Origin of the sequence: Pseudomonas sp. TWR3-1-1, assembly GCF_049896545.1 — a bacterium.
GTDB classification, from domain to species: Bacteria; Pseudomonadota; Gammaproteobacteria; order Pseudomonadales; family Pseudomonadaceae; genus Aquipseudomonas; species Aquipseudomonas weihenstephanensis.
The window spans coordinates 115,344-171,061 of record NZ_JAFCUO010000010.1; the positions used below are offsets into that span (position 1 = coordinate 115,344).

59 protein-coding genes, 1 tRNA gene and 1 pseudogene (2 of these 61 cut by a window edge) are annotated in these 55,718 nt (G+C 56.6%); 18 read left to right on the plus strand and 43 right to left on the minus strand.

The features are described from left to right. The 10 genes from ACP7A4_RS19590 to ACP7A4_RS19635 all read right to left on the minus strand — a co-directional run. Positions 1–687: the 5' portion of a potassium channel family protein gene (locus ACP7A4_RS19590; RefSeq protein WP_203303948.1), read on the minus strand. Its footprint begins 90 nt before the window's first position; the window shows 687 of its 777 coding nt (coding positions 1–687); the start codon lies at positions 685–687; the stop codon falls past the left edge of the window. A gap of 71 nt (positions 688–758) precedes the next feature. After that, positions 759–1,265: a GNAT family N-acetyltransferase gene (locus ACP7A4_RS19595; protein WP_059762333.1), complete on the minus strand. Its 507-nt coding sequence runs from the start codon at positions 1,263–1,265 to the stop codon at positions 759–761. A 19-nt stretch (positions 1,266–1,284) separates the two neighbouring features. After that, positions 1,285–1,770, minus strand: a complete 486-nt coding sequence (locus ACP7A4_RS19600) for a copper chaperone PCu(A)C (RefSeq protein ID WP_203303950.1) — start codon at positions 1,768–1,770, stop codon at positions 1,285–1,287. A 29-nt stretch (positions 1,771–1,799) separates the two neighbouring features. Further along, positions 1,800–2,405, minus strand: a complete 606-nt coding sequence (locus ACP7A4_RS19605) for an SCO family protein (RefSeq protein ID WP_059762335.1) — start codon at positions 2,403–2,405, stop codon at positions 1,800–1,802. A gap of 248 nt (positions 2,406–2,653) precedes the next feature. Next, entirely contained in the window at positions 2,654–3,310 is a 657-nt protein-coding gene (locus ACP7A4_RS19610) for a class I SAM-dependent methyltransferase (RefSeq protein ID WP_059762336.1), read from the minus strand. Positions 3,311–3,331: 21 nt separating this feature from the next. Beyond that, positions 3,332–5,023, minus strand: a complete 1,692-nt coding sequence (locus tag ACP7A4_RS19615; protein WP_426248001.1) for a WD40 repeat domain-containing protein — start codon at positions 5,021–5,023, stop codon at positions 3,332–3,334. Between the two features lie 26 nt (positions 5,024–5,049). Continuing rightward, positions 5,050–5,646, minus strand: a complete 597-nt coding sequence (locus ACP7A4_RS19620; protein WP_059762338.1) for a GTP cyclohydrolase II — start codon at positions 5,644–5,646, stop codon at positions 5,050–5,052. Positions 5,647–5,681: 35 nt separating this feature from the next. Then, complete coding sequence (locus ACP7A4_RS19625; protein ID WP_203303953.1) at positions 5,682–6,692, minus strand: formylglycine-generating enzyme family protein; 1,011 nt, start codon at positions 6,690–6,692, stop codon at positions 5,682–5,684. A 74-nt stretch (positions 6,693–6,766) separates the two neighbouring features. Further along, the gene (locus tag ACP7A4_RS19630; protein ID WP_426248002.1) at positions 6,767–7,633 is read right to left on the minus strand and encodes a VOC family protein; all 867 of its coding nucleotides are present in this window, start codon (positions 7,631–7,633) and stop codon (positions 6,767–6,769) included. Further along, positions 7,626–8,687, minus strand: a complete 1,062-nt coding sequence (locus ACP7A4_RS19635) for a methyltransferase (RefSeq protein ID WP_203303955.1) — start codon at positions 8,685–8,687, stop codon at positions 7,626–7,628. Before ACP7A4_RS19635 ends, ACP7A4_RS19630 begins: the two co-directional genes overlap by 8 nt. Positions 8,688–9,012: 325 nt before the next feature. On the opposite strand from ACP7A4_RS19635, the gene ACP7A4_RS19640 reads away from it, so the two are divergent. Continuing rightward, positions 9,013–9,750 carry a nitroreductase family protein gene (locus ACP7A4_RS19640; RefSeq protein WP_059762341.1) on the plus strand — a complete coding sequence of 246 codons (738 nt, stop codon included), beginning with the start codon at positions 9,013–9,015 and terminating at the stop codon, positions 9,748–9,750. Between the two features lie 49 nt (positions 9,751–9,799). Here the strand turns inward: ACP7A4_RS19640 and ACP7A4_RS19645 are convergent, their stop codons facing one another. Continuing rightward, positions 9,800–11,134, minus strand: a complete 1,335-nt coding sequence (locus tag ACP7A4_RS19645) for a DUF6687 family protein (RefSeq protein ID WP_426248003.1) — start codon at positions 11,132–11,134, stop codon at positions 9,800–9,802. Then, positions 11,131–12,585 (minus strand): MFS transporter, encoded by a 1,455-nt coding sequence (locus ACP7A4_RS19650; protein ID WP_203303957.1) that lies wholly within the window; start codon positions 12,583–12,585, stop codon positions 11,131–11,133. The genes ACP7A4_RS19645 and ACP7A4_RS19650 overlap by 4 nt, the downstream gene beginning before the upstream one ends. A gap of 131 nt (positions 12,586–12,716) precedes the next feature. Here ACP7A4_RS19650 and ACP7A4_RS19655 point away from each other — a divergent pair, with 131 nt between their 5' ends. Continuing rightward, positions 12,717–13,388 carry a helix-turn-helix transcriptional regulator gene (locus ACP7A4_RS19655; RefSeq protein WP_426248004.1) on the plus strand — a complete coding sequence of 224 codons (672 nt, stop codon included), beginning with the start codon at positions 12,717–12,719 and terminating at the stop codon, positions 13,386–13,388. A 66-nt stretch (positions 13,389–13,454) separates the two neighbouring features. On the opposite strand, the gene ACP7A4_RS19660 is transcribed toward ACP7A4_RS19655, so the two are convergent. Continuing rightward, positions 13,455–15,935 (minus strand): UvrD-helicase domain-containing protein, encoded by a 2,481-nt coding sequence (locus tag ACP7A4_RS19660; RefSeq protein WP_426248005.1) that lies wholly within the window; start codon positions 15,933–15,935, stop codon positions 13,455–13,457. A gap of 265 nt (positions 15,936–16,200) precedes the next feature. On the opposite strand from ACP7A4_RS19660, the gene ACP7A4_RS19665 reads away from it, so the two are divergent. Continuing rightward, positions 16,201–16,896, plus strand: a complete 696-nt coding sequence (locus ACP7A4_RS19665; RefSeq protein ID WP_426248006.1) for a pirin family protein — start codon at positions 16,201–16,203, stop codon at positions 16,894–16,896. A gap of 60 nt (positions 16,897–16,956) precedes the next feature. On the opposite strand, the gene ACP7A4_RS19670 is transcribed toward ACP7A4_RS19665, so the two are convergent. Then, the gene (locus ACP7A4_RS19670) at positions 16,957–17,493 is read right to left on the minus strand and encodes a hypothetical protein (protein ID WP_059762347.1); all 537 of its coding nucleotides are present in this window, start codon (positions 17,491–17,493) and stop codon (positions 16,957–16,959) included. Positions 17,494–17,550: 57 nt separating this feature from the next. After that, positions 17,551–18,732 carry a purine nucleoside transporter PunC gene (punC, locus tag ACP7A4_RS19675; protein WP_426248007.1) on the minus strand — a complete coding sequence of 394 codons (1,182 nt, stop codon included), beginning with the start codon at positions 18,730–18,732 and terminating at the stop codon, positions 17,551–17,553. A 119-nt stretch (positions 18,733–18,851) separates the two neighbouring features. On the opposite strand from punC, the gene punR reads away from it, so the two are divergent. After that, positions 18,852–19,775: a DNA-binding transcriptional activator PunR gene (gene punR, locus ACP7A4_RS19680; RefSeq protein ID WP_059762349.1), complete on the plus strand. Its 924-nt coding sequence runs from the start codon at positions 18,852–18,854 to the stop codon at positions 19,773–19,775. On the opposite strand, the gene ACP7A4_RS19685 is transcribed toward punR, so the two are convergent. The 4 genes from ACP7A4_RS19685 to ACP7A4_RS19700 all read right to left on the minus strand — a co-directional run bounded on the left by ACP7A4_RS19685 (position 19,769) and on the right by ACP7A4_RS19700 (position 23,005). Next, positions 19,769–20,377, minus strand: a complete 609-nt coding sequence (locus tag ACP7A4_RS19685; RefSeq protein WP_426248008.1) for a LysE family translocator — start codon at positions 20,375–20,377, stop codon at positions 19,769–19,771. The two genes, punR and ACP7A4_RS19685, sit on opposite strands and share 7 nt — an antisense overlap. A gap of 237 nt (positions 20,378–20,614) precedes the next feature. Continuing rightward, positions 20,615–21,157: a DUF4174 domain-containing protein gene (locus ACP7A4_RS19690; RefSeq protein ID WP_426248009.1), complete on the minus strand. Its 543-nt coding sequence runs from the start codon at positions 21,155–21,157 to the stop codon at positions 20,615–20,617. A 167-nt stretch (positions 21,158–21,324) separates the two neighbouring features. Beyond that, positions 21,325–21,909: a DedA family protein gene (locus ACP7A4_RS19695; protein ID WP_426248010.1), complete on the minus strand. Its 585-nt coding sequence runs from the start codon at positions 21,907–21,909 to the stop codon at positions 21,325–21,327. Between the two features lie 49 nt (positions 21,910–21,958). Beyond that, a complete protein-coding gene (locus ACP7A4_RS19700) occupies positions 21,959–23,005 on the minus strand; it encodes a DMT family transporter (RefSeq protein WP_426248011.1) in 1,047 nt (348 codons plus the stop codon). Positions 23,006–23,312: 307 nt separating this feature from the next. Here ACP7A4_RS19700 and ACP7A4_RS19705 point away from each other — a divergent pair. From ACP7A4_RS19705 to ACP7A4_RS19740, 8 genes are all read left to right on the plus strand, one after another. Next, positions 23,313–23,399: transfer RNA gene (locus ACP7A4_RS19705), tRNA-Leu, on the plus strand. A 96-nt stretch (positions 23,400–23,495) separates the two neighbouring features. Next, entirely contained in the window at positions 23,496–24,869 is a 1,374-nt protein-coding gene (locus ACP7A4_RS19710) for a tyrosine-type recombinase/integrase (protein WP_426248012.1), read from the plus strand. Positions 24,870–24,935: 66 nt separating this feature from the next. Next, entirely contained in the window at positions 24,936–25,313 is a 378-nt protein-coding gene (locus tag ACP7A4_RS19715; protein WP_426248013.1) for a DUF3775 domain-containing protein, read from the plus strand. A 644-nt stretch (positions 25,314–25,957) separates the two neighbouring features. Beyond that, entirely contained in the window at positions 25,958–26,173 is a 216-nt protein-coding gene (locus tag ACP7A4_RS19720; protein WP_263273042.1) for a helix-turn-helix transcriptional regulator, read from the plus strand. Then, entirely contained in the window at positions 26,170–26,628 is a 459-nt protein-coding gene (locus ACP7A4_RS19725) for a hypothetical protein (RefSeq protein ID WP_426248035.1), read from the plus strand. Before ACP7A4_RS19720 ends, ACP7A4_RS19725 begins: the two co-directional genes overlap by 4 nt. Further along, a complete protein-coding gene (locus ACP7A4_RS19730) occupies positions 26,625–27,653 on the plus strand; it encodes a toprim domain-containing protein (RefSeq protein ID WP_426248014.1) in 1,029 nt (342 codons plus the stop codon). The genes ACP7A4_RS19725 and ACP7A4_RS19730 overlap by 4 nt, the downstream gene beginning before the upstream one ends. Next, positions 27,643–29,676 carry a DUF927 domain-containing protein gene (locus ACP7A4_RS19735; protein ID WP_426248015.1) on the plus strand — a complete coding sequence of 678 codons (2,034 nt, stop codon included), beginning with the start codon at positions 27,643–27,645 and terminating at the stop codon, positions 29,674–29,676. Before ACP7A4_RS19730 ends, ACP7A4_RS19735 begins: the two co-directional genes overlap by 11 nt. Before the next feature lie 352 nt (positions 29,677–30,028). Further along, positions 30,029–30,733 carry a hypothetical protein gene (locus ACP7A4_RS19740; protein ID WP_426248016.1) on the plus strand — a complete coding sequence of 235 codons (705 nt, stop codon included), beginning with the start codon at positions 30,029–30,031 and terminating at the stop codon, positions 30,731–30,733. A gap of 250 nt (positions 30,734–30,983) precedes the next feature. Here the strand turns inward: ACP7A4_RS19740 and ACP7A4_RS19745 are convergent, their stop codons facing one another. Next, positions 30,984–31,451, minus strand: coding sequence for an ogr/Delta-like zinc finger family protein (locus tag ACP7A4_RS19745; RefSeq protein WP_426248017.1), 468 nt, complete (start codon positions 31,449–31,451; stop codon positions 30,984–30,986). A gap of 147 nt (positions 31,452–31,598) precedes the next feature. Here ACP7A4_RS19745 and ACP7A4_RS19750 point away from each other — a divergent pair. The 3 genes and pseudogenes from ACP7A4_RS19750 to ACP7A4_RS19760 all read left to right on the plus strand — a co-directional run. Further along, a pseudogene (locus tag ACP7A4_RS19750) lies at positions 31,599–32,051 on the plus strand (GPO family capsid scaffolding protein); the annotation flags it as partial. A gap of 241 nt (positions 32,052–32,292) precedes the next feature. Next, complete coding sequence (locus tag ACP7A4_RS19755; RefSeq protein WP_426248018.1) at positions 32,293–33,312, plus strand: phage major capsid protein, P2 family; 1,020 nt, start codon at positions 32,293–32,295, stop codon at positions 33,310–33,312. 49 nt (positions 33,313–33,361) lie between these two features. Further along, positions 33,362–34,084 carry a hypothetical protein gene (locus ACP7A4_RS19760; protein ID WP_426248019.1) on the plus strand — a complete coding sequence of 241 codons (723 nt, stop codon included), beginning with the start codon at positions 33,362–33,364 and terminating at the stop codon, positions 34,082–34,084. Here ACP7A4_RS19760 and ACP7A4_RS19765 read toward each other — a convergent pair. The 7 genes from ACP7A4_RS19765 to ACP7A4_RS19795 form a co-directional block, all read right to left on the minus strand. Continuing rightward, complete coding sequence (locus tag ACP7A4_RS19765) at positions 34,062–34,556, minus strand: hypothetical protein (protein WP_426248020.1); 495 nt, start codon at positions 34,554–34,556, stop codon at positions 34,062–34,064. The two genes, ACP7A4_RS19760 and ACP7A4_RS19765, sit on opposite strands and share 23 nt — an antisense overlap. A gap of 477 nt (positions 34,557–35,033) precedes the next feature. Beyond that, the gene (locus tag ACP7A4_RS19770) at positions 35,034–35,456 is read right to left on the minus strand and encodes a hypothetical protein (RefSeq protein ID WP_426248021.1); all 423 of its coding nucleotides are present in this window, start codon (positions 35,454–35,456) and stop codon (positions 35,034–35,036) included. Positions 35,457–35,888: 432 nt separating this feature from the next. Continuing rightward, a complete protein-coding gene (locus ACP7A4_RS19775) occupies positions 35,889–36,056 on the minus strand; it encodes a DUF2986 domain-containing protein (protein ID WP_426248022.1) in 168 nt (55 codons plus the stop codon). A 102-nt stretch (positions 36,057–36,158) separates the two neighbouring features. Next, positions 36,159–36,806: a DUF799 domain-containing protein gene (locus ACP7A4_RS19780; RefSeq protein WP_048365871.1), complete on the minus strand. Its 648-nt coding sequence runs from the start codon at positions 36,804–36,806 to the stop codon at positions 36,159–36,161. Next, complete coding sequence (locus ACP7A4_RS19785; protein WP_048365872.1) at positions 36,803–37,162, minus strand: DUF4810 domain-containing protein; 360 nt, start codon at positions 37,160–37,162, stop codon at positions 36,803–36,805. The genes ACP7A4_RS19780 and ACP7A4_RS19785 overlap by 4 nt, the downstream gene beginning before the upstream one ends. A gap of 29 nt (positions 37,163–37,191) precedes the next feature. Continuing rightward, positions 37,192–37,875 (minus strand): CsgG/HfaB family protein, encoded by a 684-nt coding sequence (locus ACP7A4_RS19790; protein ID WP_426248023.1) that lies wholly within the window; start codon positions 37,873–37,875, stop codon positions 37,192–37,194. A 273-nt stretch (positions 37,876–38,148) separates the two neighbouring features. Next, positions 38,149–38,466: a hypothetical protein gene (locus tag ACP7A4_RS19795; RefSeq protein WP_059762354.1), complete on the minus strand. Its 318-nt coding sequence runs from the start codon at positions 38,464–38,466 to the stop codon at positions 38,149–38,151. Positions 38,467–38,584: 118 nt separating this feature from the next. Here ACP7A4_RS19795 and ACP7A4_RS19800 point away from each other — a divergent pair, with 118 nt between their 5' ends. Continuing rightward, entirely contained in the window at positions 38,585–39,391 is an 807-nt protein-coding gene (locus ACP7A4_RS19800; RefSeq protein ID WP_426248024.1) for a helix-turn-helix domain-containing protein, read from the plus strand. Positions 39,392–39,404: 13 nt separating this feature from the next. Here ACP7A4_RS19800 and ACP7A4_RS19805 read toward each other — a convergent pair whose 3' ends face one another. The 8 genes from ACP7A4_RS19805 to ACP7A4_RS19840 are packed head-to-tail and all read right to left on the minus strand — an operon-like array spanning position 39,405 to position 45,490. Continuing rightward, positions 39,405–40,025 carry a LysE family translocator gene (locus ACP7A4_RS19805; RefSeq protein ID WP_048365875.1) on the minus strand — a complete coding sequence of 207 codons (621 nt, stop codon included), beginning with the start codon at positions 40,023–40,025 and terminating at the stop codon, positions 39,405–39,407. Positions 40,026–40,085: 60 nt separating this feature from the next. After that, positions 40,086–41,039, minus strand: coding sequence for an ornithine cyclodeaminase family protein (locus ACP7A4_RS19810; RefSeq protein ID WP_426248025.1), 954 nt, complete (start codon positions 41,037–41,039; stop codon positions 40,086–40,088). 3 nt (positions 41,040–41,042) lie between these two features. Next, on the minus strand, positions 41,043–41,612 hold the full coding sequence (locus ACP7A4_RS19815; protein WP_426248026.1) for a carboxymuconolactone decarboxylase family protein: 570 nt from the start codon (positions 41,610–41,612) through the stop codon (positions 41,043–41,045). 39 nt (positions 41,613–41,651) lie between these two features. After that, positions 41,652–42,272 (minus strand): bacilysin biosynthesis protein BacA, encoded by a 621-nt coding sequence (locus tag ACP7A4_RS19820; RefSeq protein ID WP_203303975.1) that lies wholly within the window; start codon positions 42,270–42,272, stop codon positions 41,652–41,654. Between the two features lie 20 nt (positions 42,273–42,292). Next, positions 42,293–43,258: a branched-chain amino acid transaminase gene (locus tag ACP7A4_RS19825; protein ID WP_426248027.1), complete on the minus strand. Its 966-nt coding sequence runs from the start codon at positions 43,256–43,258 to the stop codon at positions 42,293–42,295. 2 nt (positions 43,259–43,260) lie between these two features. Then, positions 43,261–44,661, minus strand: coding sequence for a phenylacetate--CoA ligase family protein (locus ACP7A4_RS19830; RefSeq protein WP_426248028.1), 1,401 nt, complete (start codon positions 44,659–44,661; stop codon positions 43,261–43,263). A 12-nt stretch (positions 44,662–44,673) separates the two neighbouring features. Continuing rightward, positions 44,674–45,096: a DUF2000 domain-containing protein gene (locus ACP7A4_RS19835; protein ID WP_048365879.1), complete on the minus strand. Its 423-nt coding sequence runs from the start codon at positions 45,094–45,096 to the stop codon at positions 44,674–44,676. Next, positions 45,086–45,490 carry a Dabb family protein gene (locus ACP7A4_RS19840; RefSeq protein ID WP_203303978.1) on the minus strand — a complete coding sequence of 135 codons (405 nt, stop codon included), beginning with the start codon at positions 45,488–45,490 and terminating at the stop codon, positions 45,086–45,088. The genes ACP7A4_RS19835 and ACP7A4_RS19840 overlap by 11 nt, the downstream gene beginning before the upstream one ends. A gap of 220 nt (positions 45,491–45,710) precedes the next feature. Here ACP7A4_RS19840 and ACP7A4_RS19845 point away from each other — a divergent pair, with 220 nt between their 5' ends. After that, positions 45,711–46,196 carry an Lrp/AsnC family transcriptional regulator gene (locus tag ACP7A4_RS19845; RefSeq protein WP_048365881.1) on the plus strand — a complete coding sequence of 162 codons (486 nt, stop codon included), beginning with the start codon at positions 45,711–45,713 and terminating at the stop codon, positions 46,194–46,196. 38 nt (positions 46,197–46,234) lie between these two features. Continuing rightward, positions 46,235–46,393 (plus strand): hypothetical protein, encoded by a 159-nt coding sequence (locus ACP7A4_RS19850; protein WP_156425775.1) that lies wholly within the window; start codon positions 46,235–46,237, stop codon positions 46,391–46,393. On the opposite strand, the gene ACP7A4_RS19855 is transcribed toward ACP7A4_RS19850, so the two are convergent. The 8 genes in view from ACP7A4_RS19855 to ACP7A4_RS19890 are tightly spaced (at most 17 nt apart) and all read right to left on the minus strand, a layout consistent with a single transcriptional unit that may run on beyond the window. Further along, on the minus strand, positions 46,383–47,408 hold the full coding sequence (locus ACP7A4_RS19855; protein ID WP_426248029.1) for a serine/threonine-protein kinase: 1,026 nt from the start codon (positions 47,406–47,408) through the stop codon (positions 46,383–46,385). The genes ACP7A4_RS19850 and ACP7A4_RS19855 overlap by 11 nt on opposite strands. Beyond that, positions 47,405–48,133: a PP2C family protein-serine/threonine phosphatase gene (locus ACP7A4_RS19860; RefSeq protein ID WP_059762363.1), complete on the minus strand. Its 729-nt coding sequence runs from the start codon at positions 48,131–48,133 to the stop codon at positions 47,405–47,407. The genes ACP7A4_RS19855 and ACP7A4_RS19860 overlap by 4 nt, the downstream gene beginning before the upstream one ends. Further along, a complete protein-coding gene (gene tssM, locus ACP7A4_RS19865) occupies positions 48,133–51,657 on the minus strand; it encodes a type VI secretion system membrane subunit TssM (protein ID WP_059762364.1) in 3,525 nt (1,174 codons plus the stop codon). The genes ACP7A4_RS19860 and tssM overlap by 1 nt, the downstream gene beginning before the upstream one ends. Further along, on the minus strand, positions 51,657–52,547 hold the full coding sequence (gene icmH, locus ACP7A4_RS19870) for a type IVB secretion system protein IcmH/DotU (RefSeq protein ID WP_059762365.1): 891 nt from the start codon (positions 52,545–52,547) through the stop codon (positions 51,657–51,659). The genes tssM and icmH overlap by 1 nt, the downstream gene beginning before the upstream one ends. Positions 52,548–52,552: 5 nt before the next feature. Beyond that, complete coding sequence (gene tssK / locus ACP7A4_RS19875; RefSeq protein ID WP_059762366.1) at positions 52,553–53,884, minus strand: type VI secretion system baseplate subunit TssK; 1,332 nt, start codon at positions 53,882–53,884, stop codon at positions 52,553–52,555. A 2-nt stretch (positions 53,885–53,886) separates the two neighbouring features. Next, positions 53,887–54,387 carry a type VI secretion system lipoprotein TssJ gene (gene tssJ / locus ACP7A4_RS19880; RefSeq protein WP_203303982.1) on the minus strand — a complete coding sequence of 167 codons (501 nt, stop codon included), beginning with the start codon at positions 54,385–54,387 and terminating at the stop codon, positions 53,887–53,889. 5 nt (positions 54,388–54,392) lie between these two features. Further along, positions 54,393–55,586 carry a type VI secretion system-associated FHA domain protein TagH gene (gene tagH, locus ACP7A4_RS19885; protein ID WP_048365889.1) on the minus strand — a complete coding sequence of 398 codons (1,194 nt, stop codon included), beginning with the start codon at positions 55,584–55,586 and terminating at the stop codon, positions 54,393–54,395. A gap of 17 nt (positions 55,587–55,603) precedes the next feature. After that, on the minus strand, positions 55,604–55,718 hold the 3' portion of the coding sequence (locus ACP7A4_RS19890) for a hypothetical protein (protein ID WP_048365890.1). 26 nt of this gene lie beyond the right edge of the window; 115 of the gene's 141 nt are visible here — the last part of the coding sequence; its start codon lies beyond the right edge, outside the window; its stop codon occupies positions 55,604–55,606.

Sequence of the window (55,718 nt, forward strand, 5' to 3'; positions counted from 1 at the left end):
CAATTGATTGTTAACGGTGTCCACTTTAGTACTCAGAGCACTCAGCAACGTCGACATGTCTTCCAGCGCTTTCGACGTGTGGGCAAACCTGTCCGTCTGAACCTGCGCATGTTCGCGGTCAATAAGGATTGGCTGTGCCGCTGACTCGCCCCTGGCTGAATACCAGCCCGCGCGTCCCAAAATGATCAATATCGCGGTCGCGCTGTACGTCATCCCGACCAGGGCCTGGGTCGCCACAACAATACGTCCCGCCCCGGCCTTGGGCACAATGTCGCCAAAACCCAGGGTTGTGAACACGACAGTGGACGCGTAGAGATAGTCCTCTTTCAAGGGACTTTGCAGCACTGAGTAGGCTCCGCACGTAGTCTGGATGTCTAACAGGCAGTGTCTCTGATAAAGAACCGCAAACAGAAAGATGTAAATCAGCGCCACGGCCAGAAAAAAAGCAAAGACAATACTGCCTTCCCAGGGCGCAGGTTTTATCCCCGAAAAGAGCGCGATATTAAAGCTTGCATAAAAGATCATCAGCGCCAGATAGCTCTGCCACCAATCTGTGAACACCAAACAGGCATAAACAGCGAAGCCCCCCGTTAGCGCAATGACCAACAGCCCTAAAACGTCTGCTGTACGGCTCTCTTTTTTGGCTAACCACGTATGAAAATTTTCATAAAACAACGGTTTTGACATCTATAAACCCGCCTTCCCGGCAAAAAGTTAAATCCATGAACAGCCGCTTTTTTACCTTCAACGGCCATCTTTCAGGTGGCGCGTAAAAGCCGTCGTTCCATATGGGTCGTATGCCACACCGGGTCGTGTTCGATGTCCGTCAGCGTAAACCCTTGCCGACGCCAAAAATCGACGGCGCCGGGCAAAAATGGATGCGTATGCAAGTACATCAACGCTACCTGAGCCGCTCGCGCCCTTCCCTCCAGCGCACCATATAGCCTGCTGGCCAGCCCGCCGCGTCGATAGTCGGGCATGACGAACAGGCGCGCGACTTCCACCGCTTTAAGCCCGCGGTAGTCGAGTTGAGGAAAGCGATGGTCGTAGGGCGTATAGCCAATCGATGCAACCAGGCGCCCGTTGTCCCGCGCCACTAAAAAACAGCCATCGCCTTGCAAATAAACCGCTTCAAACGCCGCCAGATCGGCCGGCATGCCGCCTGCCGCGCGGGTAGAAAACATCTGCGCCCGCGCCTCGGTCACGAAGCTCACAACTTCAGCGATATCGCCCGTTAAAACGCGTTCGATACATGGCGCAGACATCACTCGCCCCGCAAAACGATCAGTGCATGTTGCCGTGATCTGACCTATGCATGGCCCCATGATCAGGCTTGGACACGGCGTTGAGCGCACGGGCCGGGGCGTTAACCTCAATCGATTGCTGAACGCCTTTGGCATCCTCAATGACCAGCGTCAGTGGCACGCTGTCGCCCTCTTTGATTTGCCCGACCAGGTCCATCAGCATGACGTGATAGCCCTCTGGCTCAATGTCGACGGTTTTACCCGCCGGCAAAGCAACGAAAGGCACAGGTCCCATGCTCATCACATCGTTGACCATTTTCATCTCGTGGATCTGTACGGTCTTGGCCACTGCAGATTTGACCTCCACCAGCTTGCTGTCCGTGGTCGAAGTGATGTGCATGAAGGCACCACTGGCTTGCTGGCCAGCCACAGTGGCACGTACCCACGCGTCATCCACGGTGGTTTGCGCCGAAACGTGCAGGCTCAAGCCCAGCAACGACAACATCAGATACTTAACAGGTTTCATAAGGTTGGCTCTTTCAAAGGGGCGTTAAATCAGCAGACCGACATCACCGTCAGCAAGTCTTCGGTGCACTGCTTGGGAGACAACGAAGGTGACAAGCCAAGACGCAGCACGCCGCGGGTATCAAATACGAAGCTGGTGGCCGTGTGCGAAAGCGTATAAGTCGAGCCACTCGGGATTTTCTCGTAAAACACCTTGAACTCTTTGGCCGTGGCAGCGGTTTCTTCCAGCGTGCCAGACAGCGCCATAAAGGTCGGGTCGAAGGCTTTGACGTAGGCATCCAGCACCGCAGGCGTGTCGCGCTCAGGATCGAGCGTGATGAACACCACCTGCAACCGGTCGCCATCCGGGCCCATCATTTTTTTCACTTGCGCGGCGCGCGCCAGCGCCGTTGGGCACACGGCCGGGCATTGGGTGAAGCCGAAGAAAATCATGGGCATCATGCCGCGAAAGCTGCCCAGCATGACGTCATTGCCCTGAGTGTCGTGCAGCTTGAACTTGCGCCCCAGGATCTCGTTGCTCAAATCTTTACCGTACTTGTACGACAACCCACTGCCGGGATCGCACCCAGCGAGCAACCCCAGACTGAGCAAGCCCAGGCCTTGAACAACATGGCGGCGAGTCAGTAATTCATTCATGTGAAGGTTCCTTTGGCGCACGACTCATCCCCAGTTCAACCCACGAACCGGCGACATTCAGCGTTTTGGCTTTGAAGCGGGTGTTCGTTAAGAGGGAGACGAGTTTCATGGGCGCAGAATTTACCACTCTCAGCCCTTCGGAGCACGTTACGTTCGTCATTAAAAAGCCGGAACCCTGTGCGGGTTCCGGCCTTATTCAGGCCCGGCAGGCCCTCAAACGCATACGTGTGTGACTGTCGGTCGCGTTATCAAGTGCGCACCAGCGCCAGCAGATACACCGCATCGCCATGTTGGCGTTCGATGGTTATGAGCCGCTCCCACGTCAATCCGAAACCTTCCAGCGTGTCGCGAATCCCTTGCTCGGTAAAAAAGTAGCCTTGACGGCGGTTGTCCATTTCACGCCAACCCGGTGTGAGGTTGCTGGCGTCGACGCCAAATACGTTGATCGCAATCAGACCGCCTGGGCGAACATGGCGGCGCATGTCACCCAGATAGCTTTGCCACTCATCCGGGTGCTGATGGTGAAAGCAGCCGTTATCCAGCGCCGCATCGAATTGACGTAATAAGGTCGGCTGCCAGTCTTGCAGTGCGCAAGGCACCAGTTCAAGTCGCTCGCCCCAGCGTTTGCGCAGCAAAGGCCAACTGGAGTTTTCGACGATATCCAGACCGGTAACGCGATGACCTGCCTGTATCAACTCCGACGCATCACGCCCCCGCCCAACCCCGACATCAAGAATCAGTTGATCGCTTCTATCCCCCAAATGCTCAAGAAACACCCGCGCGGCCTTGGCCATGCCTATGTCCCATGACCACTCGTCCTCACCGTTGCCGTAACGATGAACAAATGAAGTGTTGAGTACGTTTCTATACGTGGGCACATCCAGAAATTGCGTCTGCTTATTCATTATTGTCCGCTCCTGGTGACGTTAAGAGGCTTGGCGATAGGCGATGGTGTAAATGTTGCCGTCATAGGAGCTGGCAATGAAGCCATTACTGTCCTTGTCCTGGCTCAAACACGAGATGCCACTGGCGGTCGGACGTTCGACATCCATCCAGGTGCGGCTTGGCAAATCGAACAACGCTACAGTGCCGCTGTAGTTGGCGGTCGCAATGACACGACCATCCGCCGAAGCACAAATGCACTTGATCGAGTTTACGTGTGGCGTGTCGTAGACCTCATCGCCTGAGCCCAGCCACAGGCGCAGTTTAAGGTCGCGACCGATACTGGCAAAACCGCCGTCTACGGTGCAGCAACCATTGGAGATCCGAGTGTGCGCCTGCTCGACATGCCGCGCGCTGCTGAAATCGTCAATGTTGTGCAACGCCACGGCGGCCGAGGCGCAAACGCTGAACAAGTGTCGGTCGTTGGCCGCCACCCCCTTGATTGCGTTGTCGTGCATCGGGATAGACGCGATCAGCGTCAAGCCATGTGCCGTGTCCAGAGCAAACACCAGGCCTTCGCCGGTGTAAGTGCCAATAAGGGCGTGCAGCACACCGTCCTTGTGAAACGCAGTGGCACAGTTAAGCGGCGATCGATGTTGATACAGAAGCCGCCCGGTCAGCGCATCAAAGACTTGCCCCATTTGCCCACCTGACAATAGCAATGGTCCAAAGGGCAGCAGAAAGTTGCACAGGCTGCCCACGCCCATGACCGGCTGGTTATCTTTGAACAGCATCCCTGCGTCGCCGATGCTGTATTGCTGTCCTGCATCGTTGACCACCGCGTTGATACTCACGGCCGGGGCGATGCCGTCGACGTGCCATTGATCCTCGGCGTAATTCCAGGTCGCGTAGCGCGAGCCAAAGGTGGCAAACACCAATTTGTCTTCGCCGACAAAGGCGCAGCTACGCGGCCAGACAATGCTTGGCAAGGCGGTGGTACGGCGTTTGATCAGATTTTGCTGGGCGTCCAGTTCCCAGACAATCGCCGAACGGTCGTAACTAAGCGTCACCAACAACTGTTTATCGTCGTTCCATACGATGCGCTTGATCCCGGCTTCATGGGCAGGAATCGTGCGTACGTGCTCATTGCTGATCAATGAAATACGGCCGTCATCGTCACCCGCAAAAACCAGGCCCTGACGGGTGATTGCGATGGTGTCGGTTTCAACGCCGCCAATGTCTACCAGGCCACACTGCGCCAGGCTGGCCGTGTCCCACTGGCGCACGGTGCCGTCATCGCTGCTGGAAATCAGGCGCAGTCCGTCTGGCGACCAAACCACTGAAATCACGTCGGCGTCATGCCCCTTCAGTTCACCCAGCAACGTACCGTCCAGGTCGAAAATACGCAGTACGTGATCGCGCGAACAGGTGGCGACACGCGTACCGTCGGGTGAAAAAACCGCCATTTCAACATCATCGCCATGCCCGGACAGCACCGACTTCAAACGCAAGCTGGGCACCTCCCAAATACGTGCGGTGTAATCACTGCTGGCGCTGACCAAGTACTTGCCATCAGCGCTGAAGGCACATTGGTTAGCCAGATGGTCGTGGGTAACACGGTGAATCGAACGCCCGGTTTTGGCGTCCCACAGAATCACTTGATTGTCATAGCCGGCCGTCGCAATGAACTCACTGGCATGCGCGGAAATACCGCTGATAGGACCTATATGTTTCATGGTGAAATCCTTTTCGAAAGCAAGCCTTACAACTTGATGGAGTGACTGGATTTAGTGACCTTCGATTGCAAATAGCCACGGTTATGTTGGGTCAGGAACACCCCCGTAGGCACTGCACTCACCACATCAATCCCGCCATCGCGCAACTGCTGGACTTTCTCCGGGTTATTGGTCAACAAGCGGCATTGCGTCACATTAAGGGCTTTGAGCATGTCCACCGCCGGGGTAAACGTGCGCGAATCCGCGGGATGATTGAGGTGCAAGTTGGCCTCATAGGTATCCAGCCCGGTGTCTTGCAATAAGTAGGTTTCAAACTTGGAATACAAACCAATGCCGCGCCCTTCCTGACGCAGATAAATCAAATACCCCCCTTGTGCATTCAACGTTTCAAGGGCTTCTTGCAGTTGCGGGCCACAGTCGCAGCGTTGTGAACCGAACACATCACCAGTGATGCACTCCGAGTGCACGCGAACAAGTGGGATGTCCGCGGTGTCGGTATTAACCCCCACGGCAAAATGTTCATTGTTCTTATCAAAACCTTTAAAACCATAAAAGTGCGCATTAATGGTGCCGCCCAAAATAGAAATAGGCACTTTGGTATGACGCGATACTGGCGTGTGCATGAGGTATCCCAATTAAAAGTTCAGATGACAGACAATCAGCGCAGGTTTTCAACTAAGCGAAAACCCATGACATAGAGCGGTCGGGGGTAACGGCCATGACGACGCGCGGTGCGGGCCAGGTCTCGGAAACGGGTGAAGCTTCCACCCCGCGCGACGCGATGCTCGCCGACATCCAGCACCAGGTCATCACGGATCTGTGGTCCGCCAGGGTAAGGGTGGTAAGCCTGCGCTACGTACTCTTCAACGTTACCGGCCATGTCCATCACCCCGAACGGTGAAGCCCCTTCAATGAATACCCCCACTGGCGTGGTTTGCATCAAGCCCAGTTCCGCAGTGTTGGCAAAAGTGGCATCAAAGTGCTCACCCCAGGGGAACTGCAAGCGCTGACTCCCGGCCGCTGCATGCTCCCACTGTGCTTCAGAGGGCAAGGCGAACAGACGCCCGGTGCGCTTGCTCAACCAGCACGCGTAGGCATCCGCATCGCTGGCATCGACGCTGTACACCGGATGGTTGGCCATATGATGCGGGTAAGCGCCGAATGCCCAACTGCTCGCAAGTGCCGGGTGCTGTGTTTCAAGCAAAAAATGCCGATACTCGCTGTTGGTCACCGGATAACGTGCAATCCGGTACTCATCGAGTGCGACCCGATGGCAGGGGGTTTCTTTCTCGATCCAGCTGCGATCAAGCCCCAGACCTTCGAACGCGCTCATCACGGGGTCCACACGCTCAGGTGCCAACCCGATCTGAACGGTACCGCCGGGCACCGTCAACATGTGCGGGTTGAAGGGGTCGATACGCGGATCGCCTTTGAGTCCCAGCACTTCGCCGGCCGCAATGCGCGTCGCCAAAGGCTGCTCAACCTGGCTGATGATGCTGAGCAATTGACTGACCGGCAGCGCCAGCATATCGATCAATGCGCCTTGCACCTGACGGCTGATGGGATGCTCCACAAAATGCGGCGCATAGCCCATCAAAAAACGGTCAGTCACCTCTTTGGGCAGCGGGCTCGAAAATCGAGGCCAGTGCCCTGCTTTATTAGTTTTCATACACTCACTCTGTCAGCCACAGACAGGCTGAACGGGACGCGAGGGGCTACCCGATCAGCGCGTTTGTCCAACGATTAGAGGTGGTCGAGGACCAGGCGCGGGTTGGTTTCAATCATCTCGATTTCAGAGGAATACACCTCAATCACCAGCCCGTCAGGGTCTTCGAAATACACCGCCGTGCGCACGTTGTCAGGCCCATGATGAAAGCCTGGAGCTGGGCCATTGCCCTTGACTACGTTGATCCCGGGCCAGGTGGCTACCTTGTCGGCAATGCGCTGTACGTCGTGTGGCAATGCACGCAAACCGATGTGGTAGCCCGGCGGGTAGCTGAACGTGGGGTTTAACTCAATGAAGAAATCAAAACCATTGAGTTCCATCACGATCTTGCGCGGGCCAAGGTTGTAGCAATATCTGGCCGACAGCACCTGCTCATAGAAAGCCTGTGAAACGCCGAGGTCGCGGGTCAGGATATTGATATGGCTGACCTGAGGCGCCAACCCGGCTTCCCTGGCGCAGGCAATCGTTGTGCCCTCCAGCGAACGCCACATTTTGACGGCGGCGGCAAATTTCGAAAAACCGGCCAACCAGTCGCTGACTGCCACTGATGGCTGATGGCTCGTCACCTTCAGGCCGTGAGGATAAACAAATGCGTGTGCACTGTTCAGCAATGCGAGCGAGCCATGCTGCGGATAATCATCCAGTGCAATCACCACCGCAGCCTTGTTTTTGGCGTGCTCAGGTGACTTAAGCAAATGCTCGGCAAAGAACTGTTCATCACTCGCTGAGGCGCACAACAAAATGAGGCCATCGATCTGCGCAGGCCATTCACCTTCAAGGTGGAACTCAAACCCGGCCATGCTGGCAATTGCGCTCAAATCATTGGCCCAGGCACGATGCCGGGCGGCGCAAGCAGGGGACTGAAGCGCAAGAAGCTTAAGCACGGTCAGCAACCTCCCCCTTGCGACGCCCTACCAACAAACTGTAACGCCCCAGTTTTTCTTCCATGACGTCGAACCCCTGATCACTCATCTGCTGAACAAGCCATGGCGTGGGGTGCAACTCGCCATTCACGGTATTGACCATCATGTGCAACGAGAAATCAGCGGAAAGAGCCGGCGTGATTTCATTAGCATCCAGCGACATGCTCAAAATCATCAATGCCCCGCCCTTGGCTACCAGTTGGCTGGCCGAGGCAATCAGGGCGCGGGTCTGCTCGCGGGTGAAGTAGTGCAGGCAATCGTTAAGCATCACCACATCAGCGGTTTCGCCCTGGTAGTTGGCCAAGTCGAGCAGGTTGCGCTCTTTGAACGTTAAGCGGTCGTGCAGATTGTAGGTGTCCAGCGTGTGTTGGGCGGCGTCGCGTGTAGCTGCCAAGTCCCAGATTTCACCCTTGAGTGTGGGGTGACGTCGGGCTATTTCGGCGATATAGGTGCCATGCCCGCCTGCCAGATCGATTACCGTGCGTGCGTTATCGAAGATCGACAGTTCACGCACCACATCGACCATTGGCTGGCTAAAGCGCACCATCGCATCGTTAAAAGCGTCACGTGCGGCCTGGTCGTGCTTGAAACGGTTTTCCTGCTGGAAATCCATGGATTGGTCAGTGGCCAGGATCTCGCCCAGCCGCGGCCAGTTCTGCCACTGCAAGCGCTGGTGAGCAATGATGGGGCCAATGAATTCAGGGCTGCTGCTGACTAAAAAACGATCACTCAAGACCTGATTGCTAAACCGGTCCTCGTGTTTATTGAGTAACCCCAAGGCCACCAGGCCATTGAGGAAAATTTTGCCTTTATTTGAGGTCCATCCTAAACGCGTTGCTACGTCTTCGGCCGACACGGGGTGCTGGGTATGATCAAACACCTGCTGGTCAACAGCAAAGTGCAAAATAGCCGATTGGCGATATTGATCAGACAACTTAACCAAGTCCACAACACTGTTTAAACCCGCCACTTCGTTAGCGCGTTCATAAAGGGTTGTCGGTTTTTGCGCGTTCATACCACTGTCTTCCTTATTAGTTATTTGCGTCCATGCCTGGCACTTGGCACTGCACCCACTGCGGCTCTGCCAGTGACCGGGCAGAAAAAAAGACACCACTCGGGCACTCAAACATGAGTGCCCCGCTTGGCACGGCAGGAGCGTAGACGCGATATCCATAAAAACAAGGAATGTCTTTTATATTTTTTAATTATCTAAACACCAATCTATATAACTTGTATGGCCAGATATTCTTTGCTAAAAAGACGCGTTTACACCTCCCGCCCCGCGTGAAATACCGATTAAAGATCAACGTTTAATAAGTCCTTAAGGAATGAGGCGTTTTATGAACGACACGATTCATTTACTCACTCGCCATCGTAGCGAGCGCAGCTTCCAAACACGCTCTGTGGATGAGGAGTTGCTAAGCGCCATTATTCAAACTGGCCACAAAGCGCCCTCTGCCTTCAATGCGCAGCACATTTCCTCGGTTGTGGTACGTGCCCCCGAAACCCGCCAACGTATTGCAGAACTGGCAGGCGGTCAGCCCTGGATTGCGACCGCACCCGTGTTCATCACGCTGATCGTGGACTTTCACAAAACAGCGCAAGGGGTTGCCCGGGCCGGGGCCGAGCAACATATTCACCGTTGCCTTGAAGGCATGCTGGCTGCTGCCACCGATGCCGGGATCATTCTCAGCACCATGATGACGGCAGCCCGCTCACTGGGCCTGGGCGTGGTGCCGGTTAGCGGCATCCGTGCCAATGCCAGTGCCATGATTGAACTGCTGCAATTGCCTGAAAAAACCTTCGCCCTGTGCGGAATGGCGCTTGGCTATGTGCTGCATCCGGCCGCGCAAAAACCGCGCTTGCCGATAAGCAGCTTTCGCCATGACGAGCGCTATGACCCCCATGCGATTGCCCCGGCGATAGGCGAGCACGACCAGGCGATGCTCGCGCACTGGCAACGTCAGCAACGCCCACAGCCGCAGAGTTGGTCGAGCAGTGTGGGCCAGCGTTACTCCCATAACTACCGCCCGCAACTGAGAAATCAATTGCGGGCCAACGGCCTCGATATTGAGTAAATACTAACGATGCAGGCCGCACGGCGGGTTGTCCGGCAACGTCAGCAGCTCAGGCATTGCTCCACGCAACCGGGGCCACACGCAGGAATTGCTGGAGCTCTTCCAGTATTGTCTGCGGCCAAAGATCACTCAGGCCGCCGGCACGCAGTTTGAGTGCCGGCATGATCCATTGCACACCGTCGTAACCCCACTGTGCATTACCCCGCTCGCGATCCTGCAACGCACGCTGGAAAATCGCCAGGTCGCGGCGGTCCCGCCTCACACCGCTGACACGCTCCACCCAGCTTTCGTAGCGTTGGCGAATCTCGATGAAAGGACCCTTTATGATCGCCAACACGCCGCATTGGGTGCGGTTATGAAACGCAATATTGGAAAGTCCGAAGTAGGGTTGGCCCGGGTTGATTCCAACGCTCGCCTCCGCGGGCAGGCGAAATACGGCCAAATCAATATCAGCATGCTCCTCAAGCTGCATCTGTGGGTCTGACAACAGCGTTTCGGTGTGCTCAAGCAGCTGCCATTGCTCGCGCCAGGCTGGGCTGTAGGTGTGCGTGCGCTCAATCACATCGTTGAGCAGTGGCAGCAACGTGCCAAAGGTTTTAAGTAACTGCCGACTTTCGTTGGGTGCACGTGAGGTGCGGGTGCGCTCGGCCAAATGGTTTAGGGTAAAAGCCACCTGCAAAGCATGGCTGCAGGTACCGCGAGCGTAGTCCCCCAACCGGGCAACATCGATCAGCACGTCTGCATGACGCTGCGCGTGCTCGGGTGCCAGAAACGCATAGATAGAGGCCAAGCCGTCGAGGTCGAAATGATCGCTGGTGACGATGCTCGCCTGCGGCCAGGCAGTGGCCTGCGCCATGTAGCGCAAAGCACTTTGCGTCGACAGGTTGGCTTTGTACGGCTGCGGGGTACGGTTGGCAGGCCAATGAGACAGCGTCAAACGCGTCTGCTCATTGTGGGTTGAGTCCAGCGAGATATTGGCCACTTCACCCGTCATGTCCAACGGCAGATAGCCAAATTGACTATGCGCATCAATACGCACCGCCTGCGCCGCTGCATCAGCAGGTGCAGCAGTTGCAGGTGGCAAATCCGGCAACGTTAACGGTACGCGCTGAAAGTCCACCTCGGTTTGCCTGATTTCGCCATGACCGCCCAGGGTGTAGACCAACCGGCACAGGTTTTCGCGCCGAATATCTCGCCCCTCCCCATTGCGCGGCGCACTGCCCGGCCCGGCAATGGCGCTCGTCAAGTCAATGAAGTGGTTTTCACACAAACCGATAGGCCGCCCACCGAGCAGGCGGATATCAAGCGCCCGGGTTTGCCCCAGGACATCGGCATCTGCCATTACCTCACTCTCACCGCAGTTCAATGCGCTGAACAGAGTCATGGCAACTCCGGCTTTTCAGTGGCCAGTAGCACGTCTCTATCAACGTGCCCCTCAACCGTATCGCGCCGGATCACCTGGCGCACAGTGATAAACAGCAGCGCCGACAGCAATGCATACAGACCAAACAACCACGCCGCAGCGCTCGAGGCACCCTCCACGCCGCCCGGTGTGGTAAATCCGGCCAGGTTAGCAATCATGCCCGCCAACGCCGCACCTATGGCCGTGGCAATCAACTGCACAGTGGTAATGGAGGCCCCGGCAATGTCTTTCTCAGCATCCGGCACATTGGCCAATACCCGCGTCAGCAGGTGTGGCCACGCCAGACCTATACCTGTACCCACGCAGACCATGCCCACCGAGACCCCGCACAAACTCAGTAAAGAACCGGTGGTTTGCGGGACAAAAATGCACGCCAGCGCCAACCCCACGACGACAAACACCGGGCCATACAGCGTTGCCCGATTGGCCGACTCACGGGCCAGGCTCGAACTGTAGAGCGCTCCCAACGTCCAGCCAGCCGCCATTAAAGCCGCGATATACCCCGCTACCAACGGCGTTTGCAGGTGTAGCACTTGCAAGAAGTACGGCACGAAGACTTCACTGGTCATGCCAATGACCATCAAGCTCATGGACAGATAGATCGGCAACAATGCGCCGTGGGAACTCAGGCTGTTTTTGGGCAACATGCGATGTTTGTCGCTGCCTTCCACCCGGTACACCGCATACAACAGCACCAACCCGACCAGTAACCCCAAGCCATTGAACAAGGGCGAGGGTTTGATGCTGCCCAGGGAGATGGCCAGCACCACTGCGGTCAATAGCGCCAGTTGCACCATCGGCACCGAGACCTTGGCACGCGGCTCGGTGCTTTTCTTTGGCAGCATCAGCGTAGCCAGCAACATGAATACCAGTGTGACGGGGATCAGCACCCAGAACGCCGCACGCCAGGCGTCATATTGCGCAAATACACCGCCCACCGCAGGTCCGATCAACGTCGCAGCGCCCCACATGCCCGAAATCAGGGCCATTGCGCGCGGCCACAAGCCTTCATCGAACACCAGGCGGATCATCGAGTACGGCAAGGCGAACAATAATCCGCCCCCCAACCCTTGCACTGTGCGCCCAAGAATCAACACGCCCATGTCCGGCGCCAGGCTGCAAATGCCACAGCCGATGGCAAAAATCACACCCGCTACTGCATAAGCGAGTTTTGGCCCAAGGCCTGTCAGGCACTTGGCCGACAGCACTGAGCCGATAATCGAAGCCACGACAAACAACGTGGTGTTCCAGGCGTAGTAATCAAGCCCGCCAATGTCCTTGACCACAGACGGCAAAATGGTGGTGACCAAGTACACGTTGATCGCATGCAACGCGACTCCACCCGCCAGCGCCAAGGACCTGAGTCCGTTTTTGCCCAGCAATAATGCCGCCCATCCTGTTGCCGTTGTCATATCCCTGCCCTGAGTTACATTCCGTTGCATCGAGCCTATTACAAAAGGTAAAGCTTTGATAATTATTTTTTGAAGTTGTGGGTATGATCACGTCCGGCTTCACCCATCCCTCTTGAGACGACCACTGCCCTATGTGCGCAACCCCGACCGACTCCGCCAATGCCTCGCGCAACACCGGCGCCACTGCTGAACGGATTCTGTTTTTGCTCAAATCCCATGGCCCGCTTAAAACTGCCGACCTGGGACCGCTGCTAAAAATCACCCTTGAGGCCACACGCCAGCAAATTCAAAAACTGCTGGAGGCCGAGCTGATTGTCGGTCAAGTCGTGCCTTCGGCAGGCGCTGGCCGCCCCTCGCAGAAGTGGGCGCTGACCCCTGCGGCGCAGGCGCGGTTTCCCGACACGCACGCACAGCTCACCTTGCAGCTGATTGATTCGATCAAGTTGATCTACGGCAACGATGGCATCGATAAAGTGGTCAGCAGCATTGAACAAGCCAATACCCACGACTACGTCAACGCGTGCGCGCAGGCCACCAGTCTCGAAGAAAAAGTCATGGTTCTGGTAAGGATTCGTGACGCGGCCGGTTATATGGCCAGCATGCAGGCCGACGGTGAAAGCTGGCTGCTGATAGAAAGCCATTGTCCGATTTGCATTGCCGCGCAGAAATGTCAGGGCTTCTGTCGCTCGGAGCTGCAAGTGTTTCAGGCGGCGTTAGGGCAAGACGCTGACGTTGAACGCATTGAGCATTTGATCACCGGCGATCGCCGGTGCGTCTACCGTGTGACGCCGCACCCGTCTTGAGCGACGGGGGGCGCGCGGCTGACCTTGCGCCTTCGCCTTGAGACTCAAGTGCGAAGGCTGGCTCTTCTAGCGCTGCGTCTGGGCAGTGACGCCACGCATGTCTTCGAAGAAGGCTTTGTCTTTAGGTACCCGATCAGAAGCCTTGGGGATGTTCGGCCCTTGAGCGTCCTGGCTTTCTACGTACCAATAACAATGCTTGATCGCACGCGTGATACCGACATAGGCCAGACGCAGCACCTCGTCCTTCTGCGCCGAATCATACGGCTCGGGGTCACCCGCCTTACCTAGCCCAGCCATGCGATACACCTGATTTTTGTAGGGCGATGACGTCAGATGCTGACAGTCTCCCAGCAGGAAAACCGCATCCGCTTGCAGCCCTTTGGAACTGTGATAGGTCAACTGTTTAAGCCTGCGTGCCTCTGGCGGCAATCTAGAATCCGCATTAACTACAGGCTGAATTTCTTTTTCTATCAATAACTTATCGCTGCTTTTTCGATACAACATTAAGACGCTGTTACCTGCGTTGTAATGCTCGATCAGTTGTGCGGCCAGTGACTGATCGTCACGATTCAATACGGCAACCGGCACCAAGGTTTTTGGTTCTCCACTCGCCTTGGCACGCTTGCCGGGAATACCGGGGGCTGCACGCACGATGTGTTCGGCGGCATCAATAATGTGCTGGTGGCTACGGAAATTGTCACTGAGCATCACCCGCGTAGTGGCCGGTGAAACAAACTCTTTATTGAAATCCATAAAGTATTTGGGCGAACTGCCCCGCCAGCCGTAAATCGACTGCCAATCATCGCCAACACACAGCAACGACGAACGTTGTGCGCCCCGGCCGATGTGCATGGCGGGGCCGCGGCTGCGGATCTCGCGCAAACTGGCACGCAACCAGGAGACGATCTGTGGCGAAACGTCCTGAAATTCATCGATCATCAAGTGCGAAAGCGGACGCAATTGCTCATGGTTGAGCAGCTTGAAATTTTCGGGGCTGTTCTCGCCAAACAGCGCGAACATGCGGTTATAGGTCATGACTGGCGGGGTTTGCGCCAGCAAGTGATCTTCCAGGGCACGCCAATAAAGGCTCAACGCCTCGAAGAAAAACCGGTCGGGGTCGTCCTTGGCAAAGCGCATGTCACCGACAGCCGTCGCAACATCCAGCCCCAGGTTCTCGATAAAGCTGGCGGCGCTGACAAAACAGTCCAGCAGCGGCGCTGAACTCAGCTCCCCCTTGAGCTTGTAGTCAATGCCCGGCCCCGCGCTAGCCTCATCCGCCAGCGCGGATAGAACACGCTTTGACGCACTATAACTATCTATCCATATCAATGGCTTATCGCAGAAAGCTCGAAACAGGGTCTTCTTGACTGCGCACTCAGCGCGCACGGTCAGCTTGGCATTGGGACGGCTGATCTGCGGGCTTTCTCCTGGATCAAACCCCAACACCACCCACGCGTCGAGCTGCGGGATATAACCGTGGCAATGGAAGGTGGAGCCATTGATCTGGAAGGTTTCACGGCTCGGCTCAATGCCCTGGATAGGCCACGCGCCCGCGCCAAACCATAAATCTTCGAGGGTGTCGCAGAGTTCTTCATCGCGCTTGGCGGCTAATTCAGTCACCGCCATGCGCTTTTGCACATCCGGATGATCACGTTCCAGCGCCCTGAGCTGTAGAGCATGCCGACACAGCGGCGATATAAGCGTCTTGAAGCGTTCGTCACGGGTGTACAGCGCGTGATAACAGGCATTCAGTTGTTGGCGCTGGGTGTCGTTGATGCGCAAATCAAAAGGATTGCTCTCAACCTCTTCATCCGCCTGGGCACTGCGCGCACTGAGGTTTTCAAAGGCTTCTAACTTGGCGTAACCCGGCAGGCTGCGCACCATCGGCAAAATACGCGAATGAAAGGTGCGTACAACGTCCTGCGCCTGCTTGAAACTCAGGGCTTGTCCCCACAAACCGAACACTTCTTGCAGCTTGGCAATAAAGTCCTTACGCGACTCTCGGGTAAAGGTGACGACGGTCATCGAACTCAGCTCAAAACCCAAGTAGTGGCTGAGCAGCAAAATACGCAACACCAGCGAGGTCGATTTCCCTGCCCCTGCACCCGCGACTACCGAGGTTGAAGGGGTGTCACTGAAGATCATCTTCCATTGCGCCGCACTGGGTTGCGCATGCGCCGGCAACATCGCCGCCACATCAGCCTTGACCTGCTTTTTCAACTCAGCCGTCAGGGGCAGGCGCCAGTCATCGAACAAGTCATCATCGACCCCCGGCCCGCGCAGTTCCCGGGATCGCGTGTCATTGATGTGCAGCACCTGACGCCCGTCTTCAAATCCCTCTGCATGGCCCTCTTTGTAGCCGTAATCCACCCCCGCGCTGTGCCCGCTGCGAAACCCGTCCGCCTGGCCATGCAACCACGATGCTGCGTGTTGAGCCCGCAAACGGGTTAAACCGCTGCCAAACAACCGTGCAGCCAGGCGCTTGAGCATCGGCAGTTGAGTGATAGGAGCGAGTTCATCAGGCTGATCGGATTTGTGTTGCGGCACGCTGACTCCAGGGTGTGAGGCTGTCCGGGGGCACTATGGTCGCCCCATTGCGCGAAGAGTTCTAGCTAATTGCTTGAATGTCAGCAGTTTAGCTTGTGCTTTGAAGGCAAAGGATTATCTGTTGCCAAGGGTAAAGATCGAACAAATAGATTGGTTTAAAGCATTTTTTACGCTTTTTATCGATTAATCATTATTGGAAACTCACTCCCATCATCGATCGGGTAGCAGCATCCTTCGCCCGACTGACCCGAACAGGAGCAGCATCATGCTTGAACTCAGACCTTTCAACACACTGGGCGGCGCGAATCACGGCTGGTTGGACGCGCATCATCACTTTTCGTTCGCCGAGTACTACGACCCGCAACGCATGAACTGGGGCAATCTGCGCGTGTGGAACGACGACGTCATCGCTCCCGGCACCGGTTTCCCAAAACATCCGCACCGTGACATGGAAATCATCACCTATGTGCGAGAAGGCGCCATCACTCATGAAGATAACCTGGGCAACAAAGGCCGCACTGAAGCAGGCGATGTGCAAGTCATGAGTGCCGGCACTGGCATTGCGCACAGCGAGTTCAACCTGGAATCGACCGCGACCAAGATTTTCCAGATCTGGATCCTGCCCAATCAGGCCGGTGATGCACCTGCGTGGGGCGCCAAACCGTTCCCTAAAGGTCAGCGTGAAGGCTTTGTGACGTTGGCCAGCGGCAAGGACGGTGATCAAGAGAGCCTGCGTATCCGCGCCGACGCTCGCCTGGTGGCCGCCAACCTGAAGGCGGGCGAGACAGCCGAATACGTCTTGGATAAAGGCAGACGTGCGTATCTGGTGCCTGCGACCGGTGTGATTGAGGTCAACGGCCTGCGAGCCAATGCCCGTGACGGGGTGGCCATTGCTGATGAAAGCGTGCTGCGCGTACAGGCACTGGAGGACAGCGAAATCGTACTGGTCGACGTGGCATGACGCCCAATGAAAAAGCCGGGCCTGTAATGAGGCTCGGCTTTTTCACGGTTTGAAACACCCTTAAGTCATTGGGTTATCGATCTGGATGTAAAGCGAAAACGCACCCAGTACCAACCAGAAGCAGGCGAACAGCCAAGGCGACCGTACCGAGAACATCAACGATTTTTTGTAGCCTTTGTGCGTCGATTCCATCTCACAAAACAGCGGGGACTCGTCATAAGCAAGCCCCATCTGTGGCTCGCTGCTTAGCAACTCACTCTGCTTGAAGTGCCAATGATCGATGATGTCGTACGCAGCCCGAATACCCGGCCAGGCATTCAACGAAATCATCAGCCCCAACACCGCCAACATCGGTGGCACGGTCAACGTGAAGAACTTGCCCCACTCCGGGTTGAGGTTGGCCATGCTCGACGCAAATGCGATCACCAAAAAAGACTGGGCTGCCAGATAGGCGTCCGTGCGGTGGGACAGAATGCTGGTTTCGTACTGGATTTCGCGGCGATAAAAGTCCAGACGGTCCTTGGGCGAACCAAACATTTTTGCGTCATGTTCGGTGTGAACGTGTGGCGGGGTGTCCGGGGTAATGATTTGGGTCATCCAAAGCGCTCACGCAGTGACTCGAAAACGCTTTGATGCCCACAATGACGACAAAGTTCAGCGCGTTGCCAGACCTTCGGCCACTACTTTGCGCCGCTGAATCATGTACCCCAACAGTGCTACAGGTGCTGAAGCCAACATGACTTCGACGGTGATTTCTAGCGGCTTACTGATGTAGGCCGATACCAGCAGACTGCCCAGAAAGCACAAACCAAGCTGTAGGGTGTTTTGCAGTGCAGCAGCTTTGCCTGAGTTTTTGGAAAATGGCAGCAAGGCGTTGGCGACCACGATCGGGTAACTCGCACCGTTGACCAACGCCATCAGGCAAAACGGAATCAACAAAGTGATCAGCGTAGGTTCAGTCTGTGTGGCGACGACATAGAGTCCCACCATGCTTGCGCAATAAGCCAACAACAACCAGGGCAATAACGTACGGCCTTTGATGCGCTGCAAGGCACTGCGGCAGCTGTAGCCGCCAATCAAAAATGCCAACGTCGGAAACGCATAGCTCAAGCCAATATCGTTCGGGCTGTAGCCCATGTCGCCGAGGATGAAGGGCGAAGCCGTCAGCCAAGCGAAAAAACTGGCTGAGCACGCTGCAAAAATCATCACATTGCCGCTGAACGTCGCCGAACTCAGCAACTGGAAGTAACTCACGCGCGCAGTGTCGGTCTGAATACGTACGCGCGGCTTGTCTTTAAGCAGCAACGTGGGCACCAACAGCATCAGAGAAATCCCCAGCAACACCGTGAAGATTGCCTGCCACCCCAAATGGTTGAGCACCACGGCCCCCAACAGGGGCGCCAGGGCTGGCGATAAGCCCATCAGCGGCATAATGCCTGCAAACACCCGATTGGCTTTGTCGGCCGGGTAACGGTCAATCACCAGGGCTTGCCACGTCACCGCTGCGGCGCAAATGCCGATGGCCTGAACAAAGCGCAGGCTCAACAGCCACACCGCGTTGTCGACCCAGAGCATGCCCAGGCAGCCCAACGCAAACATCGACAAACCCGCCAAGAGCACAGGCTTGCGTCCAAGCCGATCCGACAGCGGTCCCCAGAGCAATTGGCCAAACGCAAAACCGGCCAGAAAGATGCTTAAACTGGCCCCCACCGCACCGGCTGACAGCTGTAACTCACTGCGCAATGTGCCAAATGCCGGTAAATACATATCCATCGCCAAATAGCCCAGCATGCTGAGGCCGGCGAGGTAACAGGTGAAACCAAACGAGTTCTTCATGTGCACCTAAAAGCTTCCCATCAAACAATTTGTTGACTGGCGTGCATTATCCGGCTGAGCATTCGCTTGTGAAGCGATAATAATTTCACTTTGGCATCAATTATTTCGAAGGCAAAACTGTGTGGTCTGAATATTCTCTGGATGTCATTGATGCCGTAGCTCGGCATGGCAGCTTCAGCGGCGCAGCCCAAGAGCTGCATCGGGTGCCATCGGCCATCAGTTATACGGTGCGTCAACTGGAAGTGTGGTTGGCGGTGCCGTTGTTTGTGCGCCGTCACCGGGATGTGGAGCTGACCCCGGCCGGTCAGCTATTTGTCAAAGAAGCCCGTGACGTGCTGAAAAAAATGCTCGGCACGCGTCGCCTGTGCCAGCAAGTGGCCAATGGCTGGAGCGGCCAGTTACGGGTCGCGGTGGACTCCATCACCAAGCAACCGCGCTGCCAGCAAATGGCCATCGACTTTTACCGACACTTCCCCGACGTGGAACTGATTATTCGCTACGAGGTGTACAACGGCGTGTGGGACGCCCTGGTCGATGGCCGCACCGACATCGTCATCGGCGCGACGCGTGCCATCCCGGTAGCGGGCAGTTTTGCCTTTCGCGACATGGGGTTTCTACACTGGTTATGCGTTGCCAGCCCTGATCATGCGCTGGCCTCCTGCCAAGGCTTGCTCAGTGATGAACAGCTGCGGCCCTACCCCTCGTTGTGCATGGATGACACATCACGCAACCTGCCCAAACGCGACACCTGGACGCTCGACAACCAACGGCGAATGATGGTCCCTGACTGGGCGACGGCGTTGGCCTGCCTGTGCGAAGGCTTGTGTGTTGGCATGGTGCCTGCGCATCTGGCTCAACCTCTGATCGCACAAGGGCAGTTGGTGGCCCTGCACCTGCAACGTCCCTTCCCCGCCAGCCCCTCCTGCATCGCCTGGGTACAAAACAACCATTCCCCGGCCATGAGCTGGTTGCTGGAGTACCTCGGCGACACTGACACCCTGAGTCAGGAGTGGCTCAATGATGCCGAGTGCGGTGCTCAGTGATCAAACAGGATCGGGTACAACGACAGCACCAACAGCAGCGCCATGCTCAGATTGAATGCCAATAACCACTTGGGCTTGGTCAGCACGGAGCGCAAAGCACTGCCAAAGCCTGCCCACACGCAGACGCTGGGCAAATTGATCACCGCGAACACCAGCGCAATGATGAACACATTGACGATGTATCCCTGCGAGGGGGTGTACGTGGTAATTGCACCGATCGCCATCACCCAGGCCTTGGGGTTGACCCACTGAAAAGCGGCTGCACCCCAAAAGCTCAACGGTGCGCCATGTACATTTTGCGTAGTTGAAACTGGCCCGCTGGTGGCGACCTTCCATGCCAGATACAACAAGTAGGCGGCGCCCAGGTAGCGCAATACGGTGTAAGCCACCGGCACGGCCTTGAACACCCCGCCCAGACCCAATCCCACCGCCAATACCAAAAACATAAAGCCAAAACTGATACCCAATGCGTGAGGAAGAGTTCGGCGAAACCCAAAGTTAACGCCCGAGGCCAGCAACATGGTGTTGTTGGGACCAGGGGTGATGGAGGAGACGAACGCAAACAACACAAACGCTGAGATTAATTCGAGGGAGAACGGCATGTTTACGTCCGGTGTTTAAAGGGTGGTTGAACACACCCTAACGGATCACCGGGCAAGACTTGCGTTACAGCTGAGGCGTATTTGTACCGCACACATTGGCCAGCGTTTTCTGTTTTGAGCACATGTTTTTCACGCGCCGTTCACATTCCAGAGCCTAAATTGAACCCACTCCTTTAGTGAATCCCTCTTGGCCCGCTTCCCCCAGCGGGCCTTTTTTTGCTCGCAGATTGTTCAACCTCAATCATCCAGAGGCTGTGGGGCTTTCGCTGGCCGGGACGCTTTTACAGCGGTCTCGCCTTTGCCTTTTTTAGCTTTATCGGGTGGGGTCACCAGATCCTCAGGCCTTGAGTACTCTTTCTCTTGAGCAGGCAAGTTATCAATTGCGCTGAAGATGATATTGAGGTCGTGTGTGTCGGCAGGTAATGGCACAGGCTGGCCGTCTTTGCCAAAAACAAGGACTTGGGTGCTGTTGATGACACCTACACTGAGCCCCCGAATCAGCGCCATGGTTTCTGGTTGTTCCAGGTTTTTGCCGTCGCGTTTACCGCTCAAACCTTCAACCGTATACAACACCATCTTGCGGTCTTTGAGCCGTTGCTGCGTGGTCTGTTCTTCGAGGTTTTCTTTCAACGTTTTCAATGTGGGGTCAGCAGACGTACGAGCAAAAATAACCAGCGGGCGATACTTTCCAATGTCCTGTTTCAAGGGGCTATCAATGTCAGCAGCCTGTGCGGCGCCAGACAACAATACGCCAGCAAGAATCATCACGCGAATAAGCATCCAGACCTCCTTTTTCATCATCGAACCGGGGCGTGAGCAGACGTTGAAGACCTTCTCCCCGGTCTGCCTGCCAAGAGTCTAGGCCAAGGGATTTATCACGTCACCAGCGCTCCCGAACTTTGCCTTTGGGGGTTATTCATTGCAACTACATACAGGTGCGAGTCGCTTTACCCCTCTTGCGCAGCTTTGCGCTTAGCCCTGACATGCCGCACAAGTGCCACAACCACCACCAACGCCATCACCCCCAAAATGATAGGCCAACGGTACGGTTTAAGATCGCCCAATACGTGTTGCAGGAACTCCCCGGCCCAATATCCGGCACTGGCAAACAGCGTGGCCCATACCAGCGCGCCTAACAGATTGATACACGCAAACTTGAGGGGCGACACCTTGCACGCGCCAATCACCATCGGCCCCATCAAACGCATGCCGTAGAGAAACCTCACGGTAAAAATCGACACCGTGGGGTGTTGATTCACCAGGTGCGTCACCTTATCTATGGCCGCCTGTTGCTTGTGCAGCCTGGGTAACAGGCGTTCCCCAAAGTAGCGGCCGGTCCAAAACAGCAACTGATCACCCAGCATCCCGGCCAAACTGGCATAACCAATCACCGGCAGCAGCTTGAGTACATGCTGATGGGCCGCCATACCGCCCAAAATCAGAATGGTCTCGCCTTCCAGCAAACAGCCAATAAAAATGGCCAGATAACCATAGGTTGCCAGCAGGTAATTGAAATCCAAGTGTTCAAACATGCGCGTTCAATGACTCCATTGAGGGGTTAAACGGTAGCGATTTTGCACCTCAGTGCCGATGCCGATGATGAATATCCGGAAAGTGCGGGTGGCTATGATTGATCGGCAGATGTACATGCATATGGCTGTGGGGCTTATCCCTCGCCACCTCTTCGACATGTTCGTGTTGATGATGTTCATCATGATGGTGACGGTGGGCGTGCTCTATCAACCAATGGTGATGCTCGTGCGTGTGCAACTCAGTCAAATGCAACCACACCCCCACAGACATGAATGCAGCAGCCAACCAGAACGGGAGCGACACCGACTCACCCAACACCAGGATCGCGAGCGCCGCGCCTAAAAAAGGCGCTGTGGAAAAATACGCACCGGTGCGTGCAGCCCCCAGGCCGCGCAGTGCCAGCACAAACAGAACCAGGCTCACGCCATAGCCGAGAAAACCGATCAGTAAAGTCGGCGTCAATACCGCCAATGCGGGCAGTTGGGCGCCAAGCGACAGAGCTATAGCGCAATTGACGCCACCGGCAAACACACCTTTGGCGCCCGCGATATACAGCGCATCAGAAGCCGAGACCTTGCGGGTCAAGTTGTTATCCACGGCCCAACACAGGCAGGCAAACGCCACGGCTAACGGCCCTGACCAGGACTGCCCCCCAACGCCCACCCCAACTGACGGCCAGGCCAACACAACCCCGCCCGCAATAATCGCCAACATACCCAAGACAATTCGGCGGTCGGCGTTTTCTTTAAACACCACCCACGCCAGCAACGCCGTCAACACAGGCTCCAGATTCAACATCAAAGACGCTGTGGCGCCGGATGTGCGCGTCAAACCAAACATCAACGCCACGGGGCCCATGACCCCACCAAATGCAATGGCACCCAGCAACCACGGCCATTGGCAAGCACTTAACCCTGACGATTTCCAGCCACGGTCTCTGACACAACGCACCAGCAACACCCCCGCGCCACTGCCCACATACAACAACCCGGCCAACAACACAGGGGAAATATCGGTGCCCAACAGCTTGGCCAGCGGAGTACTTGCACCAAACAGCGCAGCAGCCACCAGCGCATAAATCACACTCGTATTCATTTCGCTTACTACAGTTGCAAACCTGCAAATACCCTAGCCTAAACCTGCTTGGGGAGGCGGCGGATAAGCCAGGCCGATGCCTGCCTTAAGACAGCCGACGCCTTGCCCACCAACAGTGGGCGTTCATAGCTTCATGATTTTTCGACATTTTTATGAGGCGCTCGGGTAAAAAAATGTACATAAATGGACGTTATCGAACTTGCCTCATTGCACAAGCCTCTATATATTCGTCCACCTGTCACGCAGGCTCTTGAGCACTTTAAGCAATTAAAGTCCCATCCTCCCTGACGCGCTGCACAGCGCTACCGCCCGAATGGCGAAATTGGTAGACGCATGGGACTTAAAATCCCCCGTTCGAAAGGACGTGCCGGTTCGATTCCGGCTTCGGGCACCATTTAGCAGTTCCAGGGAGTGCCAAGCAGTCCCAAAAGAACCAAACAAACCCCGCCTAGTGCGGGGTTTGTCGTTCCAGGGAGTGCCATCCAGTGCTATGCAAACCCATCCCTCAGGGGATACATTTCGGGATATCGCCGGTTCGATTAATGGAGTATCCCTAAAAATACCGAAAATTATTGCACCACTAACAGACATTCGATGCTCGACGGCGAAGCCAAAGGATCGTGAATACAAGCTGTTTGACGGCCAGGGCCTGTACCTATTGGTCAAAACGTCTGGTGGTAAATACTGGCGGATGAAGTACAACAAGCCAGATGGCCGGGCTGGACTGGCCTCATTTGGTGTTTACCCGGAAATTTCACTCAAGGCGGCACGCGACCGTCGTGCCGAGACACGCGCACTACTCACCAATGGAATTGACCCGATTGAGTCTGCGCGTGAGAAAAAGGCCGACAGGTCAGCGGCAAGCCTGAACAACTTTGAGGCCGTCGCCAGGGCTTGGCACGCTAGCATGCTCAAGTGGTCGCCTGGGCATTCAGCCCGCGTACTTTCAGAACTAGAGGCCGACTTGTTTCCAGCCATTGGAAAGCGATCAGTTGCTGACCTAAAAACCCGCGACCTACTTGCCCCCCTTCGGTTAGTCGAAAAGCGTGGAGCGCTCGACACAGCGTCACGGCTGAAACAGCGGACAGTCTGCATCATGCGTTACGCCGCACAGAACGGCGTGATTGATTACAATCCGGCTTTAGACCTAGCCGGGGCTATTGCCACCAAGAAAACGGTTCACCGTCCCGCGCTTCAGTTTGAACGGCTTCCTGAACTTTTGGGCCGGATTGACAGCTACGGCGGGCGACCGCTCACGGTCCTGGCTGTTCGCCTGGCCCTGGCCGTATTCATTCGCTCAAGCGAGCTTCGGTTTGCCCGCTGGGGAGAGATTGACGCGGACCGTTCTTTGTGGACGATCCCCGGCAGCCGGGAAGCCATCGAAGGGGTCAAGCACTCTCAGCGAGGAGCCAAAATGGGGACACCCCATCTAGTGCCATTATCGCGCCAGGCTACGGACATCCTTGAGCAGATCAAGGGCCTTTCTTCTGGCTTTGAACTGGTATTCCCAGGCGACCATTACCACTACAAGCCAATGAGCGAAAACACGGTCAACAAGGCATTGCGTGGTATGGGTTATTGCACCAAAACCGAAGTATGTGGGCATGGGTTCCGTGCCATGGCTTGTAGCGCACTGGTGGAATCGGGGATGTGGTCGCGTGATGCGGTTGAACGGCAGATGAGCCACCAAGAGCGCAACGGTGTGCGGGCAGCGTACATCCACAAGGCGGAACACTTGGAAGAACGGCGGCTGATGGTGCAGTGGTGGGCTGACTATCTTGATGCGAATCGGGAAAGGCACATATCCCCATTTGAGTTCGCAAACCCGACCGGAAAAAACGTGATCAGCCTTCGCAGTGCATGACTCTCGGGTTAGCACTTCGCTTTACTTAATGGCATATTGCCGCCTTACCACACGAAGGGATTCACCATGACCTACAAGCTGAAACACCTATCATCGAGTGAGATTCGCAAGATCGCTGACCTTTCGCGGGCCATGTTTGAAGATGGTCCAGAAGTAGTGCATATAGCCGATATCGATTTGGAACGAATCTTCCATCGAACCGCCGAAGAGCGCGAGCTGGCTGCCGCCATTGCGCCATTAAGTCGGGAGAAAAAGCTGGAGTTGATTGCTCTTGCATACTACGGTCGAGGGGATGCCAGTGATGAGGCGCCAGAAGCCGGTGTTGCTCGGTTGCGAGCTATTTTTGAGCGCGATGAAGACGATGAAATAGCCGATAAAATCACCGGAAAGAGTCCGGCCCTTGCTGACTATTTGGATAATGCGTTAAGGCAAATTAGAGTCTAAGGATCACAGCGTTATTGACTCGTTGACTGAACTTGCGAAAGAACCGTCCTTAAAAAGGGCGGTTTTTTTGCCTGTAAATCCGGCCACCATCCCACCGATGAATACGGCCGTTTGACCTCCCTTTCGCGGTCCCCAAGCCTTGCCCGACGCCAAATATCCGGCTAAAGTGCCGCCGTTGCCGACACTGGGCAACGTGGGTTTGGTCACCCAATGAAGACAGGGCGCAACCAGCGTCCGAATAAGGACGACAGGTATTTTTGATGCCTGTCCGCCCTCAAGTTTTTGGCGGCAATGTGCTTGACACCAACAGGTGTGCTGCACCCCTACGGGCCTGTTTACACAGCTTGCGCGTAGCCGCCCCTCTATTCGTTATAGCTGCGAACTCCATTCGCGCTAACTCCCATGATGCTCTCGTCTCAATCGCTACAGCGCCAATATGGCCGTTGCTCGCACCCTTGAAACTGTCGGGTGGCAGCATGGCCAACTTCGCGTATTCGCCCAGGCACTTCGCGCTGACGGGTAATGAGTCAATAACCAATCGGTCAAGAATATTCAGTAACCTACTGAATATATTGAACTTTTATTAAATATGCCAAACCGGTCACATTCGGTCATTCAATCATTTGCTCAAGGACGCAATACGAATGACCACGCAAAAAACTCAATCCCAAGCCACGGCTTTGCTGCGACTTCCTGCCGTACTCCAGCTTGTTGGACTGAGCAAAACCCAAGTCTATCGACTGGCCCGCGCCGGAGAGTTTCCAGCCCCGGTGCGCCTGGGCGCGAACTCGGTAGCCTGGCCCGCGACACACATTCAGGCATGGATTGACGACAAGGTTTCGGGGAGTGCTGACGAATGAGCGCTATTGCCAATCGCAAAAACTGCCGTTACAGTGCCGCCGTCGCTGCAAATTCAGCGACCGGGTTTGACGGCCCGATCAGACATTGGCGCATAGGCGCCCCCATCACGATTGCAGGCGCTTTTTTTGTGCTCGCACATCCTGTTTATGGCGGCTGTGCGCGGGATACCTTCGGGTATGCCGGGTTCCTTTGTCCCCGGTCCGTCAACCTGCGCATAGCTGCCACCCTTATTCGTTTGACGGCGAACCGTGGCAGCTCCCCAGACAAAGGAGCTTTCCCCATGACCAAGCGTCGTATCCTCAGCCTCAATTCGTCCAAATCTCGCGCTGCTGCACACCGTGCAATGGCTCTCGCCGCTCTACACGCAAACTCCTCCCTGTCCGTCCGCCTCAAACGTTACAACGCCCATATGGAAATCGTCCGCGCCCTGGAATCCGGGGAGGTGGCCGCGTGACTACTCAAAGAACTGTCGACGCCATACGCACCGTATCCACGGTGGCATTGCAGTATTCCAACAGCCTTGTGCCTGATCTTTTGCCAGATGGCACGCTCAAGAACACCACCAAGGGCGGCGAATGGTGGGCACGCAATCCGACGCGGGCAGACCGTGACGCGGGGAGCTTTTCAGTGTCGCTCGCTGATGGCCGGTGGCACGACTTCGCGTGCGGTGACGGGGGCTGTGATCTGGTTTCACTGGCCGCGTACATTTGGGGTGTGCGGCAGACCGAAGCGGCACGCGACCTGGCCCGCCGTTTTGGTTTGCACCTTGAGGCCCTGGAGGGTTGCCCCGTCGACCCTGGCCGCGCAGAAGCGCAACGCAAACGCTTGGCCGCTGCAACACTTGCGGCAGAGCAACGCACGGCCATGGAAGCCATGGTGAAGCGACAAAAGCAGGAAGCCGCCGCCATTTATGCAAGGCGTTTGTGGCAATCCGGTGATCCAGCAGACCCACGGCACCCCTACCTTGAGCGAAAGCGCATTCAACCCCACGGCATTCGCCAAACTGGTACAGAACTGCTGATTCCCTTGCGCAACGTGACCGGCGAACTGGTGAATATTCAGCGCGTCACGGCGGGCGGTACGAAACTGTTTTTGTCCGGTGGTCAGGTGCATAGCGCGTTTTGCCTCCTTGGGGGTATCCAGGCTGGCAAGCGGGTGCATCTATGCGAAGGTTTCGCCACTGGGGCAACTTTGCTCGATCAATACGGCGACGTTGATAGCGTGGCGTGCGCCATGAATGCGGGCAATTTGCGCTCCGTAGCACTGGCATTGCGTGGGCACTACGGCCTTAACCTGGGCATGGTGATTGCCGGTGATGATGACCGCCGTACAGATGGCAATCCAGGGCGCACAGCCGCCAATGCGGCAGCACTGGCGAGCGGGTCCATGTTGATCTTTCCAGAGTGGCCGAGTGATGCGCCGGTCGAGCTTTCTGACTTCAACGACCTGCATTGCTGGGAGGCTTCCAATGGATTCTAAGCAGCCAACCGGGGAGCCCCAAAGCCACACGGCTAAGGTTGACGCACCGACCACAGATAAGCCGTTGGCTACCGCAAAGACCAGTAAGAATAATCCGGCGGTTAATTCGCTGGAAGAATCTTTACCGCAGGTTAACGGAACCATCGACCTTGGCGGCGCAGCAGGGTCAACCGATGGCACCGATCCACCCCGCAAGCCACGGACACGCAAGACGAAATACGTTGAGCCACAGCCCCCAAGAATTGATCCAGAGCGCCCGTGCTGGGGTGTGTACGAACAGTGGGTCACGAATGAGCGTGGCCGCAAGCTGCGACCTGGGGTTTATTGGCACGGCCTCAAGAGTTCGGCAGGAGACGGCGACGACAGTGACAGCGGCGGCAGCGAGGGGGCAAGCCACATTTTTGACAACTGGATAGCAACTCCCGTCACGGTGACGGCTCGCACCGTCAACAGCGACGACGACACTTGCGGCAGGCTGTTGCGACTGGTGACGCCACGGGGAATTCGGGAATGGATCGTCCCTATGGAAGTCTTCGGCGGCAGCGGTGAAGACGCTCGCCGGTCCCTGTTCAACATGGGCGCGGTGATCGGGTTGAAGAAGCGCGGCGCGTTTATGGAATACCTATTGGACCAGGCTCCAGAAGCCGAAATCACCACCACCCGGCGCACCGGATGGCATGAATCGGGGGCCTTTGTTTTGCCGTCCCGGACCATCGGCAGTGACAGCGTTAGATTCCAGGCGGCAGGCGGTGGGCAGGTGCTGTTTTGCGTCAAGGGTGATTTGGCCGGATGGCAAGCCAACATTGCCGAGCGCTGCGCAGGTAATCCGGTGCTGACCTTGGCTATCGGGTGTGCCTTGGCGGGGCCGTTGTTGAGTCTGGTGGGTGTGCTGGGCGGCGGCGTTCATCTGGTGGGGGACAGTTCTAGCGGCAAGTCACTGGCTCAACTTATTGCCGCGTCCGTATGGGGTGATCCTGGCGTGTTTTCGGCCAGTTGGGACGTGAGTAAAGGTGGCTTGGAAATCGAAGCGTCGGGCCGCAATGACACGGTGTTGACCCTCGACGAAATCAAGCGAGCGGACCCCAAGCGTGTGCAGGAAATGGCCTACTCACTGGCGAACGGCCAGGGTAAAGGCACCATGACGCGGGAGCGTGAAGGACGGGCCAAACTCAGTTGGCGGCTGCTGACCCTCTCCAGTGGCGAGCGTTCACTGTCAGAGCATGCGGCCATATCGGGGAACTCAGCGCATGCCGGGGCTGAACTGCGCATGGTTGACGTAAATGCGGGCACTCGACCACACCGGGCTTTTGACAACCTGCACGGGTTTGAGGGGGCCAACTTCCACAGGCTGCTGTCCGTCGCGGCCAACACTCACCACGGTCATTTGGGGCCGGTATTTGTCGAACGTTTGATTGCCGGTGGTGACATGCCGGGGCTGCTCGATGACTTTGCACGGGTGCGAACATTGTTCGTTGCCGACAGCGCCCAAGCTGGCCGGGTGGCTGACCGATTCGCGGTGATAGCACTGGCCGGAGAAATGGCAATCGCTTACGGGCTACTGCCCTGGGCCGAAGGCAGTGCCTTGCAGGACTGCCAACTGCTGTACGGCGAATGGCTGGATAAGGTTGGGGGTGGCAACGCCGAGGACCGCCAGATATTAACGGGCATTTTGGACTTTATCGACCGGCACGGCAGTAGCCGTTTTTCGGACATTCACGGCAGCAGCGAAGACATTAAAGTCTTCAACCGCGCCGGATATTGGGAGGTTCTACCGTGCGGAAAACGCCTGTACTTGTTCAGCCGAACGGGTTTGGCCGAGGCGACTCACGGGCATGGATTGGCCCGCGTAGTTCTCGCACTGGACGGGGTCAGCGCAATAGCAAAGCGCGACCATGAAAAGGACAGGGTCAGGAACACCAAGCGGTGTCGTTTGCCCGGTGGTGGAAGTACCGGCCTGTACGTTCTAGACCCGGAAGCCATGGAGGTTGATGGCGGTCGCAGTTATAGCGCTATCGAGCAATAAGCGCCTATATCTGCCAATAAACCCCTATATCTAAAGGAACCTAAAACCTTGGGGAACACGGGGAACACGGGGAACAAAGGCTCTAAATCGGACTTCTCAGGCCAATTATTAAGGAAAATGATTGGGGAACACCTGGGGAACATGGGGAACAAGAGGCGCAACGGCTCTAGACCGGTACTTTCGGGCGCTCACTCTCTATAAAAAAAGTGGGGACATGGGGAACACACACCACTTTGTGAATATATGAGCGCCAGAGCCAACCAAGGAAATCCCCGCATTCCCTGGACCTTAGCGCCGGGGTCTACGTTTTCAGGCCCCGGCTTTTTCAACCCGAACAGAGCGAGGTGACGCAATGGGCGTACTTGCTGGCTTGTTTGAGCGCATGGCCGCTACTGCCGAGAAGGAACACAACGTGAGGTGCTGGCTATGGCTGGTCGCTCTCAGGGGCGGGCACACGGTGCAAATGACCTTTGCCCCTGATGCCAGCCTAGAACATGTCCGAACGCTTGCCAGAGAGCGCTATGGGCCGTTGCTTGATCGAGTAGTGCCGGTGCCGTGCGCAGACCGCTTATTAACCGCTGGGGAGGCTGGCCGGGTTCTGATGGGCCTTGCAGTGAGCGGAGCGCCATTTGCACCGATGCAGCCAGAACGATGGATTGACCGCGTGGCCTGGCTGCTGGGGTGTTCGCCTGAACATCTGGTGTCTTCGGGCCGGATCACAACCGGGGACGCGGCGGAGTGCTCAGAGGTCGCGCCTCACCTGGCCGCTGAGCTGATCCGTGCAAGCGGCTGGACGCCGCCAGAGTCTGGATGTGATGCCCCGTTGGCCGTGCTGGAGTCTGGATGTGATGCCCCGTTGGCCGTGCTGGAGTCTGGTCCGGCTGATGGTCCGATGCCTGATTGGGTTGCGGCCCATGACGAATACCTGGCCCATTTGCGAACGTGTCATTCGTGCATTGCCCATCGACTGCGCAGCCCAGTTCATTGCAATGCCGGTGCAGTCATTCGCGCTAGATACGAAGCGCTGTATGAACAATTCCAACCGCCTAAATCGTGACGGCGCGACAGCTACCCACCACGACAGCTTTCTATCAAAAACGGTCCATTTGGGCCGTTTTTGGGGAACATGGGGAACAGTTCTCCACCTTTGAAAGTCTCTGAAAGTACCGCACTAGAGCCTTTGTTCCCCATGTTCCCCAGCTTTTTGAAACCACAGGAACATATTCTGTTTTGTAGTGCGTTGGTCGCTTACCTCGACATGCCGAGTTGGTCGAGTATTTCGCGTGCCCGTTGCTTGGGCTGCACGCTTATGCCGAAGACATTCCAAGCTGTTCAAACATTTCGCGCCTTTGTTGACGTGGAAGCCCGCGCAGATGATCGAACAGCAGGCGGTCCATCGGCGTTGATACCGACACTAGGGCGTGGGAGAACGCCAGAGTAGTGACAAAGCGGTGGCCGCAATTTTTGTTCCGACACGAACAGTAGAGTTTGGCGAACTCGGCGGACACTCCGTCCCGCGAGGTTATTACCGCCTTCGACCCGCACTTATTGCAATAAACCCGTGGCGGCAGTTCTCGTGGCTGCTCAAGCAAAACCGGCTCAACTGTCGCGGCAGCCGGTGTCAGCGTGTGGGAAAACACCAGGCTCATGACAAAGCGATGGCCGCATTCTTTGACGTTAAGGCACTGGCAATAAAACTTGCTCGACCCAAGCGACACCTCCTCATGCTCAGAGGCGACCGCCTTTGAATTGCACTTGCTGCAATAGATTCGCACTCACCACTCCTTTCATTCTTTTCTTAAAGCACAATATATCGTGTCATAATTTCCTATAAGACACTACATGTAGTGTTTTAGGCGATTTTCTAGAAGCTCGCCGGACTCTGTCGTTACCCACACCACCAACGCCCAGGGATGCACCTAATGCCCCGATCACTTGTTTCTACTTGGAAACGTGTCGCCACCAGCGGACCGACTGCCGATGGCCGAGAAATCACACCGCAGGAACTGCGCGACTGCGCAGAAACCTACAGACCATCGACGTACACCGCTGTGATTTGGGTTGAACATCAGCGCTGCAATGGTGCCCACGGCACCGTGTTCGCGGCGCGACTGATTGACGACGATCCCGCATTTGGAAAGGGCCAGGTGGCCCTAGAAGTACAGATGAAACCCAACGCCCGATTGCTCAAGTTAAACAGCGATGGGGAAAAGCTGTTTTCCAGTGTGGAAATCACGCCGAACTTTGCGAATTCGGGTCGAGCGTATATGACCGGCCTGGCCGTCACTGACGAGCCTGCCAGCCTTGGCACGCAGGAACTGTACTTTTCCCATCGGACGCACAAGACCTCCTATCGCACCGCGTCGATGCCACTTCGCTCAACGATTCGTAGCAAGCAACTAGCAGCCAGCCTCAAGCGTGTGACTCGGGAGTTAAGCCTCCACGTAAACGCCATCAGAGAGCGGCGAAGCATGGCCCAGAAACCCAAGCCAGGCCGACATGTGCTTTAGCCTGGCCCCGCGCCTTTGAATCCTCTGCCCGTTAAACGCCATTGGCTTTCGGCAGAAACACCACTCAATCAAGCGACCGTCTACCCCGACGAAAAAGGAAGCATTTGTGAGCAGAAGCCTCAGTTCTAGCGCCCATTCCAAGTACCTGAACTTGCAAGACGACATTGCCGAAACCTACAACACCGACACTGTTACACGGACCTTTGCGGTCGAGCCGTCCGTTGCTCAGGAACTCAATGACAAGATCACTGCGAAGGCCGATTTTCTAGAACGCATCAACGTGGTGCCGGTCAGTGAAATCAAAGGCGACAAGGTTTTTCTCGGGGTATCTAGCCCCGTCACAAGCCGCACCAACACCAAGACTACAGAGCGTGAGGCCAAGGACTTTTCCAGCCTGGAAAACGCCTCCTACGAACTGGCGTCAACCGAGTCAGACGTTGCATTGCCATACGCCAAAATCGACGCCTGGGCCAAGTTCCCGGACTTCCAAGACCGCTACACAGGGTCAGTGCAAAAACAGATTGCTCTTGACCGTATGTTGGTCGGATTCCATGGCACTCACGCGGCACCGCAAACTGATATCACCGCATATCCAATGCTCCAAGACGTGAACAAAGGGTGGCTCCAGCAGGCCCGTGAGCAGATACCGGCCCAGGTACTCAAAGAAGGCACCACCGCTGGAAAAATCCGGCTCGGCGTGGGTGGCGACTATGCCAACCTCGACGCCTTGGTTCATGACGTTAAGCAAATGATTGACCTAGTGTTTCGTGACGCGGGTGACCTGATAGCAATCATCGGCGGCGACCTGCTGGCCGCTGACAAGGCGAAGCTGTACGCCAAGCAAGGCGATACCCCGACCGAGAAAGAGCGGATTGAGGGCGCCCAGGTCATCGCCACCTATGGCGGTTTGCCCGCCTTTAGCGTGCCGTTCTTCCCTGACCACGCCGTACTGGTCACCAGTTGGGAAAACCTGTCTATTTACTACCAGGCTTCAAGCTGGCGGCGTCACATGATCGAGAATCCGAAACGCTCACGGGTCGAGGATTACAACAGCCGCAATGAAGGCTATGTGATTGAGCAGCTTGAGAAACTTGCCATGGCGGAAAACATCGAGTTGGAAGGGTAAGCCCCACCGATCCGCGAACACCTGCACATGAATATTCAAAGGGAACACCATGCAACTCACCACCATTGACCGCGACGATTTGAGCGCCGAACTTCTGGAACAGTTGACCCGTTTCGAGCAAGACCTTGGCGTTTACACGGGTCTACAGAATCGACTCACCGATCTAGTGCAAGAAGAACAGCGGCTCAAGCAACAGGCATCCACCTTTGAGGGACGGGCCGACCGCACGGACGCCTCTTGGAAGGCTATGGCGCAATCCGCCACCATTGACCAAGTCAAGATCAATGAAGAAATCGAGCGTAGCGCACAGCTTAGAAAGGATGCCCGTGCGTTGCGCCTCACTGCCGAAGCGCGAAGCGGCGTCCAAGGTGCGGTACTGATTCAGCTGGCAGAAGCCCGCATGAAACTGGTGCATGTCCCTGGCACGATCAACAAAGCGTATCAACAGACCCTGCTGTCAAATGCACTTGCACGGGAAGGCGTCCGGGAGACTCTTTTAGAGCTATTTGCTTTGTCTCGGGCGCTGTTCCTCAAAAGCATTGATGAGCATGATGGAGTGTTGTCGAGCTGCAACGGTCAACGCGAAAGACAGGCGAAAACCCAGGAACTCACCTGGCGGACGTTCGGTCAGGAAGTCCAAAAGCTATTTGACGGTGCCGAACATGACATACAGGCCCCCGCCTTGGCAGTGATGCCGAGTACTGTCCAGAGAGAGGTGTTGGTAGACACACCCGGCGACCTGATGAGGCTCAGGCAGGCACGCAAGGAATAAGCCCCGCAAGCCAGTAGTTATCGCCGTGTTTTTTAGAAGCCGCCACCGTGCGGCTTTCTTCTGTCTGGCCGTTTTTGACCCGCGCATCGGTTGGCTGCAGCGCGACAATTAATGAAATTGCCAAAGTTCTGTGAAATGGTCTACAAGCCACGCGATGCAAGGCCTCCAGGGTTTTCAATGACCGCGAGTCATTCGCCAGTGTGCACACAAGACGCGAGCGATTCACTTTTGAAAAATCCGGCCAACCCCCTATGTGCGCTGGCTTTGGCGGTTTGAAACACCCCACCAGGCCCGCCGCAGTCGTTGCAATTTCCTTGCATTTTTTTGCAAAACTTTGCACAAAATGAAATGGGCCATTGTCTGCGAAGCCCCACGGCCCGCCTGGGCTGGAGTATTGATTGCACAACCAAAAGTTTTTCACAAAAAAAACACGCAAGGCGCGTCGGCGGGAGGGGGATAAGTGCTTTTTCATGAAGTTTTTCCTTTTGCGCCAATTTTTCCGGAGCCAGGGCTTACAGTGTGTGGCGTGCCCCAAGCGGACGCCCTAGCGAACTGCTGCGAGAGCTATGAGAGCTTATCTGTCAGGGGCTCTCAGTCAGTAGCGCGTCAACCTGTAACGCCCAGCCCAACAATTGCGCGCTCTGGCGTTTTGCGTTGGCCCGAGAGTTTTTTTCCTACCCGGTCCTATCTGCCATAAACGCGAGTGTATTTGGCTGCACCCGGTGCTACCGTTTGACTGCTGACGTAATCAGCCTCTGTTGATACTGCTATCGACCTGCTTGGTTCTGTGTATCCCTCCCTGACACACCGTTCTGAAAGCCCGCAAACGACAAACCCCGCCAATGTGCGGGGTTTTTCGTTTTTTGTGGCTGTCTCCCGGAGACATAGTGCAGGCCTGGCCTGCTGATATAAAAAACCCGCACATTGGCGGGTCTATAAAAATTTGAAGCTACTTGAACCTTGAATCGATTGGTATTTCAACGGTTTCAGATTTAGTGCATAGCGCTACCGCTGCCCTCAACAACGCAATGTCTTTATGGAAATGCTTGAATAGCTTCTCAAATCCGTCCACCTCACAAGACCATCCTTCATCGCACTTCACAGCGACCAGTCTCAGCTTAGTAATTACGGGCTCACTATAAATTTTATGCTGGACCGGGAGGAAATCTAGGCGCTTGACACAAGGCACGCGTTCTAGACGCTTCTCACCGTCGACTACGACCTCCACAACCTTGAAGTCATCTTCCTCAACATAGAATTTGTTGGGCAAATGAAACGCAGTTCTGACGTTGTAAATACATACATACCTTGCAACTGCGTAATTCAAATGCCAACCATCAAGCTCCCTGACTGGGCGAGATTCAAACACCATGCGGCCTCCATACCATCAATTTCGATTAATTGGGCAGTTTTAATGCTAATCGCCTGAGAGAGCAATCCTGGATATTTCAAATACCATCGGCTCCCGCCTATGCAGTTCTTTCACGGTCAGCGTCTGGCGGCCTGGAATTGTGATTTGCAAACCATGGCAAGCAGGGGCAAAAAGCGGGGATGAAAAAATGCTTGGGGATACCCAACAGGATACTTTTCATTAGTTTTCTATAGCGAACTCCTTGTTTACGTGGCCTGTAGGCAGTATGTTCGATCCCGGCTTCGGCACCAAACAAATCAAGGGCCTGCATGAGATTCTTCATGCAGGCCCTTTGTTTTTAGTTCCGCAATTATCCTTTTCGCCCCATCCCTGGCGTCCTGCCACTTACCAAAACTCAACATACGACTGCTCTTGGAACCTGACCGGAACACGTCACTCCTCAACGGGCATTTCTTCGCCGCGAACGGGTTCGGGTTCAGCCGCGAGTTTCATGCGGTCAGCTTTGCTGATGTACTTAACCTTGTTTTTCGGTGCCAATTTGGCACTGGCTTTTTTAGCGTGAGCCTTCAAGAGTTGCGTTATTTTTTTGCGACGATTCATATTTCAGTACTCAACGTGCCTGCTCTGAAGGACGTCCATTTAAAAAATTTACCCGACACGGTGTGTCAGTGGCCGGTGCGGGCGCCACTGACACTGCCGCAATCAGTCCGAACCGTATTTGGGCGATCGAGGCCCATACAGGATCCCGGTGCGCTGGCCAGCCGACAGCAATCGGGCACTGGCTACACCCGCAATAGGGTGTGCAGCATCGGTGGAGCTGTTAATCACCTGCTTGACCGCAGCCGTGATCAACATACCGATAATGCCTCCCCCGTTGCCGTTGCCCTCTTCGCTGGAAGCCCGAGCCACACCGGTCCACAACGTGGTGCCCGTTTTCAGGTCCACCAGTTTTGCCGTGGCCGTGACAGCGGTGTCACTGGCGATCAGCATGTAGCGCGTGCCGTACTCAGTGACGGTGATGTAAAGCCCAGCGTCCGCGCCAAAGATTTCCTGCAACTTGGCCGGTGATACAGCCTGAATATCATTGGCCGTGGTCAGCCCGTTCTGGCGGAAAGTTTCATCCACCAACGCAATCGGCAGCACGTAGTAACCCGCCTCGGCCAACGGGTACGTGACCTGCGACACCAGGCTGTAGGAGGCCTGAATTTCGGGAGACTCGTTGATCGGTGGCAGTACCAGGATGCTTTTCGGACGGCTTTGTTTAAACGCCGCGTAGTCGATGGTTTTGGGGGCTGCGCAGCCGCCCAGCAAGGCCAGGCTCAACAACACCGCTAAATAACGCGCACTCATTTGGTATCTCCGGCCTTGGCGTTCTTGAGCAAGAAGTCCATGTAAGGCCCGGACTCGGGAAACAAGGCTTTTTCAGTGCGAAACTGCTGCACCATCTGATCATCCTTGCCCATCGACAGGTACAACATGCCCAAATGCGCGTGATAACCGGGCGGAGCTGAACGACCGCTGGCATTGATCTTTTGCAGATCGCGCTCCAGTGCCTCGACCTGCTGCTCCTTGGGTTCACCCTTAAAGTATTCGTACACTTGCGGCTGATAGCTTTCCCACTGATACAGCGGTTTGGGCGCGGTTTGGCAACCGGCCACTATCATGAATCCTGCCAGCATCAGCGACAACTTGACTGCCTTGCTCATCCTTGTACTGCTCCTTGATGCATCACTGATCAGTTTGAACGCGGGTTCCAGGCGCCAGCGTTGATACCGTCTACCAAATGATTGATCGCTTCACGCATGGCCAGGTCCAGCACCTTGCCGTTGAGTGTGGAGTCATAGCTGGCAGTGCCGCCAAAACCCACGATTTCACGATTGGACAAGGCATATTCACCTGCACCCTGAGTCGAATAGACCACTTCTGAGGTGCTGATGTTGACGATGTTCAGGTTGACCTTGGCGTAAGCCACCTGCGTTTTACCGCGACCCAGCAAACCGAATAATTGACGGTCGCCGGTTTCCTTGCGACCGAACTCGGTCACATCGCCTGTCACGACGTAATCTGCGCCTTTGAGCTTTTGGGCCTGGCCTTTGATCGCAGCTTCCTGGGCGATTTCGCCCATATTGTCGCGGTCCAGCACGCTGAAGCGGTTGGTCTGCTGCAAGTGGGTGATCAAGATGGTCTTGGCTTGTCCGCCGAGGCGGTCGACACCATCAGAAAAAATGCCGCGCATGTAACTGGAGCGGTTATCTAACTTGCCCACCGCAATTGGCACGTGCACACCGTGATACGCAACGCTGGCACTGGCGACTTTTTCAATGGGTAATGCGCGCGAGCTTTCAGTGGCACAACCGGCCAGCGCAAAAAAACCAACCACGGCGGTGCTTGTCAGCAGGGTTTTGAACAGTGTTTTCACTGGATACTCCTTTAAGGAAAACGGGGTACCTGGTATTTCGCACTGCCGAACGCTGCCATCTCGCCGACGTTTGCCCACGGCAGGCACAGGCCATTGCGGGCGTGGAACGCGCGGCGCGCCAAATGAACATCGGGGCATTTTAAGAGGGGCGCACAAACGGATATGGCGCAAGGCTTAAGGCTGACCAGGTACTGTCTTGCTGAGTTCTTCACGCATGAGGGCTCAGAAAGCGCGCGGACAATACCAAACTGACCTGTCAGCTACAACTTGCCGCTACTTTCCTGATTGCGGATGCCGAAAGCCGTTGACCACGATATACAGCAGCGGACCTATAGAGACGAACACCGCCGTCAGCAGAAAATAAGGCCATACAGTAACGATCGGACGCCCCTTCGAACGAGCATCGCGATACATCCAGACACAGGCCATGCCACCCAACACATACAAGTCAATCACCACCTGGGCCGTATCGGGTTTGGACATAAGTTGCAGGCCGAAATCAATCAGGGATTGGTCGGCCTGCCACAAGGTGAACGCCGTATACGAGGAGAACAGCAGCAGTGCGATGAGCGCGAGGTAAGGTTTTTTCATGATGGCCATCCTTGAGCAAAGGGGGTGTCAGCTGCCGTTACGTTAGTGATAACGTCACCGGCCAAGCAATGACCTGTCAGGTCATAGACGTTTGCCTTGTGCCCACAAGAGTTCATCCATGAACAGCCAACCGTTCCCACGAGCAGTGCCATCTGATAGCGCCGGTACACAACTGCGCCTGATTCGCCGACAGGCTGGACTGAGCCAACTGGACCTTGCCCTGATCAGTGGCATTTCACAGCGTCACCTGAGTTGTATAGAAACGGGCCGTGCCACACCGGGGACGGGGACGCTGCACAACCTGCTAATGGCGCTTCAGGCCCCACTGGAGCAATGCAACAACGTCTTTTTGGCCGCAGGATACGCGCCACGCTACCAAGCAACCCCGCTCGCTTCGCCTTCAATGCAGGCCATCCATGAAGCCATCCAGCATGTGCTGCATGCCAACAATCCCGCCCCCGCTATTGTTTTGGACAGTCAGTGGCAGGTCCTGGCCGCCAACGCCAGTACTCAAGTGTTGTTTGACCTGGTGGGATTAACGCCTGATAACGCTCAAGGATTGAACCTGCTTGTGACCTTGCTGCAACCGGGTGGCTTGGGTGACCACCTGATCAACGCCTGTGAAATCAGGCGTGTTGCCTGGCAAAGGGCTGCGCGTGAAGCCCTGGACAATCGAGAATTGGCGCACCTGCTGGAGCAACTGCCCGCCCCCACCATGCCGGAGGTGTTGAGCGATGAGCTGCCACCGCTGGTGATGACGCGGGTCAACTCTCAACAGGGCGAGCTGAACTTCCTGTCTACCTTCACAACATTTGGCATGCCGCAGGATGTCACGGTGACCTCCTTGCGCATCGAGCACCTGATACCGGCTGACCCGCACACGTGGCACACCATGCGCCGAGCGTATGAGCAGGCCAGTCAGTAACGTGTGACACCCCTCAGCGAACCAGCATGGCCGCACCGGCTGCCACCATGATCGCGGCGGCACCGCGAAACAATCGCTGCTGCGCGCGCAGGCTCGACAGCAGGTGACGAATACGCACCGCACCAAAAACAAACAGTGCCCCGACACTCAGTAGCACCAGCACCGTTAACGGCACCAGCATCAACCCCCACGTCGCCAGTGATACGGTTTCAAGGTTGATCACCAACGGCAGCAAGGCCAGGTAAAACGCAATGGTTTTAGGATTGCCCAAGGTGATGGTCAAACCTGAGACCGCCGCTGACAGCAGTTCTTTACGCTTCACAGGCTTACCGACTTCAATCGCCTGATGATCGGCAAACCAAAATTGCCAGGCCAGATAGAACAGATACAGCGCAGCCCCCCAACGCACCAATTGGAACAGCTCGTTAAAGTGCTCAGCGATCATCGCCAGGCCAAACACGGCAAATGACAGGTACGTCAAATCCCCCAGAATCAAACCAAACAACAAACAAAACCCGGTCAGTGCTCCGCCACTGACACTTCTGGCCACCAGTGCAGCCATACCTGGCCCCGGAATGGCTGCGGCGATACCTAATGCCGCGCTGTAGGTGAGTACCTGTGTCAAATCGAGCATAGCGTTCCCCCTCGGGATATAAATTTTACGTAGGGCCAGGGCTCAAACCGGTCTGTGTCGTCAGACCGATGAGGCGAGCCACTGGCGGATTACCTCACGGGAAAACACCAGGTCCTGCACCGCCAACCCTACGGACTTGAAGAGTGTGACGCCCCCTTCCTCCCGCCAACGTCGATCAGTCGGCACAGCACCGATTTCAGTGCCCACGCCCTGCGGGTTCAAAACGCCTTGATTGACCGCTTTGATCACGCACTCACTGGCGGCCAACACCGACTGATTGCAATCGGTGAACAGAAGGCTGTCTTGGTACACATCTTCATGCAGCTCCTGAAACCCCAGCGCCGATGAGCCGATTGCGTTGACGTGGCAGTGCCTGGGTAAATCACTGCGCCTGATGATCGGTGACCTGGCGGCCGTGGTCAGGCACACAATGTCGCGATCATGGACCGCCTCTGCGGCGCTGGCACATACGCTCACCGGCAGATCGCAGGTGCTCTGAATCCATTGGCCCAATTCACGGGTGGCTCGCGGGTTACGGCCCCAAATTGAAACGTGCTTGATGGGCCTTACGCTTTGCATGGCCAACACGTGAGCACGCGCTTGCAACCCGGTGCCGAGTATGGCGAGACGTGAAGCCTGGCGATGTGCCAGCAACTCGGTCGCATAGGCTGAAGCCGACGCAGTGCGAATCTGCGTGATTGCACCGGCATCCACGGCCACCACGGGTGGCGCACCGGGTTCGTCATAGATCAACACACTGCCACTGTGCGACGGGCCTTTGGCAACCTCGCCCAACTTGACCACCACGGACTTCAGACCGAAGCCCTGATAGGGGCCGGACTTGATGTACGCAGGCATGACGCCCATCAATTGCTGTTCAGCGCCCCTGACAATCGTGCGCAAAGGCTGATCAACCTGCCCTGTCGCATGCAGTTTGAAAGCGATTTCGCTCAGTTTGAGGCTCAGCGCATCATTGAGCAGCTGTGTGACCGAGTGGCTGTCCAGGTACAGCATCAATCAACCTCCGCTCGCCTGTTTGAAACCTTTGAACCCCGCCCATTGGAACGCGGTGTCGATTTCGGTGCCGGCAATGGCATTTACAATCGTCGACATGTTTTTCTGTGACACCCCGAGCACCACATCCAGCATGTTTTGCTGACTGAAACCGGCACGCAACACCGCATCTATGGCGGCTTGGCCCAAATGCCCGCGTGCATGAATCACCTCAAGCGTAAAGCTGCGCAGAGCGCTCAATTGCGGGCTCAAACGGCTCGGGTCATGGGCGATGGCATCCACGACTGCCGCGTCAACCCCGTTGGACAGTGCGATGAATGCATGCGCCTGCACTGTGTACTCACAGCTGTTTTCAATCCCGGTGGTCATCCACACCAGCGCTTTTTGCTCCTCACTCAAGGAGCTGTCGATAAACAGGTCATGGGCGCTCTGATAAGCCGCGAGTAAGGACGGCGATTCAGACATGTAAGCGCTCTGATTAGGAATCCAGCCGAAGTTATCGATAGAGCTTTGCAGCAACGGTTTGCTCTTGTACGGCGTCGAATCAAGCGTGTGGCGTTTCAATACAGTCATGACAACCTCTACTTTTATTCTTGGGAGTGAGCGCAGCGCTCAATTGCAATGCACGTTGCCTTCCATGCCCAACGCGCTCCACTGGGTGTAAGCGAACACTGACCACAGCATGCGGATGGGGCGTGTGCTGGAGACAAAGTTCAAACCGTGCAAGGCGGCGGCAACTTCAGTGGTCAGCGCCACGTCCACTTCACCTCGGGCCGCGGCGCCAGCGGCGGCACTGGTGGACAGCGCAAGAATCACGGAGTCCACCTCAAGTCCCTCTGGCAACAGTTCTTCAATCAGCATCATTGGCGCGGGGTGAGTGGCCACTGTCAGTTTTTTGGTCGTCAACGGCCCTTTGCTGGCCAAGCCATAAAGTGGCGTATCGAAGACAAACGTCGCCACCAGCGCCAACCGGGGGTCCATGTAGAAATGATTGATCTGCTGATAGGCATTGGCCACGATCATGACCGCCGGTACCTGTTCCACCAGGCTTGAACGCGCCTGTTCATACGAGTCGCACAGGTTGACCAGGACCTGAGCCCCCGGGTATTGGCGCCCAAACCACTGACTGAAGAAGTGGGCGGCGGCTTCGCTGCTGGTCCCGTTGGGCCCTAGCGTGTTGATCACCAATTGACGCCAATCAACCACACCCAAATTCATGAAATTTCTGTCCATGTTCATGACGCTCCAAGTGCTCAATGAGTGACCGGGCTTAACCAGTGGGCGTATTGCGGGACCTGGCCCCTCACAGTTTTCAGATAAAGGTCCCTGACCTTCGCCGTGATGTTCCCCACCTGACCCGCCTGAATCGAGTAGTGATCAATCTGGGTCACGGGCACGATTTCTACCCCCGTACCGGCAAGGAAGCATTCGTCGACGCTGAACAGTTCTGAAAACGAAATATCGCGCTCAATGACCTTAAGTCCCAGCTCATCCCGGGCCAGCGTCATCACCGTGTCACGGGTAATCCCTTCAAGAATATGAGCACTCAACGGCGGGGTAATCAGGCAACCGTCTTTGACCACAAACACATTGGAGGTGGTCGACTCAGCGAGATTGCCGTGCACATTCAACATCAGCGCATCATCAAAGCCCTGACGTTGCGCCGACTCCATCGCCAGCGCGGAGTTGGCGTAACTGCCGGTGATCTTGGCGCGGGCAGGCAATGACACATCGGGGATACGGCGCCAGGTCGAAATCGCACAACGCACACCCGTGGCGGGCATGTAGGCGCCCATTGGTAGGGTATTGATCACCAGCCCGGTGCTGACACCTGACAGTTTCACCCCAAACCCGACGCCCGGTAGCAGCGCCTTTTTATAGGCTAAAGGGCGGATGTAGCTGTCCGTGCTGGCAAGGTTGCGACCTAGCAAGTCAACAATAATGGCTTTCATTTCGGCGCGGTCAGGCAAGTTATCCAACTGCAACAACCTGGCGGAGTTCTCCAGCCGCTTGAGGTGATCCTCCAGGCGGAACACATTCAGCGCGCCAGCGTCACTCACATACGCACGAATGCCTTCGAACACCGCGGTGCCGTAGTTAAACGCCTGCGTCGTCACCGGGATCAACGCTTGAGCGGCTTCCACCACCTGCCCTTCAAAGTAAACGTGCAGGTGCGGCTTGCGTGGGAGAGCCGGCGCTTGATTGGGGGTATGCGCCATGATCAGGCTCTCCGCGCAGCAAGGGTCAACGCGGTATCGCGTTCGCGGTTATCGCTGCCCTGACGCTTGTCGTGCAAGCGCGCGGCTTTCCAGCTGACCATGGCAGCGGTGCCGGTGACCGCATCGGTCGGGCCGACAGCAATGCGGGTCAGCGCTCCCAGGCGCGTCTGCATGAAGGCGGCGATGGCCACCAGATCGTTTTGCGTGGCCGCGCCCGGATACACCTCCAGCGTGACCTGCAACTGGTCAACGCCATCCACCGACTCCACCTGAATGTGGTAATCGAGGCAGCCCTTCAAGTGCTCGAACAACGCCGCTTCAACGTCGTAGGCACAATGGTTGTGGCCGTTGAGGACCAACGTGTCGCGCACACGGCCAATCGGCACGAGGTGCCACTTGCCGTTCTCCACGGCATGAACCCTGACCATGTCGCCGGTGCGATAGCGAATCAGCGGTTTTTGCCCTTGATACAAATGGGTGATCACCAACTCGCCGGTCATGCGCTGATGTTCCGGTGACAGCACCTGGCCCGTCGCCGGGTTGATCACCTCATAGATCACGTTCAGCGGCACCGTACACAGGTTGCCGCGGGCATCACACGCCGCCAGAATCGACGATTCCTGAGAGGCGTACATGCAGTTGTACAGCGTGCAATTCCACACTTCACCGATATTGCGCAACAACGCGGGCGTGGTCAGTTCGCCCAGCGTCAGCATCAGCTTGACCCCCAGGTTAGCGGGCTGCTGGCCTTTCTTGATCAAATGCCTGGCCAGGCTGATCGCCACGCCCGGCGTACACACCAGCGCTGTAATCTTCAACTCGCGGATCAATGCCACAGCACGGTCCAGCCCGACCACAGGCGAGCGCGGCCACATTTTCACCACGGTGTGCCCAAGGCTGCGGCACACGTCTTCAAAGGTGTCACCGGTTGAATGCAATTCAGTCGGGCCCATCACCCCCACAATGTGACGCTCACCGTGTGCGCGAAACAGCTCACCGTAGCGCTGGATCAGTGGGGTGTTATTGAAAATCGAATCATGCTCATTGCGCGGGCATGGCGTGGCGGCGCCGGTGGTGCCGGTGGTCTCGTAATAGACCCAGGCCTTATTGAGCGGTGCTGCGGCCAAATCGTGCCCGGCCTCGCGCAGGTCATTTTTACTGGTAAAAGGCAGGCGGCTGAAATGTTCCCAACTCAGCGAATCAATGCTGTTATCCGGCACGCTGGACAAATGAGTCTTATAAAAAGCTGAGCCCGCTTTAACATAGCGCACCACCTCTTTAAGACGATCAAGTTGCAGTTCCTTCAGGGCAGACTCGTCAATATCGCCCGCCTCAAAAGCCGCCTGCTGTTGATACACCGCGCGCGCCAGGTCTAAAAGTTCAGGTTTGAATAATGCGTACACATAACCTCCTTGTTATTTGAAGAGTGCGAGATTGCCGGTCAACTTACTGATTAACTTTTTCGGCCCCACCAGACCAATGGCGACTAACTCAATGGCCGGGCTGTCAGCCTCGGCAATACGCGACTCATATTCTTCATAGGTTTTGCAGGACTGCGCCAACGCACTAAACGGCATCACATGCACGCCTTCATCCGCCAGTGCCTTTTCTTGCAGGCTGTGCAACAACGCATTGTCAGACACCAGAATAGGCAACGGTGCGTAAATGACACCGGGGTAGTTAATACCATCACGGCTGTGCAGATCCGGACCTACCAAGCCTTCGATCGCCCCCCCGAAACTGACCCCGATCACACTGATGGCATTGGCTGCATGCCCCAGCCCCAGAGCCTTGTCGACAACAATGACGCACTTGTGAATGGCCGCATCAAACTTCATGTGTCTCTCCCTGGACTTGCCGGCTTTTCAAAATATCCCACTGTTTTATCTGGCCACCCACGCCCCCGGCCAACAACCCGGCAAAACTGGAGGTTTGGCTGTCCACTTCAATATCCACCACCGACCACGTCGCAATACGCTGCCACTTATCCACGCCACGCATATGATCCTGGTGTATCAAGTAGGCAGACAACTTTGCGTGATCTTCAAACAAGCCCATGACCACAAAATCCATCGCCTGTGCGCGCTCACTTATATTGCGCCCACAGGCCCAACCCCGAATCTCATCAATATTTAAAGGGTGTTGGCGGGTGATTATTTCGGCGTCCATTACTTCTTCATCACCCCATTGATACGGTTCAATAAACTTGAAAAACACCAAATGAAGAATCATGCAGTCCCCTGTACGTGCACCTCATGGCGCACGTTACTGTTATTTTTATATAAGCAAGGATTAACCCTCACCACGAAAGTTATTCAAGGCGTGCGTGCAGGTTGATGATTAAAGCGTTAAAAAATACTAAACCTTTGAGCAGAATAATTATTTCTATTTTGATTGCCGCGCGAATCGATTTAGGTAGAATCTTGCGCCTGATGACAGGGAGTTGGAATTTATGACCACGCCGGTGCTAACCACTACAGATGTGCGCATTCTTACGGCTTTGCAACAGGACGGCCGCATCACCAACCAGACCTTGGCCGATCAGATCGGCATGTCTGCGTCCCCCTGCTGGCGCCGCGTGCGCCAACTCGAAGAGCACCGCTACATTCAGGGGTACCGCGCGGTACTGGACCGACGCAAGATCGGTTTAGGGGTCATGGTGTTTGTGCGTATCAGCATTGGTCACCACAGCGAAGCAGAAGCCAAGAAGTTCGAGGAGCAAGTCATGCTGCTCGAAGACGTTGTCGCCTGCTACAGCATCGGCGGCGACGCCGACTTCTTGCTGCAAGTGGTCGCTCGCGACCTGGACTCTTTTGCCGATTTCGCCATGTCAGTCGTCAGGCGACTGCCGGGTATCAAAGAGATGCAGAGCATGTTCGTGTTGAAAGAAATCAAACCCTTTGTCTCTTTCCCGGTTAAAAGCGCCCAAGACATTTAGCGCGACGCCCCACCGTTGAGTTCACTTTCAGGACGATCATGAACATACGATTAACGCAATGGCAGGGCTTCGCGTTCATCGATGAGTCGGAGCCTTTGGCCCGCCATCCCCAGATCAGGGTGCAAACCATGATCTGGGAGGACAAGAACGAGGCGGATGGCGGCTGGCACATCAACAGCGGTCGATTTAAAACCTGATGCGCCTGATACGGCGCACACCGGGTAACCCCCACAGCCAGCCACGCCACGTGCTGGCCCAGGCGTCACGCAGTTGCTGCACGGTGATGGTGCGCTCTGCCGGATCAACACTCAGCGCCGCCCGCAACGCCGGCCAACACTGCCTGGGCACGTTACGCGGCGCACGCAGTTGCAGGTGCAAACCCTGCTCACGTGCGGTGTTTGAGGGCAGCCGCTGAAACGGATGTTTACCCTCGGCCAACTCATACAGCACGCACGCCAGGGCAAAAATATCCGCACGGGCCGACAACGGTTGCCCTTCCAGCAATTCAGGGGCCGCATAGCCGGGCGTCCAGGCATTAAAACGGCTGCGACTTAACTGCGGCAGGCCACTGAGGACGCCCTCCTCGGCCTGCCCCAGGCCAAAATCAAACAGGCGCACACCGTCTTCGCTCACCATCACATTGCTGGGCTTGAGATCACCGTGCAGCACCCCGCGTCCGTGGGCATAAGCCAGCGCATCCATTAACGGCAAGGCGATCTCGCGCAATTCGTCCCACGCCAGGCCCTGGGGCCGCTCACACAGCAGCTTGTCCAGCGTTAACCCGCGCATCAGCTCCATGGTGATAAAGGCTTGCTGACTGTCGGGGTCGACCTCAAACGTATGCAGACGCAATACGTTGTCGTGACGCACATGCCGCGTGAGGGCGAATTCGCTGTACAGCAATGCGCTGCAATCAGGGGCTTGTGCGAAGGCTTCGCTGAGCACTTTGATGGCGATGTACGGTGACGGATCGCCGTACTGCTCATGCAGCAAGTCCCGCGCACGGTACACCGCGCCCATCCCCCCCGCACCCAGCAAGCCTTCGAGCTGGTAACGGGCCCCCAGCACTTGCGGTAATTGCCCGACACTGGCCCGGGTGGGCGGGCCAGCTGGCGTGTTGCACACCTCCTTGGCAAAGGCAAAGTAAGTCAGGTTACTGGCGTGCTCCGCGCTGAGCAGTAAATCGTCGATCGAAGTGTCGGGCAGGCTCATTGGCGTATGACCACCGCTGTCAGGTTATCCCGTGCGGCGCCGCGTAACGCCCCGCTAAACAGCCGCTCCAGTGCCAACTGAGGCGCGGGCAAGTTCAACGCATGACCCAGCGCGTCCGTACTCAAGCCTTGGTACAAACCATCACTGCACAACAAAAAAGCATCACCGGGTAACGTCTCCAACTCCAGAACATCGAGGGTCAATTGCTCACTGGCCCCCACGGCACGGGTCAAAGCATGAGCTGACGGGTGCGCCTTGGCCTGTTCGACGCTCATCTGCTGTTCATCAATCAGTTGTTGTTGCAAGGAGTGGTCCTTGGACAGCTGGTACAAACGCTGCCCACGCCACAGATAACAGCGACTGTCACCGGCCCAGATACAGGCCGCACGGTTGCCTTCCATCAGCACCGCCACCACCGTGCTGCCCATGATGCTGTCGTGGCGCCCGGCGGTGACCGTCAGCTCTTGGCCCAACCGCCGGTTCAGCCAGTGCAGGCACTGACGAACGCCCTTGAGGCGCTCGTCAAAATCCACCTGCAGCGGTAAGTCCGCCAGGCTCGCGACGATCAACTGGCTGGCAATATCACCGCCCTGATGACCGCCCATACCGTCCGCGACCACCCACAACCCCTGTTGCGGGCACTCCAGAAAGGCATCTTCGTTGCGCGCCCGCACCTTGCCCGCATCGGTACGCGCCGCGCTGCGCCAGGCACCGCTCACCGGCATCAGAGTTGCACCGGCATACGGAAAGTGCGGATCACGCTCATGTCAAACGGGTTCGGTGTGCGCGGGCTGGTCAACAAATAGTTAGCGCGCAGGCCGCCCAGATCGGCTTTTAGCACCAACACGTCACGGCCGGTCAGCGACTCGGTTTGCATCAGGTCGAACAAACGGAACAGTGACCACGGCCCGGTATTTTTCTCGATGCCCACCGGGCGCCCGACCATTTTGTCCAGTACCAGGCTGGTTCGACCGTCCGCGGCCTCCGTGGGCCACTTGAACGCCACCGGCACAATCGGCCCGTGGCGGTATTCAATGACCTTGTCGCCGAAGGTGAACTGCGACCGACTGACCGCCGCGTCCAGCGTGTACGGCTCAAGCTTGAACTGCACCTGCGGCTCGGCCGGATTCTCTGCAAAGAAACTCTGACGGATCACCTGCGCCGACCCCATCTGGTCCAGGTATGCCTTGGAGATGGGCAAGCTATGCCCATCAATGCTGCGCAACCGGTAGTTACCCGGATCACCGCTGACGAAGGCGCGCATGTAGGTGTCGAAGAACTTGTCCGCAATGCCCTGTGCCTTGAAGAACTCGCGGAAGTCGCTGATGGCGACGTCGCTGGTGCTGTGGGCATAGAACGGATAGCGCTTGCTGATCGCTTTGCCGTAGTAGCTGTACAACTCGCTCTGATAGCGCTGGTTCAAATACTGATAAGTATCGTCAAGCAGCAAACGCCAGGTGTCTTCGGCCAATACGTTGAACCAGGTGCCCACCGGGCGCGGCAACCGCGCCGAGGCATTGCGCAGACTGCTCAACGCATCGCGCTGACCGCTCATGCGCACCTTGGTCATTTCATAGGCCGCCTGCTCTGGCGCACTGGCACGGGCCAGGCTGGTCAGTTGCAACTGCAAGTCATTGAGCGCTTGCAGCGCCGGGGTCAAATCAGCGGCCGGGCCGTTGTTGTCATCCAGCAAACGGTGCAAGGGTTCAAATCGGCGCTGCAACGACTTTTTGGCGGTGTCTGGCAGTTTGGCGGTCAACACTTGCGATGCCTTGCCTGCCACCGCTTTAACCGCCTTGCCTGCTTTTTCGGCCTTTTTGCCCAATGCTTCAGTGGCCTCACCGGCTTCTTCGACGCTGTCGGCGATGGCCTGGAAGCGCGTGTTTTCCCGCACTTCAACCAGCAGTTGCAGCACGGGCGAATTGGATGAGGTCAAGCCCGCTAATTGCTCGGCACCTTCACCGGCATCATTGATCGGTTGCAGCGCCACTCGGCCCACGGCTTCGCCCCAATAGTTGGCGTAGTCGCGGAAATACAACTGCTCCAGCTCCACCATCAGGCGGCGCAAATCCATCCCGCTCATGCCCGGGCCTTCGCCCAGCACCCAGTTGTCTTGCAGGATATCGGTGACCAGCGTGGTGCTCTGCACCGAGAAATACTGCTGATAGCCGCTCTGGGTATAGAACCCCGGAATCACATAGTCGGTGCCGATAAACAATCCGCCCTGCGGCCCCAGGTGCTGGCTCAACCGGTATTCCGGCAAGCTGCGCGCCTGTTCACGCAACATCCGATAAACCACGTTGGCCAACGACTCACTGCGCAATACCTGACGCGCCTGTGCCACCAACGGTTCGTTTAGCGGGTACACGAACGGTTGCTTGAGCAAACGTTCAAAGTGCGCATTCAAGCCGTTTTGCACCTCGGTGTTACCGGCGTAACGCACCGACCAGTCGGTGGCAACCCAGTCTTTGAGCCAAGCCGCATCACGCCGGTCTTTGAGGTTGAGCATCAAGTAGGCACGCAAACTGTTAAGCAGGCGCTCGCGATTCTTGAGGTTGGTACGAATCTGCCCCTCAAGCAGGGTCGCGACTTGAGGCAACAGTTGGGCTTCAAGCGCTTGGTCATACGCTTGCGTGACCACGGGATTGACCGCCTCACCCTGATAAAGACCACCACGTTCCAGGTACGACACATCCCCCGTTTTGGGAAACACTTGCGTCGCCGCATACAGCGTATCCAGCGGTTTTAGCACTGCACGGGCGTCGTCACGAGCGGTCAACGCCGCGCGCTGCTGCACCCAGTCCTGAGCCAATGTGCGCAGGTTTTCGAGGCGTTCATAGTTAGCCGAAAAGCCACCGGCCCACAACACGCCAAACAGCGCCAAGGCGGCCAGCGCGCCCACATACAAGGCCCGTTGGCCCCAATGGATACGGCTGCGCTCGCGCTTGTCCAGCCCTGCCAGATCAGCCTCGGGAAAAATCACCCGACTGAACAAATGATGGATAAAACACGCACGGCCCCGGTGCAGGTTAGGCAATGCGCCAGCACTCAGGCTGTTGAGGTCATCCCCCTCTTCGCTGTTGTCCGTTACGTGTGACACATGCGGCGCGCTGGTCAGGTAAAAACCACGTAACTGGCTGACACGCTGGTAGCGATTGCCGGTAAAGGCCATGTCCACAAACAGGCACATGCGCTCACCAATCTGGCCCAACTGATGCGGGAAATCGAGGATTCGCGCACGGCGCTGAGTGTCACGTTCCTGATGCATGCGCATGATCACCTGGCTATTAAGCCTGCGCAGCAGCTCTTCAAACTCAGCCCGTAAAACCGCGACATCGGTGCCACTTTGCTCCTTGCGCAACGTGGTACCCAATACCTGATCGCTTTCTTCGCGGCTTAATTGTTCAAAGAACTCATCGAACCCCAGTAAACGGTCTGCCTTGCTCAGCACCAGGTACACCGGTACATCGACGTGCAGCTTTTGATGCACATCTTGCAAGCGTGCGCGGACTTGACGCGCCAGCGCTTCCAGTTCCCCGTCAGTGCCGTCCAGCAAGGTTTCCACGGGAATGGTCACCAGCACGCCATTCAAGGGGCGGTTGCGCCGCCGTTGACGCAGCAAACTCAGCAACGTGTGCCAGCCGCTGCCATCGACTTCGGCATCCGGTTGGGTCAGGTAGCGACCCGCGGTGTCGATCAACACCCCATGATCGGCGAAGTACCAGTCGCAATAAGCCGTGCCCTGGGTATCGCGGGTCAACTTGCGGTCCAGCTTGTTGATCGGGAACTCCAGCCCCGAGAAGTCCAGCAAACTGGTTTTGCCGCTGCCCTGTGGGCCAATCAGCAAGTACCACGGCAAATCATTGCGCCAGCGCTCGCTGCGACCGCGATACACGCTGGAGGTCTTGAGGGTGTTGAGGGCGTCCTTGAAGCGCGTTTTGAGCGCTTTGCGTTCACTCTCGATTTGCTCTTCGCGCTGCAAACGGGCCTGCCCGTCTTCGCTGTCCAGCAACACTTGCTTGCGCACTCCAGCGCGCCAATTGACGTAGACCATGAACAGGCCCCACATCAATATCAGCGCGCTGATGGTCAACAGCCGCGAAGTCGAACCTTCCCAGAACTTGTAGTCATTGACCGCTAACAGCGGCCCGACAAACCACACCAGCAGCGCCACGCACAGCAGCAGTAACAGGGTCCAGACCCAGGTCTTGCACAAGAATGCGCCGATTTTTTTGAAAAACTGTTTCATCACACGTCCTTGTTAACGGCGGCGGCATCAGGCTGAACCAACGCCGGATCAAGCTGCTGATAAGGTTGCAATACCGTTTCGCGCTGTTCACCCAACACCCAGGCAAAACCGCAATACATCACCACCAGACACACGGCGGTAAACAGCACCACCATCCAGGCCGGTACGATGCGCACCAGATGGCGGCGCTGCTGGTTCAAACCTTCCCACTGCGGTGACAGCTCGCGGGGAACATCGCCGCGCAGTTGGCGGATCTGGCGATACAGCGCATCGCGGATACCTTCCAGTTCCAGCATGCCGCGTGGCTGGACCCGGTATTTGCCCTCAAAGCCCAGCGACAGGCACAGGTACATCAACTCCAGCATCGGCAGGTGCTTGACCGGGTTTTTTGACAGTCGGTCGAGCAACTGAAAAACCTTTTCGCCACCGAACGTCTCGTTGTGAAAACTGCTCAACAGGCTCATCTGCGACCATTCGCTTTCATTGCCCCAGGTCGTCGTCACCACCGCTTCATCGACGACTGTGCACAGCACGTAGCGGGCCGCCATGACTTGGCTGCTTTCCGCGCCGTTGTGCAACGCGCGCACCTCAAACACTTTGAGCGCCGCCGTCAGCCGCTCGTTGAGCGGGAGCAGATCCTCACGACTTTCGCTGTGCTTGAGCCGAACCACCTCACTTAACAGCTGCGAAGCGGCAGCGACCAATGAATTGAGGCTGATGCTGAAGGTTTGCGTCGGGCGCAGGCGAGCGGCGTAAATCATCCGTTCTTCGAGCTGTTCAAAGCGCGGCGGCGAGGCAAAGTCAGTCAGCGGACCCGCGCCGGGCCCTTGGCCTTTGCGGTCAAGCAGCACGGTTTTTTCGTCCTGGCTATGTTCCATGTCCTTGATCATGTCGGTCAGTTCCTGATGGCCCAGAATTTCAGTTCAAGCTCGGCAAATTCCCCGGATACATGGAATGCAAAACCACCGGAGCGCTCCAGCTGTGCCACGTCATCAGGACTGAGTTCGAGAATGAAATAGGTTTTATTGGAATGAAAAGCGATCTGGCGTGGCGCAACCGGCAGCGGTTTAACCTTGATCCCGGGCAGGTGCAGGTTGACCAACTGGCGGATCTGCTCCACGGGGCCGACCTTCAGGTGCGCAGGCAGGCGATGGCGCAGCTCTTCGCTGTCGCAGTTGGCGCTGGCGGCCAACACAAACGAGGCCGAGGCCAGCAGTTTGTGGTCGTGCAACGGCGACACCAGAATCCCGTATTGACGCGCTTGCAGCACCAGCTCAATGGCATGCTGCTCCAGCACCATCGACAGCACTTGGCGAATCGCGTCCATTAACTTGCGAAAGCTGGCGCCCTGATCGCTGTGCTGATAACGGCTGTCCAGGCGCGGGCGTTTGGTGTCGCTGGAAAACGTCGCCAGCTCGCCCAGCATGGTCAGCAGCGTGCGGTACAGCTCTTCGGGGTGGACCTGCTCAAGTCCCAGGTAGTGGCGCAGCAACAGCTCGGTACGGTTGATCAGTTGCAGCATCATGAAATCGCCGACTTCAGCACCGCCGACCTTGCCGTTGGAGCGAATACGCTCGGCAATGGTGTCGCCACGGTGCCCGAGCATGCTGATGATTTCTTTGAGGCACGACAGCAAATAGCTCGAAGAGTGCGCCTGGATAAACGTCGGCACAAAGTCCGGGTTGAGGCTGATCACCCCATCGGGGGTGGTGTCGAGCACCTCACACAGCTTGAGCTTGACGTACGCCTGATCGCTCTGCTGCTCACCCAGCAGCAAACGAAAATCCGGCCGCGCGCAACTCACCTGGCTGGCCGAGTCATCGCCTGCATTAGAGTCAGTGACTTCGGACTCGTAGGCGGTGTAACGCGCCAACACATCGGATTGCTCCGGGCGGCGGGCTTCAATGTGGTTGCCGGTGACCAGCGGCAACGCCAGGTAAATCGGCGTATTGCCGGTGTTGGGTGGCACATCGAGGGCCAGCGGTTCAGTGTTGCCACCCAACTCAAACAGGCTGCCGTCTGGCAAGATCCCCGACGCCTGGCTGACCACCAGCTTGCCCATGCTGAGGAACTGCAAGTCGATTTCCAGCCCCAGAAATCCCCAGATGTAACTGCCCAGCAACTGCGTGCGGGTTTTCATCTGATGATCGTAATAACGATCGTTATGTTGAAAATGCTGCGGACGCAGCAGCATGCCTTCCTGCCAAATGACTTTGTGCGCATTCATGATCAGTCATCCGCCTTGGCGAGCATTTTTTGAGCGTTGAGAATGCCGCTCTGATCGAGGATCAACGCCACGTCCGTTGTCTCTTGCGGGGTGACTTCAACCGTATAGCGCCACTTACTGTCAGGCAGGTCGCGGTACGCCGCGAGGATGCCGATATAACGGCTGCCCTCCTCTACGCTGAGTTTCAATTCCAGGGTTTCTCCTGGGCGCAACTCAAGCTGTTCGCTGGCGACCATGTCCGGGCTGAGTGCCTCTTTGGCATGCTCGTACAGGCTAAAAAAGTCCGCATTCTCAAACGCCACCGGGTGCTTGAGTTCAAACAGGCTCACCACCACAGGCGAAGGACGCCCGTTAAGGTCAGGGTTCAATTGATCACTGGCTTGAAGCTTGAGATTGACCTTGGTCAGCGTCGAATACGGTGACAGGGTTGAGCATCCCGCCATCAGCACCAGGGCGGCGCAGGCCAGCAGCGTGTTAAAAAAACGGGGCGAGCAGCAAGACATGCGCTTCATCCTTGGTAGTCGTTGTGAAGGGAAGAAATCAAGCGCACCTGTTCTTCGTAGGCTTGCGCGAAGTCACGGGCCAACAGGCGTTCGCTCCAGTCATCGTCCTGCTGCAACGCCTGGTGATAGCGACCGAACGCTCTCCAGCGGCTGCCGGAGGTGGCCAACAAAGGCTTGTTGTCACGCTCAAATCGCAGGGTCAGGCGCTCGGGCGAAAAGTGCTCCAGGGTGCTACGCAACGCCGCCCGGCTGGCGCTCAGCAAAGCCACCTGATGCGCCTGCACATCACGAAAGGCTCGCGCAACAGACTGCTCGGCCGACAACTGTCCAGGGCGGCCCGGCGCAAGCAGGATGCCCAGCGCTTCGCTGGCGTCGATGGCCACTTTCAGCGGGTTCTTTTGCGTGCTTTGAACAGTGGTCTGCGCCAGACGCAACTCGTTTTTCAGCTCGCTGCGGGTGCGCAGGCTCTGCTGCAACCCTCCCACACTCTGTTTAAGCAACCGCGCAGCCTTCAAGGCCAAGGCTTCTCGGGCATCGTGATCAAGCTCGTTGAGGTCAACGCCGAGCGCTGCGCCAAAGTGCTGCCAAAACCCTTCAGTTTGACGCTCGACCGCAGGTGGTGGCGCCGCAGGCTCTGCCACAGGGGCCTTGATCAGTTGCGGTACGATCAGGCGCTCACGATCCACCTGTGCGTAATCAGCCCGCTGGCGCGGCGGTTCGGCCGCGGTTTTAGGGCTGATCAGTTCATTAATGTGCGCGTCGTCGTGCTCGTGCTGACCGAGCGCATTGAGCGGGTCAAGATCATAAAACGCATCATCCGGAATGATGCTGCCCGCGGCTTGCGGCAGGCCGATTTCAACGTCAAGGCTGGCCGGGTCACGTATCAGCCGGGCGCGGATTTCAAAGTCGCCCAGCACATAGGCCGTCCCACTCTCGATGCGCAGCGCTTCACCCTTGGGCAGGCGCGCACCGGTGTCACGGTCCTGAATACCGTTGCTGCTGGTGTCGGTCAGGTAAAACACACCGTCGCGGTAACTGATCAACGCGTGGCGGTTGGACAAGTGACGCTTGCGGTCAGGAATGACCCAATCGCAATCCTCACCGCGCCCGATCACGCCACCGCTGGGGGTGAAGGTTTTCTGGCACAGCTCTGTAGGCACGAATTGCTTGGTGTTCAGCATTTCGAAAACCAGTTCCATGATCTTGCTCCTTGCGGTCACTTGCCGCGATTGACCGCCTGCGGATCACCCAATGGGCGATAGGTGTTGTCATTAAATTTGTAATTGCCGTTACAGCCGCCAAGGCCGCAGACAACAACGAGGGCCAACAGC

What these genes read in the sequence shown, in the direction of transcription:
- ACP7A4_RS19595 (WP_059762333.1), bottom strand. Translation starts at nt 1,265, where the DNA reads ATGTCTGCGCCATGTATCGAACGCGTTTTAACGGGCGATATCGCTGAA.
- ACP7A4_RS19600 (WP_203303950.1), bottom strand. Translation starts at nt 1,770, where the DNA reads ATGAAACCTGTTAAGTATCTGATGTTGTCGTTGCTGGGCTTGAGCCTG.
- ACP7A4_RS19605 (WP_059762335.1), bottom strand. Translation starts at nt 2,405, where the DNA reads ATGAATGAATTACTGACTCGCCGCCATGTTGTTCAAGGCCTGGGCTTG.
- ACP7A4_RS19610 (WP_059762336.1), bottom strand. Translation starts at nt 3,310, where the DNA reads ATGAATAAGCAGACGCAATTTCTGGATGTGCCCACGTATAGAAACGTA.
- ACP7A4_RS19615 (WP_426248001.1), bottom strand. Translation starts at nt 5,023, where the DNA reads ATGAAACATATAGGTCCTATCAGCGGTATTTCCGCGCATGCCAGTGAG.
- ACP7A4_RS19620 (WP_059762338.1), bottom strand. Translation starts at nt 5,646, where the DNA reads ATGCACACGCCAGTATCGCGTCATACCAAAGTGCCTATTTCTATTTTG.
- ACP7A4_RS19625 (WP_203303953.1), bottom strand. Translation starts at nt 6,692, where the DNA reads ATGAAAACTAATAAAGCAGGGCACTGGCCTCGATTTTCGAGCCCGCTG.
- ACP7A4_RS19635 (WP_203303955.1), bottom strand. Translation starts at nt 8,687, where the DNA reads ATGAACGCGCAAAAACCGACAACCCTTTATGAACGCGCTAACGAAGTG.
- ACP7A4_RS19640 (WP_059762341.1), top strand. Translation starts at nt 9,013, where the DNA reads ATGAACGACACGATTCATTTACTCACTCGCCATCGTAGCGAGCGCAGC.
- ACP7A4_RS19645 (WP_426248003.1), bottom strand. Translation starts at nt 11,134, where the DNA reads ATGACTCTGTTCAGCGCATTGAACTGCGGTGAGAGTGAGGTAATGGCA.
- ACP7A4_RS19650 (WP_203303957.1), bottom strand. Translation starts at nt 12,585, where the DNA reads ATGACAACGGCAACAGGATGGGCGGCATTATTGCTGGGCAAAAACGGA.
- ACP7A4_RS19655 (WP_426248004.1), top strand. Translation starts at nt 12,717, where the DNA reads ATGTGCGCAACCCCGACCGACTCCGCCAATGCCTCGCGCAACACCGGC.
- ACP7A4_RS19665 (WP_426248006.1), top strand. Translation starts at nt 16,201, where the DNA reads ATGCTTGAACTCAGACCTTTCAACACACTGGGCGGCGCGAATCACGGC.
- ACP7A4_RS19670 (WP_059762347.1), bottom strand. Translation starts at nt 17,493, where the DNA reads ATGACCCAAATCATTACCCCGGACACCCCGCCACACGTTCACACCGAA.
- punC (WP_426248007.1), bottom strand. Translation starts at nt 18,732, where the DNA reads ATGAAGAACTCGTTTGGTTTCACCTGTTACCTCGCCGGCCTCAGCATG.
- ACP7A4_RS19685 (WP_426248008.1), bottom strand. Translation starts at nt 20,377, where the DNA reads ATGCCGTTCTCCCTCGAATTAATCTCAGCGTTTGTGTTGTTTGCGTTC.
- ACP7A4_RS19690 (WP_426248009.1), bottom strand. Translation starts at nt 21,157, where the DNA reads ATGCTTATTCGCGTGATGATTCTTGCTGGCGTATTGTTGTCTGGCGCC.
- ACP7A4_RS19695 (WP_426248010.1), bottom strand. Translation starts at nt 21,909, where the DNA reads ATGTTTGAACACTTGGATTTCAATTACCTGCTGGCAACCTATGGTTAT.
- ACP7A4_RS19700 (WP_426248011.1), bottom strand. Translation starts at nt 23,005, where the DNA reads ATGAATACGAGTGTGATTTATGCGCTGGTGGCTGCTGCGCTGTTTGGT.
- ACP7A4_RS19710 (WP_426248012.1), top strand. Translation starts at nt 23,496, where the DNA reads ATGCAAACCCATCCCTCAGGGGATACATTTCGGGATATCGCCGGTTCG.
- ACP7A4_RS19715 (WP_426248013.1), top strand. Translation starts at nt 24,936, where the DNA reads ATGACCTACAAGCTGAAACACCTATCATCGAGTGAGATTCGCAAGATC.
- ACP7A4_RS19720 (WP_263273042.1), top strand. Translation starts at nt 25,958, where the DNA reads ATGACCACGCAAAAAACTCAATCCCAAGCCACGGCTTTGCTGCGACTT.
- ACP7A4_RS19725 (WP_426248035.1), top strand. Translation starts at nt 26,170, where the DNA reads ATGAGCGCTATTGCCAATCGCAAAAACTGCCGTTACAGTGCCGCCGTC.
- ACP7A4_RS19735 (WP_426248015.1), top strand. Translation starts at nt 27,643, where the DNA reads ATGGATTCTAAGCAGCCAACCGGGGAGCCCCAAAGCCACACGGCTAAG.
- ACP7A4_RS19740 (WP_426248016.1), top strand. Translation starts at nt 30,029, where the DNA reads ATGGGCGTACTTGCTGGCTTGTTTGAGCGCATGGCCGCTACTGCCGAG.
- ACP7A4_RS19760 (WP_426248019.1), top strand. Translation starts at nt 33,362, where the DNA reads ATGCAACTCACCACCATTGACCGCGACGATTTGAGCGCCGAACTTCTG.
- ACP7A4_RS19765 (WP_426248020.1), bottom strand. Translation starts at nt 34,556, where the DNA reads ATGAAAAAGCACTTATCCCCCTCCCGCCGACGCGCCTTGCGTGTTTTT.
- ACP7A4_RS19770 (WP_426248021.1), bottom strand. Translation starts at nt 35,456, where the DNA reads ATGGTGTTTGAATCTCGCCCAGTCAGGGAGCTTGATGGTTGGCATTTG.
- ACP7A4_RS19775 (WP_426248022.1), bottom strand. Translation starts at nt 36,056, where the DNA reads ATGAATCGTCGCAAAAAAATAACGCAACTCTTGAAGGCTCACGCTAAA.
- ACP7A4_RS19780 (WP_048365871.1), bottom strand. Translation starts at nt 36,806, where the DNA reads ATGAGTGCGCGTTATTTAGCGGTGTTGTTGAGCCTGGCCTTGCTGGGC.
- ACP7A4_RS19785 (WP_048365872.1), bottom strand. Translation starts at nt 37,162, where the DNA reads ATGAGCAAGGCAGTCAAGTTGTCGCTGATGCTGGCAGGATTCATGATA.
- ACP7A4_RS19795 (WP_059762354.1), bottom strand. Translation starts at nt 38,466, where the DNA reads ATGAAAAAACCTTACCTCGCGCTCATCGCACTGCTGCTGTTCTCCTCG.
- ACP7A4_RS19800 (WP_426248024.1), top strand. Translation starts at nt 38,585, where the DNA reads ATGAACAGCCAACCGTTCCCACGAGCAGTGCCATCTGATAGCGCCGGT.
- ACP7A4_RS19805 (WP_048365875.1), bottom strand. Translation starts at nt 40,025, where the DNA reads ATGCTCGATTTGACACAGGTACTCACCTACAGCGCGGCATTAGGTATC.
- ACP7A4_RS19810 (WP_426248025.1), bottom strand. Translation starts at nt 41,039, where the DNA reads ATGCTGTACCTGGACAGCCACTCGGTCACACAGCTGCTCAATGATGCG.
- ACP7A4_RS19815 (WP_426248026.1), bottom strand. Translation starts at nt 41,612, where the DNA reads ATGACTGTATTGAAACGCCACACGCTTGATTCGACGCCGTACAAGAGC.
- ACP7A4_RS19820 (WP_203303975.1), bottom strand. Translation starts at nt 42,272, where the DNA reads ATGGACAGAAATTTCATGAATTTGGGTGTGGTTGATTGGCGTCAATTG.
- ACP7A4_RS19825 (WP_426248027.1), bottom strand. Translation starts at nt 43,258, where the DNA reads ATGGCGCATACCCCCAATCAAGCGCCGGCTCTCCCACGCAAGCCGCAC.
- ACP7A4_RS19835 (WP_048365879.1), bottom strand. Translation starts at nt 45,096, where the DNA reads ATGAAGTTTGATGCGGCCATTCACAAGTGCGTCATTGTTGTCGACAAG.
- ACP7A4_RS19840 (WP_203303978.1), bottom strand. Translation starts at nt 45,490, where the DNA reads ATGATTCTTCATTTGGTGTTTTTCAAGTTTATTGAACCGTATCAATGG.
- ACP7A4_RS19845 (WP_048365881.1), top strand. Translation starts at nt 45,711, where the DNA reads ATGACCACGCCGGTGCTAACCACTACAGATGTGCGCATTCTTACGGCT.
- ACP7A4_RS19850 (WP_156425775.1), top strand. Translation starts at nt 46,235, where the DNA reads ATGAACATACGATTAACGCAATGGCAGGGCTTCGCGTTCATCGATGAG.
- ACP7A4_RS19855 (WP_426248029.1), bottom strand. Translation starts at nt 47,408, where the DNA reads ATGAGCCTGCCCGACACTTCGATCGACGATTTACTGCTCAGCGCGGAG.
- ACP7A4_RS19860 (WP_059762363.1), bottom strand. Translation starts at nt 48,133, where the DNA reads ATGCCGGTGAGCGGTGCCTGGCGCAGCGCGGCGCGTACCGATGCGGGC.
- tssM (WP_059762364.1), bottom strand. Translation starts at nt 51,657, where the DNA reads ATGAAACAGTTTTTCAAAAAAATCGGCGCATTCTTGTGCAAGACCTGG.
- icmH (WP_059762365.1), bottom strand. Translation starts at nt 52,547, where the DNA reads ATGATCAAGGACATGGAACATAGCCAGGACGAAAAAACCGTGCTGCTT.
- tssK (WP_059762366.1), bottom strand. Translation starts at nt 53,884, where the DNA reads ATGAATGCGCACAAAGTCATTTGGCAGGAAGGCATGCTGCTGCGTCCG.
- tssJ (WP_203303982.1), bottom strand. Translation starts at nt 54,387, where the DNA reads ATGTCTTGCTGCTCGCCCCGTTTTTTTAACACGCTGCTGGCCTGCGCC.
- tagH (WP_048365889.1), bottom strand. Translation starts at nt 55,586, where the DNA reads ATGGAACTGGTTTTCGAAATGCTGAACACCAAGCAATTCGTGCCTACA.